The organism is Bacillus sp. IS1 (assembly GCF_032461585.1).
GTDB lineage: Bacteria > Bacillota > Bacilli > Bacillales > Bacillaceae > Bacillus > Bacillus velezensis.
In genome coordinates this window covers 1-56,856 of the sequence record NZ_JAWCWR010000001.1, presented here as the reverse complement: position 1 = coordinate 56,856, position 56,856 = coordinate 1, and the positions used below count along the sequence as shown (strand labels likewise).

62 protein-coding genes and 3 pseudogenes (1 of these 65 only partly in view) are annotated in these 56,856 nt (G+C 45.4%); 25 read left to right on the top strand and 40 right to left on the bottom strand.

Annotated elements, in window-relative coordinates; translation table 11 throughout:
- The 12 genes from RUW00_RS00325 to RUW00_RS00270 all read right to left on the bottom strand — a co-directional run.
- A protein-coding gene (locus RUW00_RS00325) for a phage major capsid protein (protein ID WP_280145040.1) crosses the window boundary here: on the bottom strand, positions 1-426 show its 5' end (the start). The gene continues 510 nt to the left of window position 1, outside the view; 426 of the gene's 936 nt are visible here — the first part of the coding sequence; its start codon is at positions 424-426; the stop codon falls past the left edge of the window.
- A gap of 26 nt (positions 427-452) precedes the next feature.
- Positions 453-1,298, bottom strand: a complete 846-nt coding sequence (locus RUW00_RS00320) for an XkdF-like putative serine protease domain-containing protein (protein ID WP_015417286.1) — start codon at positions 1,296-1,298, stop codon at positions 453-455.
- 19 nt (positions 1,299-1,317) lie between these two features.
- A complete protein-coding gene (locus RUW00_RS00315; protein WP_089072483.1) occupies positions 1,318-2,709 on the bottom strand; it encodes a phage portal protein in 1,392 nt (463 codons plus the stop codon).
- A 48-nt stretch (positions 2,710-2,757) separates the two neighbouring features.
- On the bottom strand, positions 2,758-4,056 hold the full coding sequence (locus tag RUW00_RS00310) for a PBSX family phage terminase large subunit (protein WP_007407277.1): 1,299 nt from the start codon (positions 4,054-4,056) through the stop codon (positions 2,758-2,760).
- Positions 4,053-4,850 (bottom strand): terminase small subunit, encoded by a 798-nt coding sequence (locus tag RUW00_RS00305; protein ID WP_072177407.1) that lies wholly within the window; start codon positions 4,848-4,850, stop codon positions 4,053-4,055. Before RUW00_RS00305 ends, RUW00_RS00310 begins: the two co-directional genes overlap by 4 nt.
- A 112-nt stretch (positions 4,851-4,962) precedes the next feature.
- Positions 4,963-5,475 (bottom strand): sigma-70 family RNA polymerase sigma factor, encoded by a 513-nt coding sequence (locus RUW00_RS00300; protein WP_007407279.1) that lies wholly within the window; start codon positions 5,473-5,475, stop codon positions 4,963-4,965.
- Between the two features lie 106 nt (positions 5,476-5,581).
- Positions 5,582-5,785, bottom strand: coding sequence for an XtrA/YqaO family protein (locus tag RUW00_RS00295; protein ID WP_003154859.1), 204 nt, complete (start codon positions 5,783-5,785; stop codon positions 5,582-5,584).
- Positions 5,775-6,116 (bottom strand): phage portal protein, encoded by a 342-nt coding sequence (locus RUW00_RS00290; RefSeq protein WP_280145039.1) that lies wholly within the window; start codon positions 6,114-6,116, stop codon positions 5,775-5,777. The genes RUW00_RS00295 and RUW00_RS00290 overlap by 11 nt, the downstream gene beginning before the upstream one ends.
- Positions 6,117-6,213: 97 nt before the next feature.
- A complete protein-coding gene (locus RUW00_RS00285; protein ID WP_015239675.1) occupies positions 6,214-6,381 on the bottom strand; it encodes a hypothetical protein in 168 nt (55 codons plus the stop codon).
- Positions 6,381-7,181 (bottom strand): ATP-binding protein, encoded by an 801-nt coding sequence (locus RUW00_RS00280; protein ID WP_280145038.1) that lies wholly within the window; start codon positions 7,179-7,181, stop codon positions 6,381-6,383. The genes RUW00_RS00285 and RUW00_RS00280 overlap by 1 nt, the downstream gene beginning before the upstream one ends.
- Entirely contained in the window at positions 7,081-7,908 is an 828-nt protein-coding gene (locus tag RUW00_RS00275; RefSeq protein ID WP_280145037.1) for a phage portal protein, read from the bottom strand. Before RUW00_RS00275 ends, RUW00_RS00280 begins: the two co-directional genes overlap by 101 nt.
- Entirely contained in the window at positions 7,898-8,077 is a 180-nt protein-coding gene (locus tag RUW00_RS00270; protein WP_014417518.1) for a hypothetical protein, read from the bottom strand. Before RUW00_RS00270 ends, RUW00_RS00275 begins: the two co-directional genes overlap by 11 nt.
- A 190-nt stretch (positions 8,078-8,267) precedes the next feature.
- Between RUW00_RS00270 and xre the strand changes: the two genes are divergently transcribed.
- Together xre and RUW00_RS00260 are read left to right on the top strand one after the other, a co-directional pair.
- Positions 8,268-8,606, top strand: a complete 339-nt coding sequence (gene xre, locus RUW00_RS00265; RefSeq protein ID WP_003154871.1) for an HTH-type transcriptional regulator Xre — start codon at positions 8,268-8,270, stop codon at positions 8,604-8,606.
- Between the two features lie 147 nt (positions 8,607-8,753).
- Positions 8,754-9,344: an ImmA/IrrE family metallo-endopeptidase gene (locus RUW00_RS00260; protein ID WP_014417517.1), complete on the top strand. Its 591-nt coding sequence runs from the start codon at positions 8,754-8,756 to the stop codon at positions 9,342-9,344.
- A 138-nt stretch (positions 9,345-9,482) separates the two neighbouring features.
- On the opposite strand, the gene RUW00_RS00255 is transcribed toward RUW00_RS00260, so the two are convergent.
- On the bottom strand, positions 9,483-10,088 hold the full coding sequence (locus RUW00_RS00255) for a poly-gamma-glutamate hydrolase family protein (RefSeq protein ID WP_017417601.1): 606 nt from the start codon (positions 10,086-10,088) through the stop codon (positions 9,483-9,485).
- 109 nt (positions 10,089-10,197) lie between these two features.
- Between RUW00_RS00255 and RUW00_RS00250 the strand changes: the two genes are divergently transcribed.
- Entirely contained in the window at positions 10,198-10,575 is a 378-nt protein-coding gene (locus RUW00_RS00250) for a PH domain-containing protein (RefSeq protein WP_007610770.1), read from the top strand.
- Between the two features lie 37 nt (positions 10,576-10,612).
- Here the strand turns inward: RUW00_RS00250 and RUW00_RS00245 are convergent, their stop codons facing one another.
- From RUW00_RS00245 to RUW00_RS00235, 3 genes are all read right to left on the bottom strand, one after another.
- Positions 10,613-11,566 carry an N-acetylmuramoyl-L-alanine amidase gene (locus RUW00_RS00245; protein WP_280145036.1) on the bottom strand — a complete coding sequence of 318 codons (954 nt, stop codon included), beginning with the start codon at positions 11,564-11,566 and terminating at the stop codon, positions 10,613-10,615.
- A gap of 142 nt (positions 11,567-11,708) precedes the next feature.
- The gene (locus tag RUW00_RS00240; protein ID WP_003154881.1) at positions 11,709-11,843 is read right to left on the bottom strand and encodes a PhrA family phosphatase inhibitor; all 135 of its coding nucleotides are present in this window, start codon (positions 11,841-11,843) and stop codon (positions 11,709-11,711) included.
- Positions 11,833-12,969, bottom strand: a complete 1,137-nt coding sequence (locus RUW00_RS00235; RefSeq protein WP_087920760.1) for a Rap family tetratricopeptide repeat protein — start codon at positions 12,967-12,969, stop codon at positions 11,833-11,835. Before RUW00_RS00235 ends, RUW00_RS00240 begins: the two co-directional genes overlap by 11 nt.
- Positions 12,970-13,173: 204 nt before the next feature.
- Here RUW00_RS00235 and RUW00_RS00230 point away from each other — a divergent pair, with 204 nt between their 5' ends.
- Positions 13,174-13,641 (top strand): DinB family protein, encoded by a 468-nt coding sequence (locus RUW00_RS00230; RefSeq protein WP_021494037.1) that lies wholly within the window; start codon positions 13,174-13,176, stop codon positions 13,639-13,641.
- 145 nt (positions 13,642-13,786) lie between these two features.
- Positions 13,787-14,551 carry a sulfite exporter TauE/SafE family protein gene (locus RUW00_RS00225; RefSeq protein ID WP_007610763.1) on the top strand — a complete coding sequence of 255 codons (765 nt, stop codon included), beginning with the start codon at positions 13,787-13,789 and terminating at the stop codon, positions 14,549-14,551.
- Between the two features lie 33 nt (positions 14,552-14,584).
- Here RUW00_RS00225 and RUW00_RS00220 read toward each other — a convergent pair whose 3' ends face one another.
- The 8 genes from RUW00_RS00220 to RUW00_RS00185 form a co-directional block, all read right to left on the bottom strand.
- On the bottom strand, positions 14,585-16,078 hold the full coding sequence (locus tag RUW00_RS00220) for a UxaA family hydrolase (protein ID WP_280145035.1): 1,494 nt from the start codon (positions 16,076-16,078) through the stop codon (positions 14,585-14,587).
- 20 nt (positions 16,079-16,098) lie between these two features.
- Positions 16,099-17,520: a tagaturonate reductase gene (locus RUW00_RS00215; RefSeq protein ID WP_280145034.1), complete on the bottom strand. Its 1,422-nt coding sequence runs from the start codon at positions 17,518-17,520 to the stop codon at positions 16,099-16,101.
- A gap of 75 nt (positions 17,521-17,595) precedes the next feature.
- Positions 17,596-18,594 (bottom strand): LacI family DNA-binding transcriptional regulator, encoded by a 999-nt coding sequence (locus tag RUW00_RS00210; RefSeq protein ID WP_014417511.1) that lies wholly within the window; start codon positions 18,592-18,594, stop codon positions 17,596-17,598.
- Between the two features lie 70 nt (positions 18,595-18,664).
- Positions 18,665-20,056, bottom strand: a complete 1,392-nt coding sequence (locus RUW00_RS00205) for an MFS transporter (RefSeq protein ID WP_209388133.1) — start codon at positions 20,054-20,056, stop codon at positions 18,665-18,667.
- 24 nt (positions 20,057-20,080) lie between these two features.
- Positions 20,081-21,478 (bottom strand): glucuronate isomerase, encoded by a 1,398-nt coding sequence (gene uxaC, locus RUW00_RS00200; protein ID WP_267542952.1) that lies wholly within the window; start codon positions 21,476-21,478, stop codon positions 20,081-20,083.
- 185 nt (positions 21,479-21,663) lie between these two features.
- Positions 21,664-22,842, bottom strand: coding sequence for an NAD(P)/FAD-dependent oxidoreductase (locus RUW00_RS00195; protein ID WP_014417508.1), 1,179 nt, complete (start codon positions 22,840-22,842; stop codon positions 21,664-21,666).
- Positions 22,843-22,881: 39 nt separating this feature from the next.
- A complete protein-coding gene (locus tag RUW00_RS00190; protein WP_003154908.1) occupies positions 22,882-23,298 on the bottom strand; it encodes a DUF1641 domain-containing protein in 417 nt (138 codons plus the stop codon).
- A gap of 386 nt (positions 23,299-23,684) precedes the next feature.
- Entirely contained in the window at positions 23,685-24,182 is a 498-nt protein-coding gene (locus RUW00_RS00185) for a cupin domain-containing protein (protein WP_014417507.1), read from the bottom strand.
- A 129-nt stretch (positions 24,183-24,311) separates the two neighbouring features.
- Here RUW00_RS00185 and RUW00_RS00180 point away from each other — a divergent pair, with 129 nt between their 5' ends.
- Genes RUW00_RS00180 through RUW00_RS00170 form a run of 3 tightly spaced genes read left to right on the top strand, consistent with a single transcriptional unit; the run spans position 24,312 to position 26,822 of the window.
- Positions 24,312-25,295, top strand: a complete 984-nt coding sequence (locus tag RUW00_RS00180) for a DMT family transporter (protein WP_025649627.1) — start codon at positions 24,312-24,314, stop codon at positions 25,293-25,295.
- 26 nt (positions 25,296-25,321) lie between these two features.
- Positions 25,322-26,059, top strand: a complete 738-nt coding sequence (locus RUW00_RS00175) for an ABC transporter ATP-binding protein (RefSeq protein ID WP_280145033.1) — start codon at positions 25,322-25,324, stop codon at positions 26,057-26,059.
- A gap of 1 nt (position 26,060) precedes the next feature.
- Positions 26,061-26,822, top strand: coding sequence for an ABC transporter permease (locus tag RUW00_RS00170; protein WP_242790537.1), 762 nt, complete (start codon positions 26,061-26,063; stop codon positions 26,820-26,822).
- Between the two features lie 25 nt (positions 26,823-26,847).
- On the opposite strand, the gene RUW00_RS00165 is transcribed toward RUW00_RS00170, so the two are convergent.
- Complete coding sequence (locus tag RUW00_RS00165; RefSeq protein WP_021494045.1) at positions 26,848-27,666, bottom strand: uroporphyrinogen-III synthase; 819 nt, start codon at positions 27,664-27,666, stop codon at positions 26,848-26,850.
- 175 nt (positions 27,667-27,841) lie between these two features.
- Between RUW00_RS00165 and RUW00_RS00160 the strand changes: the two genes are divergently transcribed.
- Positions 27,842-28,027 carry a DUF8096 family protein gene (locus RUW00_RS00160; protein ID WP_003154919.1) on the top strand — a complete coding sequence of 62 codons (186 nt, stop codon included), beginning with the start codon at positions 27,842-27,844 and terminating at the stop codon, positions 28,025-28,027.
- Between the two features lie 42 nt (positions 28,028-28,069).
- Here RUW00_RS00160 and RUW00_RS00155 read toward each other — a convergent pair whose 3' ends face one another.
- The 4 genes from RUW00_RS00155 to fdhF form a co-directional block, all read right to left on the bottom strand.
- Positions 28,070-29,254 carry a macrolide family glycosyltransferase gene (locus RUW00_RS00155; RefSeq protein WP_128974061.1) on the bottom strand — a complete coding sequence of 395 codons (1,185 nt, stop codon included), beginning with the start codon at positions 29,252-29,254 and terminating at the stop codon, positions 28,070-28,072.
- Positions 29,251-30,471 carry a cytochrome P450 gene (locus RUW00_RS00150; protein WP_280145032.1) on the bottom strand — a complete coding sequence of 407 codons (1,221 nt, stop codon included), beginning with the start codon at positions 30,469-30,471 and terminating at the stop codon, positions 29,251-29,253. The genes RUW00_RS00155 and RUW00_RS00150 overlap by 4 nt, the downstream gene beginning before the upstream one ends.
- Before the next feature lie 207 nt (positions 30,472-30,678).
- The gene (locus RUW00_RS00145) at positions 30,679-31,221 is read right to left on the bottom strand and encodes a helical membrane plugin domain-containing protein (protein ID WP_012117344.1); all 543 of its coding nucleotides are present in this window, start codon (positions 31,219-31,221) and stop codon (positions 30,679-30,681) included.
- A complete protein-coding gene (gene fdhF / locus RUW00_RS00140) occupies positions 31,214-34,171 on the bottom strand; it encodes a formate dehydrogenase subunit alpha (RefSeq protein WP_280145031.1) in 2,958 nt (985 codons plus the stop codon). The genes RUW00_RS00145 and fdhF overlap by 8 nt, the downstream gene beginning before the upstream one ends.
- Positions 34,172-34,295: 124 nt before the next feature.
- Here fdhF and RUW00_RS00135 point away from each other — a divergent pair, with 124 nt between their 5' ends.
- From RUW00_RS00135 to RUW00_RS00120, 4 genes are all read left to right on the top strand, one after another.
- Complete coding sequence (locus tag RUW00_RS00135; RefSeq protein ID WP_095271535.1) at positions 34,296-34,865, top strand: YjgB family protein; 570 nt, start codon at positions 34,296-34,298, stop codon at positions 34,863-34,865.
- 98 nt (positions 34,866-34,963) lie between these two features.
- Entirely contained in the window at positions 34,964-35,365 is a 402-nt protein-coding gene (locus tag RUW00_RS00130) for a ribosomal maturation YjgA family protein (protein ID WP_280145030.1), read from the top strand.
- Between the two features lie 43 nt (positions 35,366-35,408).
- Positions 35,409-35,582 carry a YjfB family protein gene (locus RUW00_RS00125; RefSeq protein ID WP_012117340.1) on the top strand — a complete coding sequence of 58 codons (174 nt, stop codon included), beginning with the start codon at positions 35,409-35,411 and terminating at the stop codon, positions 35,580-35,582.
- A gap of 113 nt (positions 35,583-35,695) precedes the next feature.
- Positions 35,696-35,878: a hypothetical protein gene (locus RUW00_RS00120; protein ID WP_072177299.1), complete on the top strand. Its 183-nt coding sequence runs from the start codon at positions 35,696-35,698 to the stop codon at positions 35,876-35,878.
- Between the two features lie 283 nt (positions 35,879-36,161).
- Here the strand turns inward: RUW00_RS00120 and RUW00_RS22935 are convergent.
- A pseudogene (locus tag RUW00_RS22935) lies at positions 36,162-36,558 on the bottom strand (MgtC/SapB family protein); the annotation flags it as partial.
- A 362-nt stretch (positions 36,559-36,920) separates the two neighbouring features.
- Between RUW00_RS22935 and RUW00_RS00110 the strand changes: the two are divergent.
- Positions 36,921-37,346 carry a MarR family winged helix-turn-helix transcriptional regulator gene (locus tag RUW00_RS00110; protein ID WP_280145028.1) on the top strand — a complete coding sequence of 142 codons (426 nt, stop codon included), beginning with the start codon at positions 36,921-36,923 and terminating at the stop codon, positions 37,344-37,346.
- Positions 37,330-37,677, top strand: coding sequence for a DUF3147 family protein (locus RUW00_RS00105; protein WP_007407319.1), 348 nt, complete (start codon positions 37,330-37,332; stop codon positions 37,675-37,677). The genes RUW00_RS00110 and RUW00_RS00105 overlap by 17 nt, the downstream gene beginning before the upstream one ends.
- Before the next feature lie 195 nt (positions 37,678-37,872).
- Here RUW00_RS00105 and RUW00_RS00100 read toward each other — a convergent pair.
- Together RUW00_RS00100 and RUW00_RS00095 are read right to left on the bottom strand one after the other, a co-directional pair.
- Positions 37,873-38,555: pseudogene (locus RUW00_RS00100) on the bottom strand (HAD family hydrolase).
- 17 nt (positions 38,556-38,572) lie between these two features.
- Complete coding sequence (locus RUW00_RS00095; RefSeq protein WP_007610724.1) at positions 38,573-39,334, bottom strand: DeoR/GlpR family DNA-binding transcription regulator; 762 nt, start codon at positions 39,332-39,334, stop codon at positions 38,573-38,575.
- Positions 39,335-39,586: 252 nt separating this feature from the next.
- Between RUW00_RS00095 and lacG the strand changes: the two genes are divergently transcribed.
- From lacG to RUW00_RS00050, 9 genes are all read left to right on the top strand, one after another.
- On the top strand, positions 39,587-40,987 hold the full coding sequence (gene lacG, locus RUW00_RS00090) for a 6-phospho-beta-galactosidase (RefSeq protein WP_104678932.1): 1,401 nt from the start codon (positions 39,587-39,589) through the stop codon (positions 40,985-40,987).
- 62 nt (positions 40,988-41,049) lie between these two features.
- Entirely contained in the window at positions 41,050-41,364 is a 315-nt protein-coding gene (locus tag RUW00_RS00085) for a PTS sugar transporter subunit IIA (RefSeq protein ID WP_007407323.1), read from the top strand.
- 11 nt (positions 41,365-41,375) lie between these two features.
- Positions 41,376-43,073, top strand: a complete 1,698-nt coding sequence (locus RUW00_RS00080; protein ID WP_280145027.1) for a PTS lactose transporter subunit IIBC — start codon at positions 41,376-41,378, stop codon at positions 43,071-43,073.
- Positions 43,074-43,088: 15 nt separating this feature from the next.
- Complete coding sequence (locus RUW00_RS00075; protein ID WP_280145026.1) at positions 43,089-44,258, top strand: galactokinase; 1,170 nt, start codon at positions 43,089-43,091, stop codon at positions 44,256-44,258.
- Between the two features lie 3 nt (positions 44,259-44,261).
- Complete coding sequence (gene galE / locus RUW00_RS00070; RefSeq protein ID WP_280145025.1) at positions 44,262-45,254, top strand: UDP-glucose 4-epimerase GalE; 993 nt, start codon at positions 44,262-44,264, stop codon at positions 45,252-45,254.
- Position 45,255: 1 nt separating this feature from the next.
- On the top strand, positions 45,256-46,755 hold the full coding sequence (gene galT, locus RUW00_RS00065; RefSeq protein ID WP_280145437.1) for a UDP-glucose--hexose-1-phosphate uridylyltransferase: 1,500 nt from the start codon (positions 45,256-45,258) through the stop codon (positions 46,753-46,755).
- A 51-nt stretch (positions 46,756-46,806) separates the two neighbouring features.
- Positions 46,807-47,919, top strand: a complete 1,113-nt coding sequence (locus RUW00_RS00060) for a glycoside hydrolase family 53 protein (protein ID WP_017417565.1) — start codon at positions 46,807-46,809, stop codon at positions 47,917-47,919.
- A 285-nt stretch (positions 47,920-48,204) separates the two neighbouring features.
- Positions 48,205-48,678, top strand: coding sequence for a MarR family transcriptional regulator (locus RUW00_RS00055; protein ID WP_022553522.1), 474 nt, complete (start codon positions 48,205-48,207; stop codon positions 48,676-48,678).
- A 142-nt stretch (positions 48,679-48,820) separates the two neighbouring features.
- Entirely contained in the window at positions 48,821-50,233 is a 1,413-nt protein-coding gene (locus RUW00_RS00050; RefSeq protein ID WP_280145024.1) for an MDR family MFS transporter, read from the top strand.
- A gap of 99 nt (positions 50,234-50,332) precedes the next feature.
- Here the strand turns inward: RUW00_RS00050 and RUW00_RS00045 are convergent, their stop codons facing one another.
- The 8 genes and pseudogenes from RUW00_RS00045 to RUW00_RS00010 form a co-directional block, all read right to left on the bottom strand.
- Positions 50,333-50,614 (bottom strand): putative quinol monooxygenase, encoded by a 282-nt coding sequence (locus RUW00_RS00045; RefSeq protein ID WP_003154950.1) that lies wholly within the window; start codon positions 50,612-50,614, stop codon positions 50,333-50,335.
- A 121-nt stretch (positions 50,615-50,735) separates the two neighbouring features.
- Positions 50,736-51,656, bottom strand: coding sequence for a class A beta-lactamase (gene bla / locus RUW00_RS00040; protein WP_280145023.1), 921 nt, complete (start codon positions 51,654-51,656; stop codon positions 50,736-50,738).
- A 313-nt stretch (positions 51,657-51,969) separates the two neighbouring features.
- Positions 51,970-52,356, bottom strand: coding sequence for a VOC family protein (locus RUW00_RS00035; RefSeq protein WP_095271486.1), 387 nt, complete (start codon positions 52,354-52,356; stop codon positions 51,970-51,972).
- A 277-nt stretch (positions 52,357-52,633) separates the two neighbouring features.
- The gene (locus RUW00_RS00030) at positions 52,634-52,996 is read right to left on the bottom strand and encodes a hypothetical protein (RefSeq protein ID WP_095271482.1); all 363 of its coding nucleotides are present in this window, start codon (positions 52,994-52,996) and stop codon (positions 52,634-52,636) included.
- Positions 52,997-53,725: 729 nt separating this feature from the next.
- Positions 53,726-53,995, bottom strand: coding sequence for a DNA-binding protein (locus tag RUW00_RS00025; protein WP_095271675.1), 270 nt, complete (start codon positions 53,993-53,995; stop codon positions 53,726-53,728).
- A gap of 60 nt (positions 53,996-54,055) precedes the next feature.
- Positions 54,056-54,199, bottom strand: a pseudogene (locus RUW00_RS00020) (hypothetical protein); the annotation flags it as partial.
- A 2-nt stretch (positions 54,200-54,201) separates the two neighbouring features.
- Positions 54,202-54,531 (bottom strand): HIT domain-containing protein, encoded by a 330-nt coding sequence (locus RUW00_RS00015; RefSeq protein WP_095271474.1) that lies wholly within the window; start codon positions 54,529-54,531, stop codon positions 54,202-54,204.
- 323 nt (positions 54,532-54,854) lie between these two features.
- Positions 54,855-55,598 carry an alpha/beta fold hydrolase gene (locus tag RUW00_RS00010; RefSeq protein WP_095271471.1) on the bottom strand — a complete coding sequence of 248 codons (744 nt, stop codon included), beginning with the start codon at positions 55,596-55,598 and terminating at the stop codon, positions 54,855-54,857.
- A gap of 947 nt (positions 55,599-56,545) precedes the next feature.
- Between RUW00_RS00010 and RUW00_RS00005 the strand changes: the two genes are divergently transcribed.
- Positions 56,546-56,856, top strand: a 311-nt coding sequence (locus RUW00_RS00005; protein ID WP_315956420.1) for a T7SS effector LXG polymorphic toxin, incomplete at its 3' end; no start/stop codon positions are given.

The window sequence follows — 56,856 nt, the reverse complement described above, 5'->3', positions numbered from 1 at the left end:
AGATGTATCGCCGTTTACGACAAGCTCCTCAATATCGACTGCCGCCCGCTCCGCCAAAATCTGCATGATCGTCTGCTGCAGGCCGTCTTTTTCAATATTGTTTTCAAGCGTGTCATAGGTGATATTAATTTCCGCAATGACTTCTTTCGTATTCAGCTGCACCGTACTTGTTGCCGGGACGGTCAGCTGATCGTCAGTTAAGGCTTTTCCTTCCTCAGCGGCACGCAGAATACGCTGGCCGAAACCGATTTTTTCAAATTTCTGCGAGTCACTTTCCATTTGAATCACACGCGATTCGCTGAAAATGGTCGGCGTGTTCTGCACCATGCGGATAAATGCTGAAGCTTGTGCGGGGTTCATTAAACCGCCGCTTTTTAAAGCGGAAAGTGACATTTCCGCCTTTCTGATGATATCTTGATTTCTCACTCTACAGTTCCTCCTTCTGACTGGGCTTAAAGCAGTCCGCTCCAAATGGATTTTTTAACAGGCTCTTGGCCGCCCGTCTCTTCTTCCGGCTGCTTTGATGCGCCCCTTACTTTTTCAAGCGCTTCAATGCGTTTAATAATCGGCGCGAGCATGTCCTCAACAAGCGTTTTCAGCTTTTCTTCATCAGACGGCGCAGCCGCCCCGTCTTTGTCTTCCGTGTTTTGGTCCAAGCTGTCAAGCCGCTTTAAAAGCGGGTGCAGCGCGTGTTCAATCGATTCTCTTACGTCTTCTTTTCTCATCTTGTTCAAGTCCTCTCCCTTGCGGTTTCTTGATTTGCGGTCACGGTCGAGAAATTGCTTGACCGCGCCGAATAAGCCGGCTTGCTTTTCTGCCGGCTCTTCATAAACGTCAGCGGTTCCCGCCATGCTGTAGCCCGTAATGATACCGGCTTTAATCTGATCCCATACTTCATCGGAAGCTTTGGTGACAAGCACCCAAGATCCTTTCCGGATCACAGCATTCCCGATTTCAAAGTCATCCGGGGCAACGTACGACTCCACCACCTCGCCGGTCCCGCCTTCAAAATTATGATTTGTATCGATGTTGCGGGCGTCCGCCAAAAAACCGTGAGCGGCCTTTTCAATTTCTTCAGCCGTCATATAATCGCCATGGGCATCCGGGACATCCGGCTCGTAAACGATGCCGTAAACAAGCTTCTGCTCATCCGATTCGTTTTTTGTAAACACCTGCACCTTTTTTTCAAATGACGGAAGGCCTCCGGCTGATTTTGTAAAAAAGAATTCCGTTTGGTTCGCCGCCTTATCGACATAGCTCACAAAACTGATGACGGCATTTCTCAATTCTCTCGGCACGAGATGTTTTCACCCCCTTTCAGGATTGCTCCTTTTTCCCTTTCAGCACCGGCCGGCTGTAGTACTCTTCAGGCCATTCCTCAAGCGTCTTCCCGAGCACTCTTCCCGCCAGATCACGGAGGTCATTAGGAGAGACCGCACCGGCGGAAATAAATGGCGTAAGCACCTTCGCAATTTCAAGCGGATCGCGAAAATCAGGCCCTTTTAATGTGAGCTGTACATCGTGGAGACCCAGTTCAGGCAAAAATAACGTGTTGAGCTTATTAATCAGCGTTTTCCGCTCCGGCTGAAACACCTGCTCCTCCGTTATTTTCCGTGCCGTATCGGCGGTGGCTTTGTTGTATTCCTGCGCCTCGCCCGTGTAAAGCGGCGGGAGACGGAAAGCGGAACGGAGTTTATTTCTGCTCTTGTCGTCATATTCAAGAAACAGCGCATCATCCTGCAGAATTTCCGCAAGTGATTTAATTTCCACAGACACGGGCGTAATGTCTTCGCCTCCGTGAAGGTCTTTTTCCTTCGCAATGCCTTCCGCCTCAATCAGCAGAAATTTGTGGGCGTTTTCCACCCCTTCCAGGTCATTCATATAATCCTGGAGCTCTTTGTACGAGGTTTCTGACAGCATGCCGTTTTCAACCGTAATGGCGGCCGGCACGTGACGGCCCTGCTTGAAATACATAAAATTCAGTTCTTCCGCTTTCCGGGCGCCGTACAGATTGACGATATTGCCGACCCAGCGCGGAATTCCGTAAGTGCCGCTGCCGATTTTTAAGTGAATGGCTTCATTTGCCCGATATTCTTCAGACAGGGTCTTTACGTATTCGCCGGTTCTCATGTCCATCATGCGGGGATCGCCGTATTCTTTAAAAAACACTTTCCGACCGTTCAGTATCTGAACATATTTACGAAACCGTTTTTGCCTTTTAATCGTTTTGGATGCGCCGTTTTCTTCATATGAAAATGTAACTTCAACGGGATCAGTCACACCGCACACGCGCATATGTTTCACATCCAGATATTCAATCCCCGCCGGTTTTCCCGCCCCGTCCCGAAGCACTTCGAGAAAACCGTTGCCCGTTTTTTCGCGGTCTTCTATCGCATATCCGAGGATCGTCTCGGCCGATTCATCAAAATGAAGACATTTGTAAAAGCTCTCCAGCTTCATCCAGTTTTTTTCGGCCCGGGCCTTTTTTGTCGGGGAGCAATCTGGGCTATTTACATCAAAGGTATATTCCACATCGAACCCAAACCCCGTAATATTGACCCGATACGCGTCAATGCACTGCTGAAGAATCGTCGAATATTCGGCGATTGTTTTCAGTTCAATGAGATTATAGGGCGGTGAAATGATGTCTTCGCCGTACAGATCGGCAAATTGATCTTCGTTCATCTGCCTTGCCTGCGGCGCGGCCATTTTTGATTTAAAGACGGTGGCTCTAACGTTTTGATAGTTCGGCAACGCCTACCTCCTCCTTTCCCGATTCGGACGTCTCCGTTTTTGTGATGCATCTTTCAGATCCGCCGCGTCATAGTCATCCAGCGCATACCAAATGGCTGAAAGTGTGTGGGGATCAATTGAAAACTCATCTTCCGACAGAGCGCCGTTTTTGTTTTTTGCGTACGTTAAGTTCTGCAATTCGCGGATCGTATGTTGACAGCTGTCTGAGCAATAGATATGTTTGAACCGTTTCAGCTTTTTTGTATACTGAAGTCTTGAGCCCGGAAACTTTTTGGCCGCAACCATGCAAAAGCCCTGCCTGCGAAAATATTGGATGCTTTTCGGCTCAGCCGAATCCGCTTTGATCAGCTCTTTTTGATCCGCCAATTCCTGAAGCTCCTCAGCTGTCTGATCATCGGTCATTTTGTTTTTGTAATACTCCCAGAAAATATAAAGCTCTTTTTGATCCGGATCGACGGCAAGCCGGATGACCGCATTGTATGACTCTTCAAAACCGAAATCCATGCCCGTCCGAAACAGGGGGCGCCTGATGGAAGCAATCCGCTCCGTTACTTCGTTGTGCTCCATGACCTGAAACTGCGGAAACACGCGGATGCCGTTAACGCCGAACTGTCCTTTGCGAGCGATCCGGTATAAATCGGGATCGTAATGCCGTAAGCTGTCCAGCTGCTTAATATAGCTTTTCGGCAAAAACAGATTATCGCACGCTGTGGAATGGTGGTAATACGTATCTCCCTTAACGACGGTGCCTTTTTCATACAGCGTCTGATCATCCAATACGAACCGTTTTTTTTGGTCATCACGGAAAAAATGCCGGTACGTCCAATTGGAGGTGCCGACGGGATTTGTGGTGCATATCATATGAAGCGAAAGCTCGGGATGGCGCAGACGGCCGATCAGCTCCTTAAAGCCTTCATACTTCACTTCAGAGCATTCTTCAATCCAAATCAGTGAAATATGATGAATGGATTTCAATTTGGCCGGGTTGTCCATCCCTTTAAACATAATCCGGCTTCCGTTTGAAAATCTCAGCTGCATCGGTGAAGACACGGCCTTTACGGCATGTCCCAGCTCAAGCTCCCCGATAATATCTTCAAACAAGGCAAAAGTAGAATCTCTGTGCGTATCGAAAACTTCCCGCACGACAAGCGCCGTCCGCTTTTCACGAAGCAGCTTCAAGATGATTTTCAACGCGGTATGATAGCTTTTTGACGAGCCGTAGCCTCCGACGAGAAATTGGTACGTTTCATTCCAATTGAACAAATAATCTTCAAAGCGCGGGTTGACCGCTTTTTCAATCATGACCGTTCCTCTTTCCGCGTAATGACAATGTCAATCGGCTTTTGGCTGTCTTCTGTTTTTTCCATCTTCTGCTGTGCCAGCTTTAATTTTTCATTTTCGATTTTTTGTTTAAATTGATCGGGGAAAAGGTCAAAGTACAAGGACAGCTTTTCAAGAGCCTTCATCTTGTCGGCAAGCTTTATTGCAATGCCCTCTTTTCCGAGTTTTGCTTCTGTGACGATGGTTCCGTCCAGAAGGTGCGAATCTTTAACGTCAACGTAGCTGATCTCCTGCATAATCGGATTATCATTTTCGTCAAAGAGCGGCCCTGATTTTCCGAAGGCCTGAACCTCTTTTTTTCCGAAGGTTACATAATCGGTAATGTCGGCGAAAGCGATTTTCACATAGACTTGAAGAACGTCCATCGCTTCGACAAACACTTTATTGACCATTTCCTTTTTCATGCGGCTGATTTCTTTGGCGACTTTTCCGTTTTTTAACAGCCTGCTTCCCGTCACATGCGCGCTTTCCGGTGAATACCCGGCTTTTATCGCAGATTGGGTGGCGTTAAAGCTTTTCACATAATAAAGACAAAACAGCCGCTGGCGTTCGTTTAACTCATCACCTTCGCCCGGGTTGTTTTTTCCGCCGCTTTCCGCGTTCTTATGGAGCGCCTCGTCCCAGCGCCCTTCTTTTTTCCATCTGCCGATCGTTCTTGCGGATACGCCTGATTTGCCGGCAAGGGCGCGATTTGTGATGCGGCCTTTATGAGACTGATAGATTGTAAATGCCTGTTCTCTTTTTGCGTTTTTCATGCTACGGCATCACCGCCACCTCCGACATGATTGTCTATAATAAAAAGCGGCTTCTAATCGGGCCGCTTTTTGTGATCGTCTGTTCACTTCTAGGTGGCAAACGTATGACAACTTATGAAGCAGGCGATTGATTTCTTTGTTCCTGCTGTTTTTGAATTTTTAGAAGCGCCCGTTTGACCGTCGTCTGTACGGTTGATTTCTTTACATTCAGCAAGGCGGCGATCCGTTCATATGAAAAGCATTCCGCTTTGTGGAGCAGCAGCATTTCTTTTTCTCTATCCGTTAAAACGGCTAATGCGTCCCGCAGTCTGATTCTGTCTTCTTCAGTCACATTCCCGGAAGGTTCAAACATCAGCGCCTGCGAATAGGTTTCTATAATTCTCGGATCTTTAATCAGCATTCTCTGATAAGCGTCTCTGCGGTCTATCGCTCTTCTTATGCCGGGCTGCCGGCCTTTTTCAAGCCATTCGATGACATATTCCACATCTGTAATGATTGTTCTGATGATTTTTTTATCTTTCAGTTCTTCTGAAGTAAGCACCGTTTCATCGGCTTCCTCCAGCTGCTTGTACCACTTTTTCGTCTCTTTCAGCGTGCGTTTATATTCAAATAGTAAGTCTTCCATGTAGATCCTCCTCTTTTTCGGAACAAAAAAAGGACACCAACCAACGCGCAGCATGTGCGCGATTGATCAGTGTCCGCAGGCTTTCCGTCTTGGACGTATTCTGTTTTTAATTCAATTTAAAGCCGATTTCATATTCGACCCGGGCCAGATCCCCTTTTCGCGTTTCGACAAGCGTTTTGCCGTGCTCCGGCGCTTCGGCGAGCCACGCTTCCTTCTTCAGTCCGTCTACAATAATCACCCGAACCTTGCCTTCTTCCAGCTGGCTTTTTAATGTTGTATGTTCAATGTCAGTCAGTTTTTTAGGATTCATGTTTTACGTCCTCCGTCTTTTTCAGGATGTTTACTTCATGTATGAGGCTTCCGAGCTGATTTATAAACGCTTCTTTTTCTTCAGAACTTTCTCCCCGGAGCAGGCGGAGAGCCGTTTCGGCCGCCTCAAAAAGTTCCGGGGCTTTCGCCATCAATGCCGCGTTGATCTGCTGTGAGTATGAACTTAAGTTGAAAACGGCCGCGATGAGCCTTCCGTTTGAATAAGGGAACTTCTCTTTATCCGCTTCGCTGTAAGCGGAATAAATGTAAATGGGTTTTTCTTCTCCGCTGTGTACGGCCCGCCATGGAGCGGGGCTGTGTTTTTCTTGCAATGGTTATCCTCACTTTCCATCAGCCTCATGCCATGCTTCAATTTGCTTTTCTATCCGTTTCGCCTTGAACAGCAGGCAAAAAAGCCATTTGATATATTTACACACGTGCATCAAGCCTCACTTTTGCGTCTTGAACCATTCGCTCAAGACGTTTAATGACCGGCGTTAAATCAGTGCCTGTTTTGCAGTTCGGGCAAGGGTGAAAGACAGCGCCGAAACCCGTTTCCGTCACAATGACCTTCTTCGGCCCGCACAGCTTACACATTATCTCGCCCCCTCTAATCTGTGGTTTACGTCAAATGAATTGCCATTAATGATGACTAAATAATCGCTGCACATCTCATAAATTCTTGTGCCCAAGGCTTCATCAACCTGCACCAGTCCGTCACAGGCCAGCTCGCTCGAGATAAGAACCGGCTTATGATTTAAATAGCGGTAATTCACGACGGCGTACATTTGTTCAATCTGCCAATCGGTCGCCCGGGGTTTTCCGTTCAGCGGTTTGAACAGATCGTCAATAAAAAGCACATCCGCCTGTTTCATACGGCCAAGCTTTGCATCAAGCAGATCAAAATCATTTTTTAAATCCGTAAAGCCCTCCACAAAAGGAAAATACAGCACCGGTGTCTGCTTCTGTCTCATGACATAATTGCTGAGAGCGGTCAAAAGATGGGTTTTTCCCGATCCCGGACGCCCTAAAAGGGCAATGCTGTTTTTCCGGCAGTTTTTAATCTTGTCGAAGTTTTCAACATATTCAAGGGCGCACTCATATGCGTCGACGACTGCCTGAGGCTTGCCCCGCGTGATAAATCCTTTGAAATCCAGCTTCCGAAAGGCGCCTGTAATCTCACTTGCACCAAGAATACGTTCTGCTTTTCGTTCGGCGGCGCAGCGGCACTTAACCCACACATCCATTCCCAGCTGGTTTTTGAGATAACCGCCCTGATCTTTACAGAGCGGACAGTCAAAGCGGCTTTCGTCTGATTCTTCCGGTCTGTCCGCCAGTAATGGACGTTTTCCGTTTTTCAGGTCGGCCAGTATCTGCTCGATCGTTCGTTTTGTCATGTATCGTATTCCTCTCTTTTTTTGTTGTGATTGTCCTTCCCGCAATTCGTGCATTCAAGCGGTCTTCCATATACTTGGCGCAATAGCTGAAAGCCTTGATCGTTTCAGCTGAAGAGGTGCGCCGCTGTTCAAAAGCGGTAAAGCATTCGCCGAGCCATTTGATTGCTTCTTGTGCTGACGCACCGAGGGAAACAATACGGGCGATGGCCTGATAATCCCGGGGCGAGGGGTATACGCTCCGCCCCTCCTGTGCAGACCTTAATCTGATAAAATGGGCGGCAATGTCGTTAATCGCTTCTTCAGCAGTATGATTTTTTGTTATATCTATTTCTCTCCGGACATTTTTGTCCCGGTGATCCGCCGATATTGTCCGGTCTGTGACTTCCGGACGGGTCAATGTCTTTTTCGGCGTGAATCTTTTCGAGTGCTTTACGGAGACGATGAGTCCGTAAGGGGCGCGGACGGTTTTGATATATTCATGCTGTTCCAAGCTCTCGAGCCACCGTCTGACGGTTTTTTCGCTGACGGCAAATACATCGGCCATTTCTTTTGCTTTTAAGGGCTTATGACCGAGGACGATCCCCCACTTTACGCCGTCTTTTACATGTTCCTTTGTCGTTGAGCTGATGAACCATAAAAACAGCCAAATAGCAGACCCTATTTTGTCGTAATGTTCTGAATTCAATAATCCGGAATAGATGAAAAATGGGTAGCTTTTACGATTCATATTGGACGTCTCCGTTTTTCTTCAGACTTATATAGCGTTCATACTGCAATCGGTTATCAAATCGGAATACCGGAAGTCCGCAAGCGGTAAAAGATATCGAACCGCCTGCTTTCCCTAAACATCTCTGGTCAGCCGGATTGCTGCTGAAACGGATGATTATCGGCTGCATCTCTCACCCTCCTGATCAATTTCTTATCGTATTTTGATACATTTTGTATCCTTATGATGTTGATTATATACGATACATTTCGTATCATCAAGACCTTTTTGATACTTTTTTTATCATCTCTTTATTTTGATACATTTTGTATCTATAATCATAAGTAACTTAGGGTGTTGAAAAAAGAGAGGTCATTCGGATGATAGGCGGAAGATTAAAGAGTCTCAGAGGAAAGAAAACGCAGGAAGAAGTCGCAAATCATATCGGTGTCTCGCGCGCCAGATATTCTCATTATGAAAACGGCCGATCTGAACCCGATTACGACACGCTGCAAAAGCTTGCGGATTATTTCAAAGTGTCGACTGATTATTTGTTAACCGGAAAAGAACCTTCAGATGAAGACATGTTTGCCGATCCCGACCTGCAGATAGCATATCGGGACATGCAGGACTTTTCGCCGGAAAGCAAGCAGCAGGCCATTGAATTCATTAATTATTTAAAAGAAAAAGAGAAAAACCGCAGGCCGAAACATAAATAATCCGCTCTTTTCCTTTAAATTGCTTAACGTTCAGCCGATATAAAAGCTGAATGTTTATTTTTAAAAGAAAAGGGAATTGATTCAAAGTCCGATCAGGGCTTTTCTTTCTCGCTAAAAAAGAACATATGTTCGAAAGGGTGTATTCAATTGGGCGATTTTTTAACACATCTTGAGGAATACGTCAAAAACTTATATTGCCGCATGGGAATGACCGCCCCTCTCCATATTGATATGCAGATGATTGCCAAGGAGCTTGACATTTGGATTCATTTTGAAGATACGCACAGTATGATGCTGAAGCGGGACGGCATGTACAGCATCGTCCTGAATCAAAAAAAGTCACCCGAAGAGCAATGGCAGGATTTTGCGCACGAACTGTGCCATGTGCTGAAGCATACCGGCAACCATTTTCATATGAACAAGCTGTTCAGGGAACTGCAGGAATTTCAGGCCAACCATTTTATGTACCACTTCTGTGTGCCGACCTTTATGCTGTTAAACATGGAGCTTCCCCAGCGGAGAAGCCATGCCGTTATTTTAATCGCAGCCGCTTTCCGGGTGACGGCATCATTTGCGGAAAAAAGGCTGGAGCTGTTTGAACGGCGTAAAGCAGGTATTCAATTTCAGAAGCGGCTCACTTGTCTGTTATCCGACAAGCGGCCGAATGGGTATTATGAAAGCGGACAGACACACTTGCATGCCGCTGAAGAAAAAACGCCGTATTTTATTGAAAATTAGCGATTCTCCGCCGGCAGAATGTCATCATTTTAAATCGCAGGAAAGGTTTTTGCATCATGACGCTGTTCTCACCGTGCTGCCCGCCAAGCACTTCTTGCGCCGCATAGCTCCAGTGAATGTAAAAACGGGCCCCCCTGTTCATTTATCATAAAAACCGGCCTTCACGGCTTCTACATACCGAAAAAACAGATCGGTTGGCGTATATTTTTCTCCCCGGCAGCCAAAATTGCTGAACAGCGCGTGTCTCTGCGCCGTGCTCACTTCCAATTGCAGCCCCATTTTCCTTTTTGTCCGATTGACAATGTTGCCGGGATTTACACCTGCCAGCCGATCATTCTTCTCTGTCAGCTCGGCATCAAATCCCGCTTCACGCAGCAGATCACAAATCAGTCTTGCTTTTTCCAGATCCGCGCCCCCGACGAGTGTATTTGCCTTTTTCAGATCATGATACCCGTGAAAAGCCAATCCGTAATGATGGGCGGTCACTTTTTCTAAAGCCAGGGGTTCGTCAAAGCGTGTGCTTGTCAAGTGGAGAGAACGGTTATTGCACCGCTTCGTCCCTTCAAATAAGTAAATTGAGCTTTGGTCAGAAAATGCCCGCACCAGCTCACTGACACCCGGTTCAATTCTCCCGCCGTGGGGAGCGAGGACGATACATTTACTTCCCTCTTTTTCTTCATAAATAATTCTGTATTCCGATTCAGCAGCAGAAAGGGCTGCGAAATTGTCATATCTATCTTTCATGTGTAACATGCTCTCCTTTTCCAGTCAGCATCAGTTTACTCTACTCATCTGGGAATGGAAACCTTTTTATAGTATGATTTGATAGAATACGTATCAGGGGGGATATATCATGGGGTTCATCAATGGATTGCTGGGCAATGCGTCGACAATATCGACGGCTGAAGCAAAAGCAGAACTGGCCCGTATTCTGCTGGAAGGTGAGAATGTCAACGCCGCATTTAAGCTCGTCCGAGATATCATTGTCTTTACGGATAAGCGTCTTATTCTTGTTGATAAACAGGGACTCACGGGGAAGAAAACGGAGATTCAATCCATTCCGTACAAGAGCATTTCCAGATTCAGCGTAGAAACCGCCGGCCGCTTTGACCTTGATTCAGAGCTGAAAATTTGGATTTCAGGCGCGGAACTTCCCGCTGTCTCAAAGCAGTTTAAAAAAGATGAAAGTATTTATGATATTCAAAAGGCCCTTGCCGCAGTTTGTATGTAAGAAGAAACGGAAGCCCGGGGAGCTTCCGTTTTATTGATTACAGTTTTTCTTCAATTTTCGCCTTCGTTTTCGGGCCGTAAATTCCGTCTGCCGTTAATCCGCTGACGGATTGAAAACGTTTTACGGCATTTGCCGTTTTCGGACCGTAAACGCCGTCCGCCCCATGATTTTTTGCTCCTTTATCGGGATAAAAATAAAGAGCGGATAAAGCGTTTTGCACTTGTTTTACGTTTGTCCCTTTCGTCAGCGGTTTCGTCACTTTGATCACACCGGATGGAAGCGGATAGAAAGACACAGCCTGACTTTTTGAAGAAGAACCCGTCTGAGCGAGCTTGATCACTTGTCCGACTGTAATGTGATTCGGATCGGTGATATGGTTGATGCTTTGCAGCGATTTTACGCTGACACCGTGCGATGCGGCGATTTCCGATAAGGTGTCGCCTTTTTTCACATGGTATTCAGACGCGGAAGAAGAAATAGAGGCTTTTTTCGCCGGCATACTTCCGCTTAATTTCTTTTCAATCTTCGCCTTCACTTCATCCCAGCGGCCTTCAGACAAAATGCGGTGCGGGCAGTACTTTCCGTTCCAGTCCTGATGCTTTCTGATTCTGTCAATCCCCCAGCCCCGTTCTTTCAAAAGCTGCGCCGCGAACGCAATCGCCAGTTCTTCTGCGGCTCTGTACCGTTCGCCGCCTGACTTGCTGTAACAGATTTCTATAGCAATCGACTTTCGGTTTCCGGTACCGTTCGTGCCGTCTCCCGAATGCCAGGCATTCCGGTCCAACGGAATTCCCTGGATCACTTCTTTGTCATCAACCGCAAAATGATAGCTCGTTGATTCGCTGTTTCCCGTCATATAGCTGATTTCATTAGCGGCGGATGCGTCGTTTGCCGTGTTATGAATGGTAATATACTCCGGCGTCATCGGATTCGGACATTTTAACGCATATTTATCAGCCGATACGAGCCGTTTTTTCACTTCAATCCCCACTCTTCATCTCTCCTTATGCCTTTTTCATCAATAGGTGGCATTCGTAGGACAGATAACTTGAGCATATAGACCCTGCATTCGGATAAAAATGGAATGGATACGCATGCAAAAAATAAGACCCTTCCAAAGAAGGGTCTTTATGTTATGTTTGGTTGCGCGCGGCAATATGGAATGTGCCGTCCGCTTGGTTTTCCAAATGGCTTTCATGGCCGATCACCTGTGTAAAGCTGAACCCGACAGCAACAAGCAGCAATCCTGACAACAGTTTAGATTTCATATAGACAATCTCCTCTCTGGATTTGTTTTTGGGCGTGCACCATTTTTTCATAAAACGTGAGCGCTTTTTCAGGCTGTCCGTGTTTCATGTAAAATTTGGCAGCGTCATGCGCCAATTCTTCCACATACGGATACAGCATGTGTTCTTCCAGAAAATCAAACGTGTGCCTGACGGATGCGTTATCCATTTCCTTGCCGTATAACGCATGTAAAAATTGGAACAGATTCACAAACAATTCATCATTGTATTCGCGGGCGATACTGAGCCCCAGGCGGTATTGCTTCTCTGCTTCGGCTGTAGTGTTCTGTTTATAAAGAACCTGTGTTAATGAGTAAATAGAATGCGGAAGATTATCGAACTTTTCTGACCTGCAAATGGAAACGGATGTCTCAAAATATTCGGCTGCTTTAGAGAGGTCTCCCATTTTTTCGTAACAGTTTCCGAGATTATATAAGGCTGAACTGATAAGACGGGGATTGCCTTCTTGTTTTGCAAGATCTAAAGCAAGTTCTAAGTGGGGCAATGCTCTTTCTGGATACTGCATGTCATCATAATTCCCTGCAATAACGAATTCACATTGGATTCTGCGGACGTTGTACGTCTCATACGATTGGTACGTTTCAAGGGCTTGAACGGCATAACTCATGGAGACGTAGGTTTGTTTCAGGTTGTAAAATATCTCGGCCATTTTAAAAGCAAACTCAGCTTTCTCGATGTCATCAGAAACGAGTGCAAGGTTTTTTTCAGCCCGTTTGTAATACATCATGGCGTTTAGGAACATTTTCTGTTTAAATTCGTACATTCCTCGAAAAAAATTAAAGTAGTAATCAAGCAGTCCTGTCAGTTTATACTGGTTGCCTTCAATGTCTTCCAATAATTCTGAAAACTCAGGCTGAGAAGGGTCCTCCTTTAAGGGCTTGATGTAATCCAGCATGACACGGTGTCTGAATTCCATTAATGAATAATACAGCAGCAGATCCTGATCTTCTTCCATATCCTCGATCTCTCTCTCTACTTCACGTTTGACGCGCTCCGCCTCAAGGACGTGAAACTGCCGGATATGGGTATACCATTCATTAATTTTGAGCCCGACAAAAGAGGACGGAATAGTCTGCTTCATCCTCAATAAATCCCCCCTTTTGGAATGACCGAGATATGTCATATTTTATCATATTTGCTAGAAAAAGAAGAACGCAAAAAGACCGCAATTGTCGAATTTCGGATATCCGCAACGATTTATCTCCGTCACAAGCTTATTGCTTGTTTCTTCCGTGCCGTTGATATAGCATATCCTTGCAGCTTTTATTCTGTATTAAATGGGGGTTTTCACATGACAGCACAAAATCAATTGGTCAGCCACTTTCTGTCACATCGAAACGTGACGATTGAACTGGCGGAAAAAATCAGCCGCGAGCATTACGACTACAAACCGGCAGAGACATCAATGTCCGCTCAGGAACTTGTAAAACACATCGTTTATTCTTTTCTTATGTTTGCAAACGTCATTAACGACGGAAACGGATCAGCCATCCAGAACAAACCGAAAGAAGAAGCGGAAACAGACCTCGTCAAACTGGCGGAAGCATGTACTGAAAAAACGACAGACATTCTGTCACAGCTGACTGAAGAGCAGCTGAACCGCGAAATTGACCTGACCGCCTCTTTCGGCAGAAAAGTGACCGGCGCTGCTCTCCTTCAGCTTGCCATGGAGCATGAAATTCATCATAAAGGCAACCTTTTCGTGTATGTCAGAGAAATGGGCCACACGGAACTTCCGTTTTATCAGCAAAAATCATAATCCGGCCATCCGCAGGTCTGCGACATAACAGCAGACTGGCGGATTTTTTTGTACTGTATAAAATTTTCCGAAAATTTAATTGATTACCGCCTCTTAATCATATATAATCTGATAAAAATAGTAGGATTATTCAGGAGGCACACAGATGACTGTAAGCATTGTGTTTATGGGTTTCTTTGTCGGAACGCTTGTCGGATTGACGGGTGTGGGAGGAGCGGCGCTTTTGACTCCTTTACTGATCGTTTTGGGGATCAACCCCTCAATCGCCGTCGGCACTGACCTTTTATATAACTCCATCACCAAACTGTTCGGTGTCGTTTCTCATTGGAAGCAGCGTACCGTTCAATTTAAACTTGTCGGCTACTTGGCGCTCGGGAGCATTCCCAGCGCAACAGCCGCCATCGGTGTTCTTCACTTGTTTCCCGCTTTTCACCAGCATCAGGAGCAGATTATCAAACAGGCGCTCGGCTACGTGCTGACCCTTGTCGCCATTTCCATTATCGCCCGCCTTTTTTTCGATAAAAAACTGCGGCCGAACCGCTGGCAGCAAAAAACGCTTGAAGAAAAGCGGACACTCATGATATTGATCGGCGTCATTTTCGGCTTCATCGTCGGCCTGACATCTATTGGGTCCGGCTCGTTATTTGCGATCGCCATGCTATACCTGTTCAGAATGAAAACGGCAGAAGTAGTGGGAACGGATATCGCACATGCCTTTCTGCTCGTAACTGCTGCCGGTCTGTTAAACGCAAGCTTCGGAAGCGTCGATTACCTGCTTGTATTGAATCTGTTGATCGGCTCTGTGCCGGGTGTGCTTCTCGGCAGCTTCTTTTCGCCGAAATTCTCACCGCGCCCGCTGCAATTTGTGATGGCGGCGATTATTTTAATCAGCGGAATAAAATTAATATAAAAAAGGCGGTCTGTTGTCAGATCGCCTTTTCCCTTATAACGTCACACCGGACTTAAAGATTGCAAGCTCCCGAAAATCGTTTTTTTCGTTATTGACGAATTCTCCGCTTGCAACTTTAATAATGTATTGAATAAAATCTCTTACAATGTGATCTTCTGTTGTTTGGTCTTCCGCCAATCTGCCCGCGTTGTAATCAATCCAATGAGGCTTTGATTGAAATAAATCGGTATTTGTTGATACTTTCACAGTCGGGACAAATGTGCCGAACGGCGTGCCTCTTCCGGTTGTAAACAAAACGATGTGACAGCCCGCCGCGGCGAGCGCTGAAGAAGCGATTAAATCATTGCCGGGCGCACTGAGCAGTGTCAATCCCTTTGTTTTCAGGGTTTCACCGTATGTCAGCACATCAGAAACCGGTGCAAGACCGGCTTTTTGGGTGCAGCCGAGCGACTTGTCTTCGAGCGTTGAAATGCCGCCTTCCTTATTCCCTGGTGACGGGTTTTCATAAATCGGCTGCTCGTGCTTCATAAAATATTGCTTGAAATCATTGATCAATCGGACTGTTTTATGAAACACTTCTTCGCTCGCCGCACGCTGCATGAGAATCGTCTCAGCGCCGAACATCTCAGGCACCTCCGTTAAGACCGTGCTCCCTCCCTGTGCAATCAAGTAATCTGAAAATCTCCCTAATAAAGGGTTTGCGGTGATGCCGGAAAAACCGTCCGACCCGCCGCATTTCAATCCGATGCTCAATTCCGACAGCGGAATCTCCTCACGTTTATCTCCCTTTGCCGCATGGTGTATCTCTTTAAGTAGCGCAGTCCCTGCTTCAATTTCATCTGTGACAGCTTGTGATTCGAGAAATTTCACCCGATCTCCATTCACTTCAGAAAGCATTTCCCTAATCGCCGCCAGCTCATTATTTTCACAGCCGAGCCCTAAAACCAGCACACCGCCCGCATTTGGGTGACGGATGGCGTTAATCAGCATTTGTTTCGTATTCTCATGATCATCGCCAAGCTGGGAGCAGCCGTATTGGTGCTTTAAAACCAGCACATTGTCAAAGGGCGCAATGTCTTTCGCCTCTTTTACGAAGCGCTGCAGGATTTTCTCAGCGACGCCGTTTACGCAGCCGACTGTAGGCACGATCCACAGTTCATTCCGGACGCCGGATGTACCGTTTTCTCTTTTGTAGCCTTTAAATGTCCGGTTCTCATTTGTAAAAGGATTGTCCTCGAAGCGCGGTGAATACGTGTATTCTTGCACATCGGATAAATTCGTTTGCAGATTATGGGTATGAATATGCTCGCCGGCCGAAATCCGCCTTGTCGCACGCCCGATCGAAAAACCGTATTTAATGATGCTGCCGTTTTCTTCAATGGTTTGCAGCGCGATTTTATGCCCCCGCTTTACAGGGTCCTTCACTTCAATCGTCAGTCCGTCTGTATGCAGCCGCTCCCCTTTGTTAAAATGGCGCATGGCGAGAAGCACGTTATCGTTTTTATGGATTTTTATGACCTCTTTCATTTTACTTCCCCCTTTTTGCCTCAGCATTCATGTAACGCATGCTTCATACCCCGCTTATGAATGACAGACAGAAAATAAGCCGTTCGTTCAGTCAGCCCCGGAAGATGATTCAGGTTCTTCCCCCACAGTCGCTCTTCTCCTAATATAGAAGATGCCGCTTGAAACATATCATCTTTGCAACGGGACCGCGCCATTTGGAAACGGTTAAGAACCTCCTCGCCGTCAGCCGGTTTGTTCGGTCCGTTCCAGTATGAATAGATCATGGCGCTGAACGAAAATACCAGCTTCTCAGGTAGCCGGCCCTCCTGTTCGATATAAGCCTTCAGCGTCGGCAGGTTTCTTGTTTTGAATTTCGCGGCGGCGTTAAGGGTAATGCTTTGCAGATAATGTTGGATATAAGGGTTTTTAAACCGCTGTAACACATCTGCCGCGTATTGGGTGACACCCTCCATTTGCAGCACAGGGAGGATTTCTTCATTGATCAGCTCTTCGATGAATCTGCCCGTCACCTCGTGCTCAGCCGCTTCCCGGACGGTTTGCAGTCCGTATAGTAAAGCCACTGGCGCCAATGCCGTGTGAGCGCCGTTTAAGATTCTCACCTTTTTTGTCCTGTAAGGCGTAAGGTCAGACGTGATCAGTGCGTTCAGCCCGGCCTCAGCAAAAGGAAGCTCATTCTGAAGCTGTTCCGGCCCTTCTATCACCCACAAATAATAATGCTCACCGACCACAAGCAGACGGTCTTCGTATCCGAGAAAATCGGTAAGTTCTTCCGCGGTATCAACAGGAAATCCGGGAACAATCCGATCCACGAGAGTATTGCAGAAGATGTTCGCGTCATGAATCCATTGAGTAAAATCAGGCTCCAGCTCCCACAGCCCGGCATATTGAAGCACGGCAGCCTTCAGTTTCCGTCCGTTTTCTTCGACCAGTTCACATGGAAGCACAATGCACCCTTTCTCGGTGTCACCCGCAAATGCCTTATAGCGAAAATAAAGGAACGCCGCTAATTTCCCGGGGAATGTTTTTTGAGGTCTATCCTCAAGCCGGTCGCCTGTCTCAAACGTAACTCCCGCTTCCGTCGTATTGGAAATGATAAAACGAAGCTCCTCTTGTGCTGCCAGCCGTTTAAAGGAATCATAGTCAGAAAAAAGATCAATGCCGCGGCTGATAGATTTGACGATCATGTGTTCTTCAGCCGGTTTTCCGTCCTTTATCCCCTGCAAAAAAAGCGTAAACAAACCGTCCTGCTCGTTTAAACGTTTTATTTTCTCAGAGCCTCTCGGCTGTACAGCGACAACGCTTCCATTAAAATCCGTCAATTGATTCATTTGATCGATCTGCCAGTCTGCGAAGGCCCGCAAAAAGTTGCCTTCGCCGAACTGAAGGACTTTTTCAGGATATTGAATGTATTCACCGCACATCTTTTTATTCAGCTGACGCAAGCTGTCCGCCTCCTTCTGCATTTATGCACACGTTAACATTTTTCTGTACGAAAACCCGGATAATCAGACGGGCCGTTATGTGAGTTTTTTAATTGAATCTCTTATCATCACCTCGGTGTTTTCGTATATTTTTTCCGCCGCCGTATCCGGGTCGGCGATTAGCGCCAAAATCTTCTCTGCGCCGAGTATGCTGATGTTTTCAACCGGGCGTTTTACTGTCGAAAGCCTCGGCGTCATGTATTGCGAAATGCCGATGTCATCAAACCCGATAACGGATATATCTTCCGGAACGTTCAGGCCTTTGGCGAAAATGGCATTCATCGCCCCGATCGCCATATCATCGTTTGAACAAAAAACAGCCGTAGGCGGTGATTGAAGCGCCAAGAGTTTTTCCATCGCCTGACTGCCGCTTTCCATATCATAGCGGCCTTTTACACTGTATTCATGCTTAATCGGAATAGAATGATCAATTAAAGATGTCAAATAGCCTTCTTTCCGCTGAGAAGTTGACCTGAATCCTTCCTTTCCCTCAATGATCGCGATATCTCTGTGTCCGTTTGCGATCAGGCAGTCGACCGCCTGTCTGGAGCCTTCTTTATCGTTTGACAGGATATTCGTGATGCTCCGGTCATCAATGTCCCGGTTCAGCACGACGAGCGGGATGTTTTTCTCGCGAATATGATAAATAAATGAATTATCACTGTCGCTTTGGCTCATTAAAATGATTCCGTCATACCTCATGGGCGTAATGGTTTCAAAGCTTTTCAGGTCGTCAATCGCGCGAACGAACAAATTGTATTCCTCACTGATTGTGCGGTTTACACCTTTGATGGTATCGGAAAAAAAGCTGTGTGAGGTTCCGTTTGTGATGCTTGTAAAAAACAGTCCGATCGTATGGGACTTTTGCATGGCAAGGCTTTTTGCATTTACATTCGGTGTGTAATTCAGCTGTGAAGCGAGCGCTAATATTTTCTGTTTTGTATGCTCTTTAATGTAGGGGCTGCCGTTAAGTGCCCGGGATACGGTGGTGTGGGATACGTTGGCGAGTTTTGCGATATCTTTTATGGTTACCATCGTTTTTCCTTTCTTTCTGTATGCTGTCATTTATTTCTATTGTACCATTAACGGACAGTCCATAAAATCACTAAAGTTGAGGTTTTGCATGATGTAAGTCCTGAACGAGCTCGGCATGCTGCCGGTCCGTCAGCTTATACATCAAACCGATAATCAGCATGGCGCACGCTAAAGCGAAAGCCGGGTACAGCAGCAGAAGCCCTTTAATCCCGATTAACGTGCCTTTTGTCTGAGATGCATTCGGGATATAGCCGATAACGCTCAGCCCGATGCCTGAAAGAAAACCTGATAAAGATTGGGCGAGTTTTCTGGAGAAGTTGAAAAGCGAATATGTCGTCGCCTCCTTCCGTTCACCCGTCTTCCATTCTCCGTAATCAATAATGTCCGACACAAGCGCCCACGTAATGCCGTTTGGTATGCTGATCCCGATAAAAGCAATGCTCGCTAACGCCGTAAAGATATATACATTTGACGGGAGACAGAAATTCAGCGCATCAGCCGCGGCGCTGACGGCAAAACCGATCATCACCGTTTGCTTTTTTCCGAAGCGTTTGACGAGTTTCGGCATAAACAAAACACCTAAAAATGAAGAACCGATGATGATAAAACTCATGTAGGACATCAGCTCCGCATTGTTGAGATTGTACTGGGCGAAGTAAACAAGCATAGCGGATTTAATGTTATATGCCGATATTGAGAAAATCGTCATGAAAACGACGGTCAGAAGCGGTTTGTTGCCGATAAAGCATTTGAAAACCGACATGACGGACAGCTTTTCTTTCGGCGCTTCACGGACGATAATTCTTTCTTTGCAGTTTCGGTAGCAGATCATAAATCCCGCGATTCCGATTACGGCCATCATCCCCATGACTGCCGGGTAGCCGATGTGAACGTTATCAAAATGAACGAGAATCGGGATGACGATGACACTTGTAATGAGCAGCGCGCCGAGGGAGCCGATCTGGCGGAATGCAGAAAGCGCCGTTCTGTCCTCCGCATCCTGTGTAATGGCCGCGCCGAGGGAGCCGTACGGAATATTGACGAAAGAATAAGCGACCCCCCACAGCATGTAAGAAGCATAGGCGTACACAAGCTTCCAGGTGACGCTCACGTCCGGTGACACAAAAATCAATACGGTCATGACCGCAAGAATAATACTTCCGAATAATAAGTACGGCCTGAATTTACCCCGGGGTCCGATCTTTTTTCTGTAGTCAATGGCCGAGCCGACAATCGGATCAGTCAAAGCCGCAAACAGCTTGCTGACCAAAAAAATACTGCCGGCGAACGCTGCCGGAATGCCTGCGACATCTGTGAAAAACTTCAGCAAATAGATCTGCCCGAGATCAAACATAAATCCGTTCCCAAAATCTCCAAATCCATAGGATACTTTTTCTTTCAGACTCAGCTTATGCTCCTTCACTTTTGCGGCAGATGCTGTCACGACAGGCACATTACTCATAGGCCACCTCTTTCATTCCATTTTTTAAAAGCGGAAATATTCCTCAGCATTCCGGTAACAAATCCCCTCGACAATCTTTCCTAAAAGCTCCATATCGTAAGGCGCTTCGCCTTGTTCCGCCCAGCCGCCGATCAGCGTGCAGACAAGCCGCCTGAAGTATTCATGGCGGGGATAGGACAGGAAACTTCTTGAATCCGTCAGCATCCCGATAAAACGGCTGAACAGGCCCACGTTTGATAACGCTTTCATTTGCTGGAGCATTCCATCTTTCGTGTCATTGAACCACCAGGCTGTGCCGAATTGAATTTTCCCCGGTGTTTTCCCATCCTGAAAGCTGTTGATCATGCTGGCGATAATATAGTTGTCATTCGGATTCAAAGAATACAAAATCGTTTTAGGCAACTGTCGCTTTTTTTCGGCGGAATCTAACAGCCGGGCAAGCGGTTTTGCGATACGTTCATCATTAATTGAGTCATATCCCGTATCAGGACCGAGGCTGCTGAACTTATTTGTATTGGTATTTCTTAACGCGTTAATATGGAACTGCATCGCCCAGTCCAGTTCGGCGTAAAGACCGCAAAGATATTGCAGCGTCCGTGTTTTGAATTTCTTTTCATCTTCAAAAGACACATGCTCTCCGCTTAATCCGGCTGCAAAAATCCGGGCCGCTTCCTCTTCGGTCGTCTCGGCATAAACCATTTGATCTAACGCATGATCCGACACTCTTCCCCCGGCATTGTGAAAAAAGCGGACGCGGGATTCTAACGCATCTAAATACGATTGGTAGGTGGTGACAGCTATTCCGGAAGCGCTCTCCAGTGAACGGACCCAATCGGCAAAACCCGGGCTGCTGATGTCCAGTCCTTTGTCAGGCCGAAATCCGGGCAGTACTTGAACCGGAAAATCACTTTCTTTCAACAGTTCGTGGTATGTCAGCGCATCGGCAGGATCGTCGGTTGTGCAAATGACTTTGACATTTGATTTCAGAATGAGATCTCTTGCGCCAAACCCGTCTCCCTGCAGGAGCTCATTCGTTTTTTTCCAAATGGCCGCGGCCGTTTTTTCATTCAATACGTCATAAATGCCGAACCAGCGCTGCAGCTCTAAATGCGTCCAGCTGTACAGCGGATTGCCTATCGCCATCGGCACCGTTTTTGCCCAGGCGAAAAACTTCTCTTCATCTGAAGCGTTTCCGGTAATGCAGCGCTCTTCAATGCCGTTGGCCCTCATAATCCGCCACTTGTAGTGGTCACCGTAAAGCCATGCCTCCGTAATGGTTGCGAAGGTTTTATTTTCATAGATTTCCTTTGGGCTTAAGTGACAGTGATAATCAATGATCGGCATGTTTTCAGCGTATTCCCGGTACAGCTTTACGGCCGTTTTACTATCCAGTAAAAAATCATCACCCATAAAAGCTTTCACACTTTCATCCTCCCTCTTAAAAATGTTAACGTTAACAAAATGGTTCTTTTTTATTTTAGCTTCCTCTTTCTCACATATCAATCATTTTTATTTTATTTTTCAGAAAATTGTATCCGTTAACATTTTCATACAAAAAAAGACACTGCCGAGAAAGTCCGGCAATGTCTTCTGTGTGATCTTAAGGATTAGTAAGCGAGGCTGAATAATCCTTTGATATGTGTTAAATAACGTACGTTACTTGCTTCTTTCATTAAAGATGCCGGAAGACCTTTCAGCGGAGTAGAGTTCGCTCCGATGATGGCAACCGCGTCTTTACGTCCGAGGCTTGCAAGCGTACCAGAGTTTACAGGCTTGAATGTTTCAAGCGTTTTTCCTTCTAAGTAAGCGAACAGGTTGTAACCGACAAGTTCACCCATCTGCCAAGCGATTTGCGCTGTCGGCGGGTACGGACGGCCGTCCGGCGCAAAGTATACAGCGCTGTCTCCGACAACGAATACATCTTCGTGAGAAGTAGATTGTAAGAAATCGTTAACCGTCGCACGACCGCGGTTCACTTCGAGGCCGGATTCGCCGACTAACGGGTTGCCTTGTACGCCGCCTGTCCATACAAATGTGTTGGCAACGACTTTTGAACCGTCTTTCAGATCAATAACGTTTCCTTCAACATTTGTAACAGGAAGACCTGTTAAAAACTCAACGCCGCGTTTTTCAAGACTTTTTGTCGCGCGTTCGATAAGGTCATCAGGAAGAACAGGAAGAATTTTCGGACCTGCTTCTACTAATTTCAGTTTGATTTCTTTCGGATCTACGCCGTATTTTTTCGTAAGGTTCGGCATGATGTCAGCAAGCTCACCGACAAGCTCGACGCCTGTTAAGCCGCCGCCGCCGATAAGGATCGTTGCATCAGCTTCGTTTTTCGTTTTAGCGTATTCACGCACACGGTCTTCCACGTGTTTGTATACTTTGTTCGCATCAGCAGCAGATTTCAGCACCATGCTGTTTTCTTCGAGTCCAGGAATGCCGAAATAAGCCGTAACAGAACCAAGTCCGACAACAAGCGCGTCATAAGTCAGCTTAGAACCGTCAGAAAGGGCAACTTCTTTCTTATCAACTGAGAAAGAATTGACTTCTGCGATTTTAATGTCGACGTCTTTTCCTTTCAGAAGTTTTTCAAGCGGCATAGCAACAGCCTGTTCAGACACGTTGCCTGCTGCAAGGCGGTGCAGTTCTGTAATGATTTGGTGAGTCGGGTATTTGTTCACAACGGTTACGCGTGCTTCATCTTTACTGTAATGTTTACGAACGGTTAAAGCAGAAAGAACTCCGCCGTAACCAGCGCCTAAAATGACAATATGTTTTGACATCGTATATCCTCCGTCCTTTATATCAATTTGAATCTGAGATTATTTTTGTTTTTCGTTCATGATTTCAAGATAGCTGTTAGCAAAACGGAACAGCTTTTGAGCTTGAGGATCTTTCAGCATGCGCAGCAGGCCGAAAAGTCCGATCGTTTCATTGCTTGCATCCGCGCGGTCTTTTGCTTCGATCGCAGTAGCCGCAACTTCTTTCGCTGTTTCTTTCACCGGCTCAAGAATTTCTGTAAGCGCACCCACTGTATCGCTCTTCAATACTTCGTCTGTCGCTACAGACTGTGCAAAATCATAAGACTTCGTTAAAATATTTACTAACTCAGTCAGTTTTGGAAGCTGATCCACTAAAACAGTCAGTGATTCTTGAACTTCAGGTTTTAGCAGCTGATCAATAAGATCGCGTTGGCCTTGGCTGACAGATGCATTTGTTTGATCGATTGTTTCTGGCATATCCGATTCTCCTTTACTATAAGCAGTATGCTGATTTTTTTGGAAAGGGTAGCCTTTCCCCCTTCATGCAGAAAAGCATGAAAAAGCAAGATTGTGAATTCATGCACAATCATTTACAAAAATAAATGTTTACTACCCAGTTTTTCACTTTGCCATATCCAGTATTATTTTTATATCAACAAAAACAATTGAATAAGTCAAAATTTCTTTTTCCTCTCTGAAAATAGCAAACATAAAAAACCCCAATTTGATTTACTCTTATATAATAACACTTTTTGAACAAAATTTGAACGTGAATTGTTTCGTTTATGAAATTATTTATATGGCGGGGGTGTAATAACGTTTCTTTTAGGCTATTTTTTTACAGACCATCCGCTTTTCCCCTGTCATTTTTCCCACAATTTTAAAAGCGGGCCCGATTTTCCCGTAAAGGGGTCGCATTCCGGGAGCGGGACACGGCTGATTTCTTCTGAAGTTCTATCATTTTTCTCCGTTTTTGTATCGTACTGCCGGCCGCCCGGATAAGCCCCGATCACGGTAAAATCAGAACTGCCCGACAGTTTTTTATGTCCGGTGCCGGCCGGAATGACCGCTGCGTCTCCCATTTGAAGAACCGCGTCCGCTCCTTGTTCCCCGCCGAACCTCAAAACCGCGTTTCCTTTTACCGCGACAAGAACTTCGTGCGTGGTGCTGTGAAAATGGTGATACGGAAATACTCCGCCCGTCCAGCTGTTCGACCAATCGTGCCGGCGGAGGACGGACTCTGCTTTCTGTACCGTTTCTTCATTAAATACCGCTTTATAAATAACAAGCGGAAGATTCGGGTTATTCGGAATGCGGCCGTCATCTTCGAAATAAAGCACTTGAATATCCTCTTTCTGCACTGTTTTCACCTCCGTATATGTCTGTTTCCCATTCATCATTTGTTAAAACGCTATTTTCTCATATTCCATTGCGAAGCCTGCCGGTGAATAGTATAGTATAAAAAAATATGTGTCAAAATGAGGGATTTAATGAAAGCCATCGTGATCGGAATATTGGCATCGCTGTTTTTTGCAGTCACCTTTATTTTAAACAGGGCGATGGAGCTTTCCGGCGGAAGCTGGATGTGGAGCTCTTCCCTGCGTTTTCTTTTTATGGTTCCGTTTTTATTTTTGATCGTTTATGCGAAAGGAAAATGGGCGCCGCTCTGGCATGAAATCCGAAAAAAACCGTTTTTTTGGCTGAAGTGGAGTTTTACCGGGTTCGTGCTGTTTTATGCCCCGATTACGTTTGCGGCGGCATATGGGCCGGGCTGGCTGATCGCCGGCACGTGGCAGATTACAATTGTCGCGGGTGTGCTTCTGTCGCCGTTTTTCTACGAAACAAAACATTCACCGGCGGGCCCGGTTTCCGTCAGACAAAAGATCCCGCTGATTTCGCTGGTTACTTCCGTCATCATCCTGATCGGAGCCGGTCTGATTCAGCTTCAGCATGCGGGTTCTCTGTCCGGCCGCACGATACTATTCAGCGTTGTGCCGGTCGTCATCGCCGCTTTTGCCTATCCGCTCGGCAACCGCAAAATGCTGGAACAATACGGCGGAAAACTCGATACGTTTCAGCGGGTGCTCGGCATGACGCTCGCAAGCCTTCCGTTTTGGCTTTTGATCGCCGCTTTCGGCTGGCATAGAGACGGGCTTCCCTCAATGGGACAGACATTCCAATCATTTATCGTCGCACTCAGCTCTGGCGTTATCGCAACAGTATTATTTTTCCGCGCCACCGATATGGTGAGGAATGAGCCGCAGAAGCTCGCTGCTGTTGAAGCGACGCAGTCCGGAGAGGTTCTTTTTGCACTTATCGGCGAAATCGTCTTTTTATCCGCGGCGTTTCCGTCACTTCTTTCATTTGCCGGACTGTTCATTATTATTGCGGGAATGGTCATGCATACATTCGCTTCCCGGCAGACAGACCAGAAAACGGCTGAGCAAACGTCAGCCAATCTCACCGGTTCCTGATTTTTTTACGAAAGGTGTCATCCTGTATGAAAGAAGAAACTCCGGCAATATCTTTTCTGTCAGCCGGCAAACGCTTTGAACAAAACCATACGTCCTTTGATGTCCTAAGCCGTGTAACCGGACATATTCAAAAAGGTTCTATCACGGCGTTGATAGGGCCTTCCGGCGCGGGAAAAAGCACATTGCTGTCGCTGTGCAATCTGATGAATACACCTGATGAAGGGGAAGTGCTTGTATTCGGAAAAGAAATAAGACACTGGGACATCAGAGAGCTCAGAAAAACCGCGGGCCTTGCATTTCAATCAGCTCCCGTCATGGACGGCACGGTGCGGGACAACCTTCTGCTCGCAGAAAAACTCCACGGGGCACAGCACTATACCCCTGAAGAGCTCGCAGATTTTACAGATCTTCCGCGCGAGCTTCTGGATCGAAATGCAAAAGAATTATCCGGAGGTCAGCGGCAGAAGCTCTCATTAGCGCGAACTCTCGCCGGACTGCCGTCCATCCTGCTGCTGGATGAAATCACATCGGCGCTGGACCCGTCATCCGTACTCACCATTGAGAAACTGATTACGAAACTCCATCGGCAAAAACAGCTGACGATCCTGTGGATCACCCATAACCTTGAACAAGCGGAACGATTATCCGATACAGTATGGTTTATGGCTGAGGGACGGCTTTTAGAGACCGCGGAAACGAAAACGTTCTTTAAGGAACCGAAACACGAAAAGGCCCGGGCGCTTTTACAAGGGAGCGGGTGCTGATATGAATGATCTTTCTCTGTTACTAACAAGTATATTTGTCATTATCGCTTTATTCCTGTCTAAATCTTTTAAAGCCGGCGTCGAAAAGGATATGATCGTCGCAACCGTCAGGGCCGTCATTCAGCTTCTCATCATCGGCTATGTGCTGTCGCTGATTTTTCGCGGTGATCACCCGATATTTATCATATTAATGGTGCTTCTCATGCTCACGGCCGCTTCGCACAATGTCTCCAAACGGAAAAAAATGCGGATCGGCTCATTTTGGCGCGTTTTTCTGACACTGGCGATCGTGGAAGTTGTGACGCAGGGACTTTTACTGACCCTGCATATCATTCCGTTCACTTCAAGATATGTCATTCCGATAAGCGGCATGGTCATCGGAAACTCCATGGTGCTCTCAAGCCTGTTTTTAAACAAGCTCAGTTCGGAAGCGGATCTGCGGAAAGAAGAAATCCAGCTGATTCTCTCTCTCGGAGGAACGCCTAAGCAGGCCGTCCGGCAGATATTGACGTCCAGTATGAAGCTCAGTATGATCCCGACGCTTGAAAGCCAGAAAACATTGGGTCTCGTTCAGCTTCCCGGCATGATGACGGGGCAGATTTTAGCGGGGGCTGATCCGATACAGGCGGTGCGCTTTCAGCTGCTGATCGTTTTTACAACGATGGCCTCCGCTCTTCTTACATGTATCATACTCAGCGCCTTGACATATCCTTCCCTTTTCACGGAACACTGGCAATTAAAAAAATTCAGCAGGGAAGCGTAGGCTTTTTTCCCTGCTGAATGATGGTTTATGACAAGGTCAGAGATTCATAGTAACGGGATAATTCAATTATCATCGCTCCCATCCGCTCAATATCCGGAGCAAGGACCCTCTTTACCCCTTCATCCCGGATCGCTTCAGCCGTCACTTTGCCGACTGCGGCGGCAAGCACATGTTTTTCGAATGCCTGCTGCAATTCTTTTGTGAACCCTTTTTCTTTTGCATAATCAAAGAGAGAGCGCACTTGAATGGCTGTCGTAAAACATACGGCATCGACCTCTCCGTTTAACAGCTCTCCCAGCAGTTTATCGACCGTCTCCCTTTCAGGCGGAATATGCTGATACGGCAGAACAGGGAATACCTCCGCTCCGTTTTTCTCAAGGAACTCCGTTAAGACCGGCGCTTTTTCGCCATGAAGCTGTATCATGACTTTTTTATCTTTAAAGTCAAATCGTTCCAAGGAGCGGATCAGCCCTCTTGTTGTACCGTCTTCATCTGAGGCATGCGGCGTGATGCCGAGCTTTTTTAAGGCCGCATATGTTTTATAGCCTCTGCAGCCGATTTTCGCTTCATGAACGGCCGCTAAAAATTCTTCTTTCAGACCGATTTTTTCCGATACCGACAATAACGTTTCCGTACCGATGCCTGTGGTGAATATCACCCAATCGGCTTTTTGCCCGGCAAATGTTCTTACGTCGGGTTCAATTTGATCCTCCGCCAGGTATACGGTTCCTTGGAGGGAACGGACGACCGCCGTTCCGCCCTGCTTTTCTATTAATTTTGTGATCTCTTCTGTTTTCCGCGAACCGCCGATGGCAATCCGTTTCCCGTTCAATCCTTTTCCCATCGCTGTTTTCTTCTTCCCTTCAGATGCCGGGCGCCCTATGGCAGGCCGTCATTTATTTCTATTATTGTTACGCAATCAGCCGGGAAAATCAAGCTATGCTCCCGTTGAATCCCCCGTGCAGTTGCTGTATCATTAACCGGGCAGAACGATTTGATTCGCGGAGGGACTTTCAATCATGGAAACAAAAAAAGAGTTCGAGACAAAAGGATACGATACTTCGGTCATTTACGAGTTCAATGAATATCCTGATGTTCACAGCGGCCGATGTGACAATTGCGACTACACGCTGTTTAAAAGTTCAGTGAAGGGCGGAAAATTTTTGAGGGAATGCCGGAGATGCGGCATGAAGAAAAATATATAACAAAACAGGCAGCCGTCTTCCGGTGCGCTGCCTGTTTCTCAATCAATTTTCGACGGCCGCCGTTTTCAAAAATTCTTCAATGGCGTAAACAGCCTGTTTGGGGCCGCCGGTTTCTTCTATTTTCTGCTGCATGCTTTTCACGCGGCTGAGGATGTTCTTATCGCCGTATACGTTCTGAACGTCTTTTTGCAAACGGGCCACAGTGACTTCTTTCGGCGGCAGATGCACGCCAAGCCCCAATTCATCCACACGCTTTGCGGTGACCTCTTGTTCGTGCATTTGCGGAACGACAACGAGCGGGACACCCGCATTCATCGCCTCCATTGTACTGTTCATCCCGCCGTGAGATACGAACAGCTTTGCTTTCTCCAGCACATCAAGCTGAGGAACGTGCTGGCGGATGATAAAGTGATCGGGGACATCCGAAAAACTTTCCGGATCAATTGTTGTGCCGACTGACATAATAACCCGCCAGTCCGAGTCCCGAAACGCGTCAATACACATCTGGTAAAATTCAGGCCAGGCGTTAAACGCCGTTCCCAGTGAGATGAGCATAAGCGGACGGTCATCGGCTGCATCAATTTCCAGACTTCCCGTATTTGTGCGTTCTCCAAGAGACGGACCCACAAAACAGAATCGTTCATCAAAGGTTTCCTGTTTCGGCTGAAAGGCCCTTGGCATAAAGACAATATTCAGTTTTTCAGGCATAAAAAATTCTTCCATTGTCATCCGTTTCAATTGTTCATTTTCAATCTGCTCCTGATATTCTTCTATCGCCTGTTTGGCCGCTTCCAGTGTTTCTTCGTCTCTTCCTAATTGAAAATACTCATTCATTGCATAGCTCGGGCAGAACTTTACGGCCGGGATGCCGCCATTATCCGCAAACAATTTTCCGGCAAGAGCTAAAAAATCAAACAGGACGATGTCAGGAAGGTCGTCTTTGTACAGCTCTTCCAACTGCGGAAGCACTTCAACCGCTTCTTCCAGAAACATCACAAACGCGTCATTTTTATTTACCCGTTCTTTTATCGTCTCCGGGTCCGCCTTTATGCTTGTGCGGTATAAAACGGGAATGGCGCCCGTTTTGGCAACGGAAGCTTCAAATTCCTCAGTCGTAGCGAATGTCACTTTATACCCGCGATTGACAAGTTCCTCGGCTACAGGCAGCGTGGGATTGACATGACCGTGAGCGGCCACATTAATAATGGCGATGTGTGTTTTTCTCATCTTTTTTCTTCTCCCTCACTTTCGTTTATCTCCGCTTCTAAAGACTCCAGCCCGTACATGACACTGTTTCGGATCGGCTCAATCCCGACGGGCTCTAGGTGTGAAAAATTTTTTACAATTCCTTTCAGCGCGGCTTCCGCTTCAAGTCTGGCAAGCGGAGCGCCTAAGCAGAAGTGTACGCCGAATCCGAAGGAAAGGTGCGGATTCGATTGGCGATGAATATCAAATACGCCCGCCTTCTCAAATTTGTTTTCATCACGGTTGGCAGATGCAACGTAGCAGAGAACGATCTCCCCGCTTTTCAAGCGGCGTCCGCGCAGTTCAGTGTCGTGCCGGACCGTCCTTCTGACAAACGGAGCGGGAGCGCGAAAACGCAGCGTTTCTTCCACCGTTTGCGCGATGAGAAAAGGGTCCTGTCTCAGCTCTTCATAAAGGCCGGGCGTTTCTAATATGCTGTAAACCGCATTTGAAATGAGATTAGTCGTTGTTTCATTTCCCGCCACTAAAAGCAGGTTGCAAAACGGGATCAGATCTTCTGCCGTGAGCTTCTCTCCCTCTTCTTCCTCTTTTATCAAAATAGAAATAATGTCTTGGCCGGGCTTTTTTCGTTTACTTTCTATTATTTCCGCAAAAAACGCCGCCAGCTCCGCCTCACATTGGTCACGTTCCTGCTGATTTTTCTCCGCCGCTTCAGGACTCGCATCTTTCGGCATGCTGACGAGAATGTCCGACCATTTTTTAAACTGATCCATACGTTCGGACGGAACGCCTAATAATTCTGAAATCACCATGACCGGCAAAGGGTAAGAGAGATCTTTAACGATATCAATCCGCCCTTTGTTCTTTGCCTGTTTCAGGAGATGATCGGTAATGTCTTTAATTCTCGGTTCCCATTCCTTCAAGACGCGGGGAGTGAAAGCGCGATTGACGGCAGATCTGATTTGGGTATGCTTCGGCGGGTCCATATTCAGCATGGACTTTGCAATCGAGCTTTTCACATCAGTCATGAGGCTTGAGAACGTCTCTTTATCACTGATGACTTTTTTGACATCATCGTATAAAAACACACTCCAAACCTGCGTTTCTTCATCAAAGTGTATAGGGCTTTCCCGTCTCATTTTTTCGTACCAAGGAAAAGGGTTGTATACGTCCAGGCCGTTTTTTCCTTTCATCAGGGTTCTTTGGATGGCTTGTCTCGTGCTCCTCAGCTTACTCATGTTTCATCACTCCTGATTGTTTCATATTTGAATAGTTGACGTACCTTGAATTTTATCCTAGCACATATTTTCAATTTTTTTCTATTCATAACCTGAACTATTAACATAACACAACAAAAGTCATAAATCCGGAGGTGAAATTTCTCCCAAGAAAACAGCAGAAGCGCACAAAAAACCCGAGCCTTCGGCCAGGCTCGGGAGATATGTTCACTCATTCGTCTGCGGTTTCTGGTGCTGCTTTTGGTCTTCAGGAGGCTGCGTATTTCTTTCCATATCGTCCGTATCAGCGCCCATGCCTTTCAGGAAAGAAAACAGCAGAGTGACGGCCTTGTTGATTTCCGGGTCTTTTAAAGCGCGGACGATATCAAAATACCCGGTCTTCCTGCCGCTGTCTTTTTCCTCGACGGCCTTTGTGACGCCCGCATTGATTTTAACGATAAACGGCTCAAGCTGTTTTACATCGAGCATGCCGAGAACGCCGCTTAACAGCAGGAGATTTTTCAGCATATTGGCCGTTTCCGGAGTATTCGCCTTCTTCACCAGGATATCCATCACTTTGTCTCCCTGGCCGAAGAGCCCGCGCAGAAGCGCCAAAACGCCGCGCTCGTTCATGTGCTGAAGAATGTGCAGAGATTCCAAAATCGCGTCTTTATTTCGTAAAAGAGCCGTCTCGATCTCTTCTAAGTCCTTTTTTCGTTTGTCTTCTTCTGTGACGGTCTGTTTTCGGATGCCGCTGATTGCTTTAGCCATTTTGCTGTTTCCCCCTTTTTACGGCGTCTCCCGGAAATACATAATCTTTACGCGCCCATTTCCGCTCAACCCGGACACCGATCTGCGGCTGCGGGTTTCCATAACGGAAATTGATTTTCGGAAGCGGATTAACTCCTTCTTTTTTCAAAATCTCCATCTTCGCTGATGTTTCTTTATAAGCCGGTGTATCGGTATCCTTATCCGCATAGCTGCTTGTCAAAAGGTTAATGGCGGCGTCTTTTGAATCGTTCATCGGGAGATAGACTTGTTTGCCTTTTACCCTGTCTGTGATGACGCATTTGACTTTCACATTTCCGTACGGTGAAGTCAGACGGACAAGCGTTCCGTCTTCCAGCCCTCTTTCTTCGGCGAGTTCGGGCGAGACCTCAAGGAACACACTCGGTGTTTTTTCGGATATTCCTTTTGATCGGTAAGTCAGATTTCCTTCGTGAAAATGCTCGAGCAGCCTCCCGTTATTCACATGGATATCATATTCTGCACCAAATTCTTTCGGCTCGGTCCACTGAACGGGATATAAAATCGCTTTGCCGTCTGAAAACGGGAACTTATCCGTAAATAAAAGCGGTGAATCGGTTCCGTCCGCTGCAACCGGCCATTGCAGTGAATTGTAGCCTTCGAGACGTTCGTAAGTGACGCCTGCATAGAGCGGCGAAAGCATTGCCGCTTCTTCCATAATGTCTGCCGGATGTTCATAGTGCCAATCAGCGCCCAGACGGTTGGCGATGTCCGTAATGATCTGCCAATCAGGCTTTGAATCGCCCAGCGGTTCAAACACTTCGTAAAGGCGCTGCACCCTCCGTTCCGTATTCGTAAACGTCCCTTCTTTTTCAAGGCTCGGGCTTGCCGGAAGCACGACATCGGCGAACTCGGCCGTACGCGAAAGAAAGATATCCTGCACAACGAAGAAATCAAGCTTTTCAAATGCGGCATGAACATGGTTAATATTGGAGTCGACAAGCCCCATTTCTTCTCCTTTTAAGTACATGGACTTCAGTTTTCCTGAGTGGATGCCTTCGATCATTTCATGATTTGTCATTCCGATTTCTTTCGGCAGGTCTGTTCCCCAGCCCTGTTCATACTTTTTGCGGGCTTTTTCATCCGTTACTTTTTCATAGCCGGGGAAGCTGTCAGGCATACTGCCGAAATCACTGGCGCCCTGCACGTTATTATGGCCCCGAAGCGGATATGATCCTGAGCCGGGCTTGCCGTAATTTCCGGTCACGAGAAGCAAGTTGGAAATGGCCGTGCTCGTATCGCTTCCTCCGATATGCTGGGTGACCCCCATCGCCCACAGTGCGCACACGCTGCCGGCTTCATGAATCATCCGGGCCACTTTGATTAGGGTATCCTTGTCCACACCGGTATGTTTTTCCGCATATTCCATTGTATAAGGTTCAAGGCTTTTCACGAATTCATCTAATCCGTTCACTCTCTCATTCAGAAATGCAGTATCCGCCAAATCGTGATCAAGCAGATATTTCGATACGGCATTCAGCCAGACAATATCTGATCCGGCACGCGGCTGGAAAAACACATCGGAGCGCTCGGCCATTTCATGTTTTCGCAAGTCAGCGACGACGAGCTTCTGTCCGTGCAGCTTATGAGAACGTTTAATGCGTGTGGACAGGACGGGGTGAGACTCAGACGTATTTGAACCGATAATCAGCACGAGCTCAGCTTTTTCTATATCTGTAATCGATCCTGAATCACCGCCGTATCCGACCGTTCTGAACAATCCGGCCGTGGCGGGAGACTGGCAGTAGCGTGAGCAGTTGTCGACATTATTTGTGCCGATCACAGCTCTTGCAAGCTTCTGCATCACGTATGATTCTTCATTCGTGCATTTGGAAGATGTGATAAAGGCAAGCGCGTCCGGGCCGAAATGTTCTTTTATATCGGTAAATTTATCAGCGATCAGCTGCAGCGCTTCATCCCATTCCGCCTCCCGAAACGAGTCTCCTTCCCGGATAAGCGGTTTGGTAAGGCGCTTTTCACTATTGACGAAATCCCAGCCGAATTTCCCTTTCACACACGTCGAAATGCCATTTGCGGGCGCCTCGGCCTGAGGCTCAACCTTTAAAATGTCTCTTCCTTTCGTCCATATATCAAAACTGCAGCCGACACCGCAGTAAGTGCATACGGTTTTCGTTTTTTTGATTCTTTCATCCCGCATGGCCGATTCCATGTCCGATATGGCCAAAATCGATCCGTATCCGGTTTCGACGCCTTTTGTGATGTCAATCATCGGCCGAAGCGTCTCTTGGTTAATGCCTGTTAAATAACCCGCTTCGCCTTCCATGCCTTTTTCCATCATGGCATTGCACGGACATACCGTCGAACAATGTCCGCAGGAAACACATGATGATTCATTGATCGGCACATCCTGATCCCAAATGACCCGCGGGCGTTTCCTCTCCCAATCAATGCTTAACGTTTCGGTTACCTGTACGTCCTGACAGGCTTCGACGCAGCGTCCGCATAGGATGCATTGATCGGGATCATATCGGTAAAACGGATTTGATTCATCTTTAGGATACGGTTTTTGATCGAACGGAATGCTTTGATGGTTGATTTTCATTTCCTTTACGGTATTATGTACTTCGCAGCTCCCATTGTTGTAATCACAGACCGTACAGTACAATTCATGGTTGTGCAAAATGTTGTCCATGCCGATAATCTGCGCTTTTTTTACATCGGACGAAAGCGTATCGATGACATCTCCGTCCTTTATTTGCGCGGAACACGAACGCACCAGTTCTCCGTTAACATTGACGATACAGGTATCGCACGTTTCAATCGGCCCGAGACTCGGGTGATAACACACGTGCGGCACGTCAATTGAACTATTGTTCAAAAGCTGCAAAACGGTTTGGCCGTCCGGCGCTTCCATTTCAACCCCATTGATTGTAACTTTCTTTGTATCAGCCATTTTCTTTTCCCCTTTCTGTCCCCCTCTATACATCCTCTATGATTCCCAACCGGCCTTTCACTAAAACATCTCGTTTATCTCAGGAAACATACGGGTATGAGCGGTAAAAAGGAGGCGTTCACATATGTTGAAGAAAAAAACACTCGCCACGGGATTATCGGCAGTGATGCTCACGGGATGCGCATTCGGCGCAGAAGCATTTTCGGTTACACAGCCCGTCCATGCCGCAGCCGCTTCAAAAACGGAAAACCAACGTGCACAAGAACTGGTGAATAGCCTTTACCAATCGGCGTTTAAAGGGGAAATGCCGCAAAATGTGAAAGGCCTGAAAATCAACCAAAGCACAAGACAGGACGTTTACAATAAAATCGGCGAGCCGGAACAAAAAGCAGACAGCCGCAACCCATTTGATTTATACAGCTGGAACATGGGAAACCCCGGTTATGGATTTTCCTATCATAAAAACGGAAAAATCTCGGAAATACGCTATTTCGGAACAGGGGTCGAGCGGCGCTTAAACCTCGGCAGCGTCACACCTGACGTCTTAAGCAAACAAATCGGCAGCGCTGACAAAATCCTGACAGTGCCAAAAACGGGCGAAACAGATTACGTCTACCATACGGGGCAGTATGAGCTCCGCTTCGTCATCGGCAGTGACCAAAAAGCAGACCACGTCAACCTAAAAGCCAGATAACGCAAAAAAAGCGGCCTCCCGGGCCGTTTTTTTCATAGACAGCTTCTCCGTCGTTCCTTACAATACATGGGAGTACAAAAAAAGGGGAACAGTGTGAAGTGATTAGACATCCATTGACATACGGAATATGTACCGTTTTTATCATCGCCCTCGGTTTGCTGTCCAGAACCGCATACATCACCGCCCTATTGCCCGGCATCATAAACGCTTATTTAGGAGATGCCTTGTGGGCGGCAATGATTTTTACAGGATTCGGGTTTTTCTTTCGGCACATCCGGACGGAAACAGCCGCATTTTTGAGCCTCTTGTTTTGCTGTCTGATTGAATGCAGCCAGCTGTATCACGCGCCTTGGATTGACGCAATTAGAAGCAGCACGCTCGGCGGGCTGATCCTCGGCTGGCAATTTGTCTGGAGTGACATTTTTGCCTATACTCTCGGGGTATGCGCTGCCGCACTTTTAGAATGGGCCGTAAAAAGAAACCGCCAGTCCCCTTCATAATCGGAGCACGCCGCCGATATGAAGGGATAAGGAGGTGGAAGCTATGGATATCCCTGCGTTATCAATCGCTATGCACCAGGCATCTCTGGCGCAGAATGTAAATATCGCTTTAACAAAAACGGTCATGCAGCATGCACAGGCTGCGGCGGAAGAAACAGTGAAAATGCTGCCGTCCCAGCACCCCACTGCCGGACATTCAATTGATGTGAAAGTGTAAAAAAAGATGCCGGATGAGAACCGGCGTCTTTTTTTTGCCCGTTGTACGTACACCATACCGGGCATACAGGAATAAGGTAAACGGAACCAACATTTGAAAAGGAGGTTTTCCTCTTGTACGATCCTTTCTATCATGAATACACAGCCGAGAGCCACGAACGGGTGCCATATCATTATCCGCGGCCGCCTTATTATTTCCCCAGACCATATCCATACTATCCGCGGCCGCCTTATTATTTCCCCAGACCGTATCCATACTATCCGCGGCCGTATATCCCGTTCTATCCTTGGTATTAATGTTTGAAAAGAAATGACTGCAGACAGGAGGCTTCCCCTGTCTGCTATTCAACTTTGACCGACAGAATATACGGGAGAGCTTGAACTTTTTCCATTACCGCCGCTTTCCCGCTTTTGCTTTTCACCCTTCCCTTCACTTCAAGCACCTCCTTATTCAATTCATAGGACGTAATAAGAATTCCTTTTTCCTCAAGAGAAGTTAAAATACCATGCATGACGGCTTTCTCCTCAATCCTGAAACTGACAGACAAAGAATGCGCCGCCGGTTTAAACAGAAAATTTAACAGTTCAAGCCCGATTAACGCCAAAATCGTGCCGCTGATGCCGATGACATACATACCCGCCCCGATCGTCAGCCCGATCCCCGACGTAGCCCAAATCCCCGCGGCCGTCGTAAGCCCCCGCACGACATGCCGCTGCAAAATAATCGTGCCGGCTCCTAAAAATCCGACGCCGCTGACGACCTGCGCCGCCACCCGGCTCGGATCAAAGGACGTATGGCTGTTGGATAACAAATCAAAAAAGCCGTATTTAGAAACGATCATCATCAAGGCGCTGCCGACGGCCACTAAAAAATGCGTCCTCAAACCGGCTTCCTTCGCCCTGAATTCTCTCTCCAATCCAATAAGAGCCCCAAGCAGACCCGCAACCGCCAGACGAATCACAAAATCAAGTTCCATCCGTCTCTCTCCTTTCCTTATCTTCTTACCCGCTTTTTATCCCCCGTATCTTTTTCAATCAGCACAGGACTGCCCAGCTGAAAAAAAACTGCATTTGAATATATACTTTGGTTCTTTATCATATTGTCAGTTCTCTTATTTATATGCGGAAGGTATCAAGCTGACGTTTCTAAAATAAGGAAAATAACTTATTGAGAGTATATTAAACAAGTTTATTCGTTGAAGCTGCGGCCGCTTGTCTCTTCCAATCTTCTAAAAACAGAACGAATGCTGCTCCCTCATGCTCAAAAATTGCTTTCAATCCGCAAAAATATATCGTAATATAAGATATAATCTTAATAAACGATGTAAGGTGGATGATGATGTCAAACGAAATCATGCGATTAAATGACCTCTGGACAGATATTTACTACCGGCTCCGTTATCAGCACCATGAAAAAATCACTCACCAAGGTGTACGGATTCTGCATGTCATTCAAAAAGAGAAGGCAGTCGGAATAAAAGACATTGCCGAAGCGATTCAAGTATCACATAATACCGCTTCGGAACATATAAAGCGGTTACTGCAGAAAAAGTACGTTTATAAAACCAGAAGTGTTGAGGATGAGCGGAAAGTCATTTTAAAACTTACCAGTTTTGGGGCGGATGTCCTTTACCGGCATTCCGGTCTTGATGAAGAAAAGCTTAAACAGCTTCTTTTTGACAGCATGAATCATGAAGAACGAACACTTGTCTTAAAAGCATTCAGTTTGATGAAGGAGCGTGCTGAAGATGTTTACGATCGTTAAAATCATTGTCTCCGCTGCTATTATTGGGATTATCACTGAAATATCAAGAAGAAGCCCGAGTTATGGAGGTATTATAGCGGCATTACCAATTGTCAGTATGCTGAGCATGGTTTGGCTGTACATCCAAGGCGAAACGAAGGAGACATTAAGTCATTTTGCATTCAGCGTGGCTTCCGGCATCCCCTCCACAGTCATTATGCTGGTCATTATCGGCATCGCCCTTCGCCATTCACTGTCTTTCATTGCCGCATCAGGGCTTGGACTTACAGGATGGCTGGTTTTCTTGTATGCTCAGGATTTTATCGTAAAACATATAAACAGTCAGCAATAAGCATCTTAGCGCTTGTTTGTAAATACGAGGAATTTTAAAAAACAGGGATACCCCTGTCTTAAAAGTGACTCCGATTAAAAAGCGAACCCCCTTTCTTCACGAGAAGCAGACACCGCCGAACACAAAAACATCCCGTGTTGCGAACGGAGTCCGCAGCCTGTACAGCCATATCGGCATAAAAAACCGGCTGATCTCTCAAACAGAATGTCCGGCAATCACCTCAAAAAACGAGGTGAAATCTGTCAGTATCCCGTCATCCGCCAGCTGCTTTTCTTCAAATAGCGCGCGGTTTTTTCCGAGCGGGTCAATGGCCATAATCTTGCCTGCACCTGCTTTTTCGCCGCTGTGAGCCCCGAAAAGGCATCTTCAATGACTAAGCATTCTTCAGGTCTGAGGCCTAACTTTTCCGATGCGATGAGAAAAATATCCGGCGCCGGTTTTCCGGGGAAGCTCCCGTCATCAAACGTGACTTTGTCAAAATCAAACCACCGATCCAACTGAAAGACGTCAAAGTAAAACTCGACATTTTCCTTTACCGTAGCCGTGGCAATGGTCATTGGCGTTTCTGATTTTTTCAGATGGTTCAATACGCCGGTCAGTCCCTTCGTCAGCTTTAACTCATCTTTGTTTTCAAGGCATAATTCTCTGTAGTAGGCTTCTTTTTCAAAAGACAGCTTCTCGATTTCTTCATTTGTTAAATCGCCGGAAATAAAATACGTCAGGATTTCACTGTTTGTTCTCCCGTGAATGTTAACGAAAATGTCTTCATCAGAAATGGTTTTCGGCGCGTATTTTTTCACCATGAAAAACCATGCTTTTTCGTGCAGATGCGAATCTTGAAACATCGTGCCGTTGAAATCAAAAATAACCCCTTTCATCGAACCGCCCGCCTTTTTTATTTTTTTGCGATTTTGACATCTACATATTGCTCGTAATGAATTTGAACATCTTTCATCACTTTATCATCCGTAATCAGATAATCCATATCATGTAAGTTATAGAACACGTAAAAATCTTCCCGGTTGAATTTTTTATTATCCGCCAGCAAAAATTTCGTCCGCGAATTGTTCAGCGCGATTTGATGGGCTTCCCCTTCTTCAATGCTGTAAGAAGAAATCTCATCATTATGTATGCCGTTGGCGCTGATGAAAGCTTTCGTAAAATTGAATTTCTGCAGATTGCCGTTCACGATGGGCCCGACGAAGGCACCGGTATTTTTTCGGAAATCGCCGCCAATCAGGATGGTATCCGCAGTGTCACCATGTTTTAAAATATCAAATACGGGATAGTTGTTTGTGATAATCCTGATTCGCTTATGCAGCAGGTGTTTGGCTAAAAGTTCAATCGTCGTGCCGGGCCCTAAAAAAACGGTATCGCCGTCATTTACATAGGAAGCTGCGAGTTCCGCGATCTTCTCCTTCTCCTCCATTTGAACACCCAGTTTTTCATTATGCGATAATTCGTGATCAATGGAATAAGATATGCTCTGTGCGCCTCCGTGAATACGTACGATTTTTCCGGCCTTATCCAGCTCGTCCAGATCTCTTCTCACTGTCATATCAGAAACATCCAGTTCATCGATAATATCACTCACCGTAATAAACCCCCGCGAGTTTACGATATCGATGATTTTTAAAAGACGCTCTTTTTTTAACATGTTCAATCATCCCCTCAACTTTACACACAATCTAACACATTGCGGCAATCCGGTCAACAAAAACAAACACTAACAAACAACATAATCAACATATAAAACAACGAAAAACTTATATAATCTCTATGAAAACAGATGTTATTTCTTTATGAAGCTATTGACAACAAAAATGTATGCGTTTACTATTAAACAAAAGATAACAATTACGAACATTAACAAACTCCAATTCACACATTGGCGAAGGAGGATTCAGTAATGCTCAAATTACCTAATGACTTTATTTTCGGCGGGGCGACTGCGGCATATCAAGCGGAAGGCGCCACAAAAGAAGGCGGCAAAGGGCCTGTAGCCTGGGATGAATTTCTTGAAAAACAGGGAAGATTCAGCCCTGATCCGGCAAGTGATTTTTACCGTCAGTTTCCGGAAGATATTAAACTATGTGAAAAATTCGGAATAAACGGCATCCGCCTTTCTATAGCCTGGACGAGAATTTTCCCTGACGGCACGGGCAAAATCAATCAGGAAGGTGTTGATTACTATCATCGTATTTTCTCAGAGTGCCATAAACGCAACGTCACCCCTTTTGTCACGCTGCATCATTTCGATACACCGAAAGGATTATTTGATCAGGGAGATTTCCTCAACCGCGCTGCAATAGAAGCGTTTGTCAGCTATGCGGAATTTTGCTTTAAAGAATTCAGCGAAATCAGATATTGGAGCACGTTTAACGAAATTTATCCCACAGCCACCAACCAGTATTTACTTGGGGTTTTTCCGCCATCTGTTAAAAGTGATATCACAAAAGTCATTCAATGCCTCCATCACATGATGGTAGCGCATGCGATGACCGTCAACCTTTTTAAAGACGGCGGCTATCCGGGAGAAATCGGTGTCGTTCACTCATTAGAAACAAAATATCCCGCCAGCGACTCAGAAGATGACCGCCACGCCTGTTTTCTGGATGACGCGTTATCAGTGAGATTCCTCCTCGACGCCACCTACCTCGGCTATTATTCTGAGGAAACCATGCGGGCTCTGGATGAAATCTGTGAGGCAAACGGCGCTTCATACGAGTTTTCAGACAGTGACTTTGACGTGATGAAAAAAGCTTCAACGCGCAATGATTATCTCGGCATCAATCATTATCAATGCCATTTCGTCAAAGCGTACGACGGAGAAACCGTTATTCACCATAACGGAACGGGCGATAAGGGCACTTCGGTCTATAAAGTAAAAGGAATCGGCGAAAGAATTTACAAAGAAGGCCTGAAGCGGACCGATTGGGACTGGCTCATTTATCCTGAAGGCATGTATGACATGCTGATGCGCATCAAACGGGACTATCCGCAATATAACAAAATTTACATTACCGAGAACGGCATGGGCTATAAAGATGAGTTTGAAGACGGCATCATTATGGATAAGGCAAGAATCGACTATTTAAAAGTCTATTTAGAAGCCGTCAGTAAAGCGATTACCGACGGAGTCAATGTAAAGGGGTATTTCTTATGGTCCTTAATGGATTTATTTTCATGGACCAACGGCTACAACAAACGTTACGGTCTTTTTTACGTCGACTTTGACACCCAAAAACGGTATCCGAAAGAATCGGCCTACTGGTACAAACTTGTAAGTGAAACAAAAACAATCATTTAACGATCATACATGGTGAAAAGAGTCTCTTTTCATCATGTGTGCCGTCTTTAGGAGGTTTTTTCATGACAAAGGAAGAATTGCAGATGCTCGGTTTTGAAATCGTCGCCTATGCCGGCGACGCCAGAAGCACTTTATTGAAAGTCCTGAAAGAAGTCCGTGCCGGAAACTTCGAAAACACGGAAGCAGCATTGAAAAGCGCCGATGAAAATTTAACCCTCGCCCACAATGCGCAAACGAAAATGTTAGCTGAAGAAGCTGACGGCAAGGACATGGAATTAGGGTTTATTTTCGTTCACGGTCAGGACCACTTGATGACAACCCTTTTGCTCCGTGATCTTATTCAGGATTTTATAGAACTCTACCGAAGCCGCCGATAAGGAGTGGAAAAATGAACGGTATCATCAAGCAAATCGAAAAGGGAAAACCGTTTTTTGAAAAAATCTCAAGAAACATTTATTTAGGCGCGATCCGCGACGGCTTCTTAACTGCCATGCCTGTTATTTTATTCGCCAGCATTTTTATACTCACCGCCGCTGTGCCAGAAGTGTTGGGTTTCACTTGGCCTAAAAGTGTTTCTGAATGGCTTTGGAAAGTTTATAACTATTCAATGGGCGCCCTCGGTCTGATCGTTGCGGCAACAAGTGCGAAATGCCTGAGTGAATCAATGAACCGAAAAATGCCGAAAAACAAAGGGATCAACCCCGTTTCAGCGATGCTTGCTTCAGTCGTCGGGTTTCTCATTTTAAGCGTCACTCAAATCGACGGCGGATTCTCGACGGAATACCTCGGCACAAAAGGTCTTTTAGCCGCTTTTGTATCCGCTTTCATAACAGTGAACGTTTACAGATTCTGCGTGCTGAAAAATATTACGATTAAAATGCCTAAAGAAGTACCGGGTACCATTTCACAAACATTTAAAGATGTTTTTCCGTTCGCTTTTTCCGTTTTGGCTATGGTGATCGTTGATTTATTGATCAGGAATACGCTGAATGTATCGTTTGCAGAGGCTCTCTCCTCTCTCTTATCGCCGTTTTTTACCGCCGCAGACGGTTATCTTGGGATTTGTGTCATTTGGGGAATGATGGCGCTGTTCTGGTTTGTCGGCGTTCACGGGCCTTCTATTGTGGAACCGGCCATCGCAGCTATTATTTACGCAAATGTGGAGGCGAATCTTCAGCTTCATAATGCCGGCGAGCAAGCGTCCAACGTGCTGACCGTCGGACTCGGGAACTTCGTCGGCACAATGGGAGGAACCGGCGCAACCCTTGTTGTTCCGTTTATCTTTCTTCTTTTCGCGAAATCCAAGCAATTGAAAGCAGTCGGAAAAGCATCCGCGATTCCGGTGTCTTTCGCAGTAAACGAACCTCTTCTCTTTGCTGCGCCGATCATTTTAAATCCTTATTTTTTCATTCCGTTTGTTGTAACGCCGATGGTGAATGTCTGTCTGTTTAAATTTTTCGTGGATGTCATCGGAATGAACAGTTTTATGTATGTTCTTCCGTGGGCCACTCCGGCGCCCGCCGGCTTGATTCTCGGAACCGGCATGGGGCTCTCGGCTTTTGTGCTGACGGTTGTATTAATCATCGTCGATTCCCTGATATACCTGCCATTCTGTAAAGCTTATGACAAAGTATTAGCGGCGAAAGAAGCCCAACACACCGAACCTGAAAGCGCGCCGCAAACATTACAGCCCGCCATGGCCGGCGCCTCCGAAGACGCGGCCTCCGTCATCAGCACAAATCTTCAGGAATCCTCATCCGCCTTGGAACACAGCACCAATGTGTTAGTGCTGTGCGCCGGAGCGGGAACGAGCGCCATGCTTGCGAACGCACTGACAGAAGGAGCCGAAGAATATAACGTGCCGATTACCGCCTCAGCAGGCGCCTACGGTTCCCATTACGACATCATGAAAGACTTCGATATGATCATTTTGGCTCCGCAGGTCGGCTCTTATTATGATGACATTAAAGAAGATGCGGACCGCCTGCATGTGAAACTCATCGCAACGAAAGGAGCGGAATATATCAGTCTCACCAGAAATTCACAAAAAGCCATTCAGTTCATACTGGAGCATACCTCAAAATAGAATCGGGGGTTTATCATGGATGCAAAACTTTTGAAATTAAGATTCGAAGACGTTTTCAAGAGAAGTAACGGAGAACTGTTTTTCGCACCCGGCCGGATCAACCTGATCGGGGAACATACGGATTATATAGGCGGCCACGTTCTCCCCTGCGCGATTACGATCGGAACATATGCCGTATGCGCAAAACGCGGAGATCATCAGATCCGGTTATACTCAGAAAACTTTCCTGACAGCGGCATTGTCTGCCTTGATCTTTCCGCCACAGCATACAAAAAAGAAGACGGCTGGGCCAATTATCCGAAGGGGATGATCCATTACCTTCTTAAAGCCGGCGGCCAAATAGACAGCGGAATGGATATTCTTTTTCACGGTACGATTCCAAACGGAGCCGGTTTAAGCTCCTCTGCTTCTATCGAAATGTTAACCGGCTCCATTTTAAGAAAGTTATTCAGCCTGGATGTTTCCGATACTGAACTGGCGCTTATCGGAAAAAGAGTCGAAAATGAATTTATCGGCGTGAATTCAGGCATTATGGATCAATTCGCAGTGCAAAAAGGCAAAAAGAACATGGCTATTCTGTTAAACTGCGATAAGCTTGAGCACGAAATGATTCCGGCTGCTTTTAACGGATATAAAATCGTCATTATGAATACGAACAAGCGCCGGGAGCTGGCGGCTTCAAAATATAATGAACGCCGCAGCGAATGCGACGAGGCTCTCTCAGAACTGCGGCAATATCGGAATATCGCATCACTTGCGGAATTGACGGCAGAAGAATTCAACGAACTCGAATCCCTTCTCTCCTGTGAAACGTTGCGTAAAAGAGCCCGGCACGCGGTCAATGAAAACGAGCGGACCCTCTCAGCCGCGGAAGCTCTCAAATCGAATGATTTGAAAACGTTCGGCGAGCTCATGAATGCGTCCCACCGTTCGTTACGCGATGATTATGAAGTGACCGGTGACGAATTAGACGCGCTCGCTGAAGCAGCCTGGAAAGAAGGAGCACTCGGAGCGCGGATGACGGGCGCGGGGTTCGGCGGCTGCGCCATAGCCATTGTGGAAAGTGAAGAAACCGCCGGCTTTATCCGGGCCGTTTCATCTCACTACCGCAGGAGGACAGGTCTTGAGGCTTCTTTCTACATCGCGGATATAAGCGATGGCGCGGCTGAATGGAGGGAAAACTAAATCATGGCGATTCTCGTTCTCGGCGGAGCCGGCTATATCGGTTCTCATGCGGTTGATCAATTATTAAACAAAGGATTTAAAACGATAGCTGTGGATCATCTGCAGACAGGCCACCGGAAAGCTGTTCATGAAAAAGCAGTTTTTTACTATGGAGATATCCGTGACAAACCGTTTCTTCGCTCTGTGTTCGCGAAGGAGAACGTAACAGGCGTTCTCCATTTTGCCGCTCAATCCCTTGTCGGCGAATCAATGAACGACCCTCTTTCATATTTCAATAATAATGTGTACGGTACGCAAATTACGCTTGAGGTCATGCAGGAATTCGGGGTGAAACACATTGTGTTTTCTTCATCCGCCGCTGTATACGGCGAACCTGAAAAAGTGCCCATCACAGAAGACATGCCGGAAAAGCCGGAAAGCGCATACGGCGAATCAAAACTCATGGCAGAAAAAATGCTGAAGTGGTGTGAAACCGCCTGCGGCATAAAATATGTCTCGCTTCGGTATTTTAACGTTGCCGGCGCGAAAACGGACGGTTCCATCGGAGAAGATCATCATCCGGAAACTCACCTTATCCCTATCCTTTTACAAACCGCGCTCGGTCAGCGCGAGGAGGTTTTGATATTCGGCACTGACTATAATACAAAAGACGGCACGTGCATCCGCGATTATGTTCATGTTTCCGATTTAATCGATGCCCATATTCTCGCTCTGGAATATTTGCAAAACGGCGGAGACAGCGGCATTTTCAATTTAGGATCAAGCAGCGGTTTTTCCGTATCAGAAATGGCGGAAGCGGCCCGGCAAGTGACCGAAAGAGACATAAAAGTAAGAGCGGCCGCAAGAAGACCCGGTGATCCAAGCACCCTCATCGCTTCCAGCGATAAAGCGCGGAACATTCTCGGCTGGAATCCGAAACAAACGGACATATCGGAAATCATTGCGTCAGCATGGAATTGGCATCAGCAACATCCAAACGGATACAAGGACAAATGAAATGGAGGCGGCGGTCATTGACGTTTTTGAATCAGTGGCAGGGTTTCTGAAAGAAAGCACTGTCTTAGGCGACATTAATGAAACAGATGTGATTTATACAAGAAACAGACTTCTCGATCTGCTCGGACTGACGGATTATCCAGAACCGAAACATATCAAGAAACAAAACAGGCTTTATTATTTGGACGAAATGGTGAAAGACGCGGTAAAACGGTCAATCATAAACGATACGCCGGCTGAAAGAGACATGCTGGAAAGCAGAATCATGGACGTGATCACACCGGCCCCTTCTCTGATCAACGCCGCATTCAGCGAATTGTTATCAGATTGCCCGAAAAAAGCAACAGATTATTTTTATAGATTGAGCCAAAACAACGACTATATTAAGACGCGGGCCATCCGAAAAAATATCGTATACCGCTCACCAACACCTTTTGGAGAATTGGACATCACCATTAATTTATCAAAGCCCGAAAAAGACCCTAAAGACATCGCCGCGGTAAAAAACAGTCCGGAAAACCGGTATCCGACATGTCTGCTCTGTATGGAAAACGAGGGGTATGCCGGAACACCGCATCACCCCGCCCGTTCAAATCACCGCATCATCAGGCTTGACTTAGCGGGAGAACAGTGGGGGTTTCAATACTCTCCTTATGCGTATTACAGCGAGCATGCCATCTTTCTTTCAAGCGTGCACAAGCCGATGAAAATCAGCTGCGACAGCTTCAGAAGGCTTCTGGCCATTACGGAAATTTTCCCGCATTATTTCGCGGGATCAAACGCAGACTTGCCGATCGTAGGGGGTTCCATTCTTTCACACGATCATTATCAAGGCGGCGCCCATGAGTTTCCGATGGCAAAAGCGGGTTCCCTCTACCCTTTTCATATGCGTCATTTTCCAGACGTTCAGGCCGAAGCCGTGAAGTGGCCGGTATCAGTGATCCGCCTTCGCGCAAAAGATCCGGATTTGCTGACAGATGCCGCTGCGTATGTTTTTGAAAAGTGGCGGGGATATTCAGACGAAACCGTCAGCATCATCGCAAAGACAAATGAACCCCATAATACCGTCACCCCAATTGCCAGACGCAGGGGAACGGATTTCGAAATCGATCTCGCTCTCAGAAACAACCGCACCTCCGAAGATTATCCGGATGGCATTTTTCACCCACATCAAGATGTCCATCACATCAAAAAAGAAAATATCGGTCTGATTGAAGTGATGGGGCTCGCCGTTTTACCTCCCCGCCTGAAAGATGAGCTGGCAGAAGTGAAAAAGTATTTACTGAATGAACCTCATGACATCAAAGACATTCATCTTCCGTGGGCTGAAAACATCAAAGCGGATGAAGACGTGACACCGGAAAATGCAGCCGCTGTTTTACAAAAAGAAACCGCGAATGTATTTTTACGCGCGCTGACCGATGCAGGCGTTTTTAAAATGACATCCGAAGGAATTCAGGCGTTTCAGCGTTTCACGGCGTTATTGGAGAATGGCAGCTGAAACATTCAGAGTGAAATCAATCAACAATCTTTTTTATCAGGAGGTATTGTGATGTTCAAAAACCGATTGAAACGTGTATTTGTAAACGCAATCTGTCTTTCTCTCATTTTCACTGCTTTTACATTCTTTGAGAAGTCTCCTAAAGCAAAAGCGGATGCCCCGTTTGCCTATGGCGCTGATATAGGATGGCTGAAACAAATGGAGGATGAAGGTGTGCGCTGGCTGGATGACGGCGGAAAACAGAAAGATGCCTTGCAGATTCTTAAAGATCACGGAATAAATGCCGTGAGACTGAGAGTGTTTGTGAATCCGCCAAGCAGCTATTATTGGCTGAAAGACGGCACAACATGGACCATGCTCGGCTATAGTGACAAAGCGGGCGTACTTGCAGCGGCCAAAAGGGCAAAAGCGTTAGGAATGAAGGTAATGGTTGACTTCCATTACAGTGATGTGTTCGCTGATCCCGGCCACCAGATCAAGCCGAACCAATGGACCGGCTATTCAAGCAGCCAGCTGCAGGCAGCCGTGTATAACCATACGTACGATGTCATGAAAGAACTTAAAAATCACGGCATCTCCCCTGATTGGGTGCAAGTAGGGAATGAAATGAATTCAGGAATTTTACTGCCCGACGGCAGCACGAACGATTTCAGCAAATTGACCGCCTTACTGAACAAAGGCTATGACGCCGTGAAATCCGTCAGCCCGGCCACCAAGGTCATCAGCCATTTGGCACACGGCACGGACAACAGCTTATTCAGATGGTGGTTTGATCAATTCTTTAAAAATGGCGGGAAAACCGACATCATCGGCGTTTCGTTCTATCCCTATTGGGAGGGTAAGCCGTACTGGGAGCTCACCGGCCAATTATCCTCTAATTTAAATGACATCGCCTCCCGCTACAACAAGGAAGTCATGGTGGTTGAACTGGGCGGAGATGAAAATAACCCGAAAGATTCCTACTGGACCATAAAAGACACCATAAAACTGGTGAAAGCGGTTCCGAACGGCAAAGGAACCGGCGTATTTTACTGGGAACCCGAAGCTCACTCCAGCGTTCTGTCAGACGCGTATCCATTAGGCGCAACCGCCAAAGTGTCTAAAAACGTCTTGAAATACACAACCGCAATTGACGCTTTTTATGACGCCGCAACAGGAAAATGATTGATGCGAATCTCAAGCAGGCTCATTGCGCAGCCTGCTTTTTTATAAGGCTGTAGAGTTAGCCTGTTATGAAACAGAGAAAGTAACGAATACGGAAAGAAAAATACCCGAAAACCCACGTTTCGGTTAAAAAACCGCTTTTTAAATAGAATACTTCTTCTGTTCCCCCTCCTTCTTATTTCTGCGCACTATCTCTCAGTTCCTAAATAATAACTTTACGATTGTTGAAAAAGAAACAAAAATTTTATAATATTGTGTAAGCACCACCGAGCAGGAGGACGGGCCATGGACAAAAAAGAACAGCTCCTCACGGATTTCAGGGACTTTTTTAACAAGATGGTGTGGCTGAATAGGCTGAAGATGGAAGAAAGCCTTAAGGGGCATAAACCTTCTGAAGTGCATTGCATCGAATTCATCGAAAAAATTGAAGACGCCAATGTGACAAAACTTGCGGAGTCTCTTTATATGACAAGAGGCGCCATAAGTAAATTAACGAAGAAGCTTATCAATAAAGGCCTTATCGAAAGCTATCAGAAGCCGCTTAACAAGAAAGAAATCTATTTCAGGCTTACCGAGCAAGGAAAAGTCATTTATAAAGTTCACGAGGAATTGCACAAAGAGTTTCAAGAACGCGACAAAATCGTGTTTGAACAAGTAACTGATGAACAATTTGACACAATGCTGAACTTCGTGGAAACATACAGCAGGCATTTGGATTCAGAAATAAAGAAACTTGGTGCAGACATGAAATCGGAATAAATATGAATAAAACCATAGGCAGCCCTGCTCCATGAAAACGGGCTGCCTTTTTATACCCCTCTTATTGTTGACAAAGAAACAAAATCACTCTATTATTTTGTTGACAAGGAAACAAAGACAGCGATTTTGAGAGGAGAATACTATGTCAACACATAAAAGAAAGGAACTTCGGCTGCCAAAAGAAGTTCTCACAGCCGCCTGGGCTATTGCACTGGGAGCAATCGCTCCAATGCTTGACTCTACGATGGTAAACATCGCCATCGGCAAACTGACCAAAGACTTCAACACGACATTGGATACCATTCAGTGGTCCGTTACAGGCTATGTCTTAGCACTTGCGATTGCAGTACCCGTATCCGGCTGGCTTATGAATAAATATAACGGTAAGAAAATCTTCATCGGCTCAGTCATCGCCTTTGGTGTCATTTCTGTTTTTGCGGGGATGAGCCGTGACGTTTCCAGCTTCATCTTCTTCCGTTTGCTTCAAGGATTCAGCGCCGGCATTATGACTCCGCTTATGTCAACACTCTTGGTTAAAACGGCAGGTCCGGAAAACCTGGGAAAAGTGATGGCAATCGTCAGCACCCCTATGATCTTCGGCCCGATCTTAGGACCTGTCATCGGAGGCTTCATCGTCCAAGGCGCTTCATGGCATTGGATTTTTTACATCAACGTGTTCATCGTTTTGATTGCCGCACCGCTTATGATGAAAACCATTCCAGACTTTGAACCATTCAACAAAGATCGTAAACTCGATATTTTCGGGATTATCAATTTGTCATTAATGAGCGCGGCATTGATTTACGCTATTACAAAAGCGGCGGATCATGCATCATTTAACAATAGCGACACCATTTTATGGACGGGCATCGGTCTTGTTTCAGCATCCATTTATCTTGTATATAATCTGATCAAGAAAAACCAAACCGTGCTGCCTATGAATTTGTTTGCAAACAAGAGCTTCTTAGCATCTTCGATCGGGTTGTTCTTAGCGAATGTTGCCATCATGGGGCCGATGTTAATACTTCCGCTGTTTTTTCAAAACATTCGTCAGTTCACGGCAGTCGGAGCAGCACTCGCTTTAATCCCTCAAGGAGTCGGAATGCTCGTGACTCGTCCGCTGATCGGAAAAATGATTGATAAGATCGGTGCGAAATACGTGGTTACGGTCAGTCTTGTTCTTTCGCTGATCGGATCTATCCCGCTTATTTTTATCACCGATAACACAAGTATGATTTGGATTTCCGTCGTATTATTTATCCGCGGCACCAGTTTTGGAGGAATTATGCTCCCATTAATGAGTGACGCTTATACAGGCCTTGACAGCAAACAGCTTCCGGAAGCGGGTGTCGGTATTCATATGATTGAAAACCTCGGTTCCAGCTTTGGGTCAGCTGTGATCGCAACCGTTACCGCAACTGTCATACAAGGATTGCAGCCGACGATTCCGAACAGTTTAAAAGGCTACCATGCCGGGTTCTTAGTATCCGTCATCATCCTTACGGCCATCTTCATTCCAAGTCTGTTCCTTACCCATAAAAAGACTGCGATATAAAGAACTTTTTAAAGTAAAAAACCCTTGCGCAGCAAGGGTTTTAGTGAACGAAACTGATGATTGTTGTTGACAGAGTCGGCCAACAATAGACAAAGCCTTTTACTCATTCACATTGCTTTTCATTAACCATTCTACTTCCGTTAATTCTTGTTTTTGAACGTCTTTTGTATGTTTTTTCGTAAAATGGACTTTAACAGCTTCTTCGTTTTCCCAAATCTCCCAAAGCATGATTTTGCGTTCTGATGGTTCGAGCGGATGAGCATGGAACTGAATACAGCCTTCTTCTTTGTTCGTTTCTTCCTCAAGTTTTTTGAATTCCTTCATTATTTCATTAAGGTCTTTATCACTGATGATTTTTAAGCATGCCGTTATGTAATGCATCGAAATTCCCCCTCTTCCCATCTTTTTATGGCTTTACATTATAACATTTATCGAAAAACGAAACCGGCATACCGCATTTTCAACATATAAAAAACCGTCCATAAAAAATGAACGGCAATGTTTATTTAAGGGCATTAAGAGCGACTTTTGCAGCCTCAGCGATAAGAGCATTATTATAATTGGCATCTTCCGTAAACCGGTTTGACAGGATTGCCAAAACAATTGGGGCTCTGTCAGGCGGCCAAATGATCGCAATGTCGTTTCGTGTGCCGTAGCTTCCGGCTCCGGATTTATCGCCGACTTCCCATCCTGCAGGAGCGCCTGCCCGAATCAGTTCGTCGCCGGTAGCGTTGCCCTGCATCCAATCCGTTAAGATCGTGCGCTTGTCAGTCGTGAGAGTGTTACCCAAAGCGAAAGTCTTAAGATCAGTTGCCAGTGCTTTTGCGGTGCTTGTGTCACGACGATCCCCGGGAATCGCCGAGTTTAAATCCGTCTCGAATCGATCAGCTTTCGTTACATGATCCCCGATCTGTTTCAATGACTTTTCAAAACCTTTAGGGCCGCCAAGCTGCTGCAGCAATAGGTTCCCGGCGGTATTATCGCTGTAACGGACAGCGGCTTCTGAGATTTCTTTCAGGCTCATACCTGTATCCAGGTGTTTTTCTGTGATTGGAGAATATGTAACTAAATCGTCTTTGCTGTAGCGGATGATGGCATTAAGTTTTTCATTTGAGCTTTTCTTCAGAACAGCAGCCGCGGCCAGAACTTTATAGGTTGATGCGTAAGCAAACCGTTCATTCGGCCGATAGGCGATTGTCTTGTTTGAACCTGTATCAATCGCATAAACCCCAAGCCTGGCATCAAATTTTTTCTCAAGCTGAACAAATTTCTGATTCGTTATACAGCTTGTCATTTTTGTGTCTTCTATAGACTTCGCTTCAGCATGCGCTGAGCCGAATAAAGGATTGAAACCGGTAAAGCTTAAACATAAAAGTCCAATGCATATTCCAAATTGTATTCCCGCTTTATTTTTCACGTTCATCAGGCCTCCTCATTAAAATGATTTTGTACATCTTCTAATTAACATTACAAACAGGATGAAAGTCAATATATTTCCTTTGAATGATTAAATGCGCCGCCCTTGCCGCGTTTAAATGTTTGCATGTTTCGTGTTCATCATCTATTTGTTATCCCTCCGTGCAAATAAAAACGGACACCAGTCAGAGCACAGTGATGCTGTGCAATGATCAGTGTCCGCAGGCTTTCCGTCTTGGACCTATATATGTTTCTCTGCAGACTATAAAAATCATAAGTAAGTTAACAAACGCATTACCTTAATCTCGCCAGTCAAAAAATTATATCATTTTATATATTTCAATAAGATTATTATCTGGATCTCTGAAATGAGCAACTCGTGCACGCCATTCCTGACGATCATGTGGTTCATTGACGCATTTAATCCCTTGCTTGTGCAGATACTCATACGTTTTATCAACATCTTCTACCTTAAACTGAAGCAAAAATCTTGATTGCGCATCTCCGTCTAAAGATTTTCTTTCTTCTCCAACTATTTCAGCCATATTTTCTCGAGATAAAAGCTCTATTTTCGTTTCTCCATTATCGAAAAGTGCATATTCCATTTCCTTCTCTAACCAACTTATTGGAAGTCCTAATAAATCTTTGTAAAACTCGACGCTTTCCTTAAAGTCATTAACCAATAGTCTAATTTGCAGCAACTTCATATTGAACGCCTCCTATATTTTTACTGGCCATTCATTTAATCATACAATAGGGACCTGACAGCATTATTTCAAGTTTCCAAAAAAAGTTTCCCATACTGCACCCAAATTTCGGATGAAAGCCTTCGGAGATTCATGAAACTGCGTTTGATCAATTCACATTCGTAGTTTGAATTCTCCTCCTCTCCGCCGTGTAAGTCGCGCATCCGTAAACATCCGGCCGCCGCTCCCGTAAGGTACTACAACTGATAGAATGATTGACTGAATCGTTTTTTCACCGTCATTGCTTCCCCTGTTTTTTGTATTCTGCGATTTCCTTAGGGGTAGCCTTCCGGACTCCGTCTGCGTCTGTCCTGTTTGCTACTTGAACGCCTTCCATGTTTTTTATCTCGCTGACTACTCCCAAATGCTCTAAATACACATGATCACCAATCTTGAAACGATTCTGTTTGGCCCGCTCCTCGGTCATGCTCCTGTATTCAGTCGCGGCTTTCATTTTTAATTCAGCCAGACACATTTGACAAAGTGTTACTGTTACAGAATTGCCGTTAAAATCAGTAAACGAAACCGATCTGACAGATTCCTTTTCCGGGTGCATCGTGCATGTTTTCTTCATAGGTGATGGCCGTGTAAATTCAATCATTCCGTTTCCTCCTCAAAAAAGTCTTTTCGTCCCCTGACATAACTCCGGATGAATGGGGAGTTCCATACCCCCGCATTCGAACTGTCACGACACCGCCATCTGACGGATTTTCATACATCCTTCATAGCTATAAGCCTATATTCCTTTATATTCCCAATGCTTGCCGCACTTCCCTGTTAGGATGAAGTTTCTAAAGCTGTTGACCAGTTGCCGCATGTTGGTTCCCCATGCGAAAAGCCGTTTGGGCCGCCGTATCCCAATTCATATGGGTAAATTTCAGCCCTCTCATATGTGTGTATGCTTTTTAAAGGAGGTGCATCACATAATGTTCTAACAACCGATTCAACATGAACAAAGTGATTTAGTCGACAAAAAGATTGTCGAGAGCAAAAAGAACGGTGAATCTAAAAACAATTGATCTTTCTGAATATGAATTGCTGGTCAACGCATATTTCAAATTAATAAGATAAATAAAATAGACCCCCTCAAAGTTAATGGTGAGGGGGGTCTTAAGTATGCGGCCGATATTTCTTTATTGAACTCCAAACGAAGAGATGCAAAAATGGATTGAAGAGGTGATGATTTTGCCGCCATGTTAATGTACAGATATTTAATTAAAAAGGAAAAGAATTAAACTAGGGGTTAGATATTTCAAATTAAGGTCCTTCAGAGCGATGGAGAAGAAACATAAAGAACTTGCTTAATGCGGATTTTTCATCCTTGAATATTTTAACTATTTGTATAATCAATCGATGACATCCACTGCAAGAATTGCTGATAAGGATAATAGACTGCTCCTTTTAATTCTACCTTTGGAGCACCAGAGAATTTTTCTAGCAACTCTTTAACTTCTGCTTTACTTAAACCAAGGTAATAATGCAGATCCGACTCCTTAATTAAAGTTGGATAGTCTGAATAACTCCCTTTTGGATTTTTGAAGTTTTTCAAACCATCGCTGATAAAGTAGCCCAATGCAGCCAAACCAATTCCTATCCACATGAGATCCAAAGAGAACACCCTCCCACTTATTTAATCAGATTAAAACAATTATATTGTAAATTAGGAAGCTGAAATATGCCTGTTGCCTTCTTTGTTCTTATATCCATCTAATAAAGACTTGAGGTAATCATCATCATCAATAGTCAGCAAATGATATTTCGCTCCGTCATCTTCAAAAACCCCTAGGTTATGATAGTCTACATCTTTTATCTCAATGGGTCTCCTGAAGCTATATGCCAATGCAGATGCTTTGAATCCTGATAATCTCCTAAGTTTGTAAGCACCCTGCAAGAACCACTTTCTTTTGTCACCTTCGCCGCAACCTTTTTAATCACACCCAGCAACTCGAGTAAAAGTTCATTGTCGTCTTCTTCCAAAGTGATTAAAGAAGAGATATGTTTTTTAGGAATAGCAACAATATGCACCGGCCAAAAAGGTCTTGTATGATGATACGCCAATACATTCTTGGTTTCTAAAACTTTATTTACTTTTGTTTTTCCGCTTAATACTTCATCGCAATAAAAGTCTTCTGTCAATCATTAATCCCCCTTACTTTTTAGCTTTGATCATCATAATCAATATACAAATTCACTCGATGCTCTGCTTTATTTTTCACCTTTATCATTAAAATAAGAGAACCACAATAAACTTATGAATCCAGCAGCTCCTATAATTGTAGATATAATGTAAGTCCAATTAAGTAAATCCATAAGCTTTCTCCTCTAAGAAATAACTTCGATACGTCTAATATATCGCTTTATAGAATTTTCCATTCCGTGCAATCCAGCAGCTTTTGATACGGTGTTTAAGGATTGCTACCTGTGCTGCTTTTACTCCTTGTACAGTTTTTAAACTAAACTTATTTTTGTATCTCTTTCAATGTATCTTTAATAATGTCAACAATAATCTGAGGTTGATCAACATGTAGACCGTGTGATGCATTCTTCACAACAATATGTTTGCTATTTGTTGATAAACGCAGAAAGTCTCTTTGAAATAGATTCCACGCAGCGAAGGATTCAGTTGTATGATAAGACTGTAAACCAGCGCTGACAACTATAAGTGGGATATCTCCTAATGATGTGCATTTGTCTATTTGTTCAAAACTATCTTGAATTTCACTTAAAGAACCTTCTACCGAAAATTGATTAAAGTAAAGAGATCTTGTTTCTTCACTGAATAGTGGTGGCATAATTTTGTTTTGATCTTCATGGCAGGAATCTAAGAGAATAACCGCTGCTACTTCTTCTGGATATGTACAAGCATATAATCTTACATTTGCTCCTCCAAATGAATGCCCTACGAGCATATATGGTGGTTTAATATTCGCATTTTGTAAAAGAGTACGAAGATTTTCAACAGACTGCTTGCTGTCTTTTCGTCTATCGTCTTTTTCACTTTTTCCTAAACCTACTCTATCGTAGATGAAAAATTGCGCAAATTTTGAAATTTCACCTTTTATAGGGTCCCAAGAAGCAGAAGGGCATCCGTACCCTGATTCAAATATGACTGTAATGTTTTCATTTTGCCTTTCAAAAAATTCGTAATAGAGCTCAATACCACCAATATCTTGCATATTGCCAGTATTGGTAATTTCATTCATACAAAAACCCCCAGTGTTTAATCATTAGATTTATAGGTTAAAACGGGCCATTCTGTCTCTGATTTTTTTAGTCAAATGCCATCCATCTCATTCCAATAAACTCTTCTTCTCTAAATATACTTCTTTTAAGCCCTTATCATCACTTAGAACACTATATGCTACCCTAGAAATCGAGACTCTCTATGTAATAATGGGTATTCATCTAATCTGTCATTTTTCAAAATATTAGTTAAGATATTTATCATTGTTCACATCTCTCTTTGTTAGAGTAAAGACGTGTTTAAACTTAAACCATTTGAAACACGGCATACAATGCAACTTCAGCTACAAGCAAATAAATCATATATCTAGCATAATTTAATACATCTTCATCAGTATTTTTCTCTTTTTTAAAAGTCCATGCAAATAAACCTAATACAGTTGCCACTAATGCGATTTCAATTATTGTTAATATTTACATACCTTCCTCCTAAAAAAGAACAGGGTAAATAGACTTATGTTAATTTTCATTCAATTAAGTCTCTTCAGTCAGGATTTATCTTATAAAAACTTTCCACTTCTTCATGTTCATCACCTTCAATGAGTTCAAAGCTGCCCGGTACATTATACATTATTTTCCGTTAATATATCAATTCCGGTTAATAAATCACCTGCATCTTGAATTACGCCATTTTCATCTTTTACACACTACAATTCATTATCTAAAAATATGCTCCAACCTTTTAACTGGCTTAATCTTTCCAATTCATTCAAACGCTACCGAGTAATTCCTGCACTCCGGTTTCCCATCCATAAGCTCTCTTCTCAAATGCTTAATCACATAATTAAAAGGACAAAGAAGTGGGTCAAATGATTCATTTTACCATTTTAGATAGTACATTGACCTTATTCCTCATTCCTCCATGGTAAAATCTTGTTGAAGTATTTCGAATGAAAGGATTATGGTCATGAAAGTTTTTGAAGCAACCACCCTCCTCGCCGCCGCCAAACAGCGCGCGGGTGAATACAAAAAACTGCGCGGCCAGATGGTCAATCTGAAAAAAGCGTTTCAAGGTATGGCTGACCTTGGTGACAATGATTTCTCAGGCCGGGGCGCTGACAATATCAAAGCTTTTTTCCAGGACCACGCCAGCGTCACAGACAGCTGGCTTGATCTGATCGATATGAAAATCGCATTTCTCACAAGCCTTCCCGGCAAGGTCGAAGACGCCGGACTTTCCAATTCGCATGTGGAGGAATCATTTCTGGAGCACGAGCT

Bases quoted from the DNA above. Each gene is read 5' to 3' on its own strand.
- RUW00_RS00315 (WP_089072483.1), bottom strand. From the start codon at position 2,709: ATGGCCGCGCCGCAGGCAAGGCAGATGAACGAAGATCAATTTGCCGAT.
- RUW00_RS00310 (WP_007407277.1), bottom strand. From the start codon at position 4,056: ATGATTGAAAAAGCGGTCAACCCGCGCTTTGAAGATTATTTGTTCAAT.
- RUW00_RS00305 (WP_072177407.1), bottom strand. From the start codon at position 4,850: ATGAAAAACGCAAAAAGAGAACAGGCATTTACAATCTATCAGTCTCAT.
- RUW00_RS00300 (WP_007407279.1), bottom strand. From the start codon at position 5,475: ATGGAAGACTTACTATTTGAATATAAACGCACGCTGAAAGAGACGAAA.
- RUW00_RS00295 (WP_003154859.1), bottom strand. From the start codon at position 5,785: ATGAATCCTAAAAAACTGACTGACATTGAACATACAACATTAAAAAGC.
- RUW00_RS00285 (WP_015239675.1), bottom strand. From the start codon at position 6,381: ATGTGTAAGCTGTGCGGGCCGAAGAAGGTCATTGTGACGGAAACGGGT.
- RUW00_RS00280 (WP_280145038.1), bottom strand. From the start codon at position 7,181: ATGACAAAACGAACGATCGAGCAGATACTGGCCGACCTGAAAAACGGA.
- RUW00_RS00275 (WP_280145037.1), bottom strand. From the start codon at position 7,908: ATGAATCGTAAAAGCTACCCATTTTTCATCTATTCCGGATTATTGAAT.
- RUW00_RS00270 (WP_014417518.1), bottom strand. From the start codon at position 8,077: ATGCAGCCGATAATCATCCGTTTCAGCAGCAATCCGGCTGACCAGAGA.
- xre (WP_003154871.1), top strand. From the start codon at position 8,268: ATGATAGGCGGAAGATTAAAGAGTCTCAGAGGAAAGAAAACGCAGGAA.
- RUW00_RS00255 (WP_017417601.1), bottom strand. From the start codon at position 10,088: ATGAAAGATAGATATGACAATTTCGCAGCCCTTTCTGCTGCTGAATCG.
- RUW00_RS00250 (WP_007610770.1), top strand. From the start codon at position 10,198: ATGGGGTTCATCAATGGATTGCTGGGCAATGCGTCGACAATATCGACG.
- RUW00_RS00240 (WP_003154881.1), bottom strand. From the start codon at position 11,843: ATGAAATCTAAACTGTTGTCAGGATTGCTGCTTGTTGCTGTCGGGTTC.
- RUW00_RS00230 (WP_021494037.1), top strand. From the start codon at position 13,174: ATGACAGCACAAAATCAATTGGTCAGCCACTTTCTGTCACATCGAAAC.
- RUW00_RS00225 (WP_007610763.1), top strand. From the start codon at position 13,787: ATGACTGTAAGCATTGTGTTTATGGGTTTCTTTGTCGGAACGCTTGTC.
- RUW00_RS00220 (WP_280145035.1), bottom strand. From the start codon at position 16,078: ATGAAAGAGGTCATAAAAATCCATAAAAACGATAACGTGCTTCTCGCC.
- RUW00_RS00210 (WP_014417511.1), bottom strand. From the start codon at position 18,594: ATGGTAACCATAAAAGATATCGCAAAACTCGCCAACGTATCCCACACC.
- RUW00_RS00205 (WP_209388133.1), bottom strand. From the start codon at position 20,056: ATGAGTAATGTGCCTGTCGTGACAGCATCTGCCGCAAAAGTGAAGGAG.
- RUW00_RS00195 (WP_014417508.1), bottom strand. From the start codon at position 22,842: ATGTCAAAACATATTGTCATTTTAGGCGCTGGTTACGGCGGAGTTCTT.
- RUW00_RS00190 (WP_003154908.1), bottom strand. From the start codon at position 23,298: ATGCCAGAAACAATCGATCAAACAAATGCATCTGTCAGCCAAGGCCAA.
- RUW00_RS00180 (WP_025649627.1), top strand. From the start codon at position 24,312: ATGAAAGCCATCGTGATCGGAATATTGGCATCGCTGTTTTTTGCAGTC.
- RUW00_RS00175 (WP_280145033.1), top strand. From the start codon at position 25,322: ATGAAAGAAGAAACTCCGGCAATATCTTTTCTGTCAGCCGGCAAACGC.
- RUW00_RS00170 (WP_242790537.1), top strand. From the start codon at position 26,061: ATGAATGATCTTTCTCTGTTACTAACAAGTATATTTGTCATTATCGCT.
- RUW00_RS00165 (WP_021494045.1), bottom strand. From the start codon at position 27,666: ATGGGAAAAGGATTGAACGGGAAACGGATTGCCATCGGCGGTTCGCGG.
- RUW00_RS00160 (WP_003154919.1), top strand. From the start codon at position 27,842: ATGGAAACAAAAAAAGAGTTCGAGACAAAAGGATACGATACTTCGGTC.
- RUW00_RS00155 (WP_128974061.1), bottom strand. From the start codon at position 29,254: ATGAGAAAAACACACATCGCCATTATTAATGTGGCCGCTCACGGTCAT.
- RUW00_RS00150 (WP_280145032.1), bottom strand. From the start codon at position 30,471: ATGAGTAAGCTGAGGAGCACGAGACAAGCCATCCAAAGAACCCTGATG.
- RUW00_RS00145 (WP_012117344.1), bottom strand. From the start codon at position 31,221: ATGGCTAAAGCAATCAGCGGCATCCGAAAACAGACCGTCACAGAAGAA.
- fdhF (WP_280145031.1), bottom strand. From the start codon at position 34,171: ATGGCTGATACAAAGAAAGTTACAATCAATGGGGTTGAAATGGAAGCG.
- RUW00_RS00135 (WP_095271535.1), top strand. From the start codon at position 34,296: ATGTTGAAGAAAAAAACACTCGCCACGGGATTATCGGCAGTGATGCTC.
- RUW00_RS00125 (WP_012117340.1), top strand. From the start codon at position 35,409: ATGGATATCCCTGCGTTATCAATCGCTATGCACCAGGCATCTCTGGCG.
- RUW00_RS00110 (WP_280145028.1), top strand. From the start codon at position 36,921: ATGTCAAACGAAATCATGCGATTAAATGACCTCTGGACAGATATTTAC.
- RUW00_RS00105 (WP_007407319.1), top strand. From the start codon at position 37,330: ATGTTTACGATCGTTAAAATCATTGTCTCCGCTGCTATTATTGGGATT.
- RUW00_RS00095 (WP_007610724.1), bottom strand. From the start codon at position 39,334: ATGTTAAAAAAAGAGCGTCTTTTAAAAATCATCGATATCGTAAACTCG.
- lacG (WP_104678932.1), top strand. From the start codon at position 39,587: ATGCTCAAATTACCTAATGACTTTATTTTCGGCGGGGCGACTGCGGCA.
- RUW00_RS00085 (WP_007407323.1), top strand. From the start codon at position 41,050: ATGACAAAGGAAGAATTGCAGATGCTCGGTTTTGAAATCGTCGCCTAT.
- RUW00_RS00080 (WP_280145027.1), top strand. From the start codon at position 41,376: ATGAACGGTATCATCAAGCAAATCGAAAAGGGAAAACCGTTTTTTGAA.
- RUW00_RS00075 (WP_280145026.1), top strand. From the start codon at position 43,089: ATGGATGCAAAACTTTTGAAATTAAGATTCGAAGACGTTTTCAAGAGA.
- galE (WP_280145025.1), top strand. From the start codon at position 44,262: ATGGCGATTCTCGTTCTCGGCGGAGCCGGCTATATCGGTTCTCATGCG.
- galT (WP_280145437.1), top strand. From the start codon at position 45,256: ATGGAGGCGGCGGTCATTGACGTTTTTGAATCAGTGGCAGGGTTTCTG.
- RUW00_RS00060 (WP_017417565.1), top strand. From the start codon at position 46,807: ATGTTCAAAAACCGATTGAAACGTGTATTTGTAAACGCAATCTGTCTT.
- RUW00_RS00055 (WP_022553522.1), top strand. From the start codon at position 48,205: ATGGACAAAAAAGAACAGCTCCTCACGGATTTCAGGGACTTTTTTAAC.
- RUW00_RS00050 (WP_280145024.1), top strand. From the start codon at position 48,821: ATGTCAACACATAAAAGAAAGGAACTTCGGCTGCCAAAAGAAGTTCTC.
- RUW00_RS00045 (WP_003154950.1), bottom strand. From the start codon at position 50,614: ATGCATTACATAACGGCATGCTTAAAAATCATCAGTGATAAAGACCTT.
- bla (WP_280145023.1), bottom strand. From the start codon at position 51,656: ATGAACGTGAAAAATAAAGCGGGAATACAATTTGGAATATGCATTGGA.
- RUW00_RS00035 (WP_095271486.1), bottom strand. From the start codon at position 52,356: ATGAAGTTGCTGCAAATTAGACTATTGGTTAATGACTTTAAGGAAAGC.
- RUW00_RS00030 (WP_095271482.1), bottom strand. From the start codon at position 52,996: ATGATTGAATTTACACGGCCATCACCTATGAAGAAAACATGCACGATG.
- RUW00_RS00025 (WP_095271675.1), bottom strand. From the start codon at position 53,995: ATGTGGATAGGAATTGGTTTGGCTGCATTGGGCTACTTTATCAGCGAT.
- RUW00_RS00010 (WP_095271471.1), bottom strand. From the start codon at position 55,598: ATGAATGAAATTACCAATACTGGCAATATGCAAGATATTGGTGGTATT.